Genomic DNA, 57671 nt, shown 5'->3' with positions numbered 1-57671 from the left:
GGGACACCGCCGGCGTCACGCAGCTTGTCCTGGATCGGCTGGGACATCGTGATCGCGATGAAGTCGTAGGCCAGGTCCTTGTTCTTGGAGCCCTTGGGCACCACCCACATGTTCCCGGCCGACCCGGCGGTCATCCCCGGCCAGGGGAACGAGCCCCACTGGAAGTCCTTGATCCCGGCGGCGATCCGGCCGTACCACCAGGTGCCGGTGATCATGATCGGGTGCTTGCCCTGGATGAACGAGACACCCATGTCCTCGGCCTTCACCCCCGCCGAGTCCTTGCTGACGTAGCCCTTGCGGACCCAGTCGGCGAACGTGTTCGCGCCGTAAGTCCAAGCGGCGTCATGGAAATCGACACTGCCGGTGTACCGCTGGTAGCGATCCACCCAGTTGCGGTCGGCCTTCGTCAACGCGAGCTGGTACATGATCTGGTGTGCCGGATACTCCGCGCCGCCCACCGCCAGCGGAGTCACGCCCGCGCCGACGAACTTGTCCATCGCGGAGGTGAGCTCATCGAGCGTCTTGGGTACCTCGATGCCCTTCTGGGCGAACATGTCCTTGTTGTAGTAGACCATCACGTACTCGGCATAGTTCGGGATCCCGTACCACTTCCCGGATCCCATCACGCCCTTCTCGTCATACCGGGCCGTGGTCTGGATCGCCGGGCTGAGCTGCTTGTCCCAGCCGCGCTTGGCGACCTCCTGGCTGATGTCGGTGAGCAGGCCCTGCTTGGAAAGCAGGCCCGCGGTGGCGTTGCCCTTGTTGTACTCCATGACATCCGGCGCGTCGCCGGAGTTCATGATCATCGGCGCGGTCTTCTGGATCTGTTCGAAGCCCTTTTCCTCGAACGCCACCTTCACGTTGGGGTGAGTGGCCTCGAACTGCTTGATCGCCTCGGCCCAGGCCACCCCCATGGCACTGTCCGGCCCCTCGTAGTGCCACAGTTTCAGGGTTCTCGGCCCGGCTGGGGTGTTCTCGCCCGATCCGCATCCGGCGATCGCCAGGACGGCCGTCAGCGCGGCCGCCAGAACTCGCTTGGACATCGAAGATCCCTCCACACTGAGCTGATCCACGCCCTGAGATCCTTCTCGAAGCGGTTCAACCGGCGGTCAGAAGTCCTGCGATGCGGTCAGCGACCGATCGTCGAAGCGCTTCGATTGGACCACCATAGGTCGGCCCTCACACCGAGCACAACCCGCTCATCAGCGGCTTGACCGGTGCGACTGCCGACTCTATGGTTCGAGGCACCTCGCGGAATGTTAGCGATAACACACCTGACGGGAAAGGAGTGTCGTCGGTTGGAAGGGTGACATCGCCCTGCCTAGACCACGATCCGCCACAACTGGTTCGGGCCACCGTTGACAGTCCACTGGATGGCCTGCGCGCCGAACGTCACCCCGCGTCCGGCCCCGTCGAGTGCCATGCCGGTCGCGCGGTTGGTGAGCGTGAACATGCCGTTGCCGGCGTCCCTCGGCAACCACTGCATGTTCGGGCTCGAGTCCCACGGCCGCTGACCGACGTAGGACCCGTCCTGCCTGGCTCCCCTGCCGTCCACAGCCAAACCGTTGGTCCGGTTGACCAGCCGGTAGTAGCCGCCACCGGTCTCGACCATCTGGAACTGCAGGTTCGTGCTGGGTGACGGCGCCCATAACTTCATGGGCGTTCCAGGCGGGACCTGACCACCGCTGTCGAGGCTCAGGGAGTTGACCACGTTGACGATCCGGAACGACGCTGCCGGGTCGAACCGCGGCGGGACCGGCGGCTGTGCCGGGGGCTGCTGCGGAGTCGGCGCCGGAGCGTTCGTCGGGTTCGCCGACGTCGTCGGTGTGCCTGACAGTGGTTTCGCGGTGTTCGGCTGACTGGCGGCCGGCGACTGCGAGTTGGTCGGTTGTTGCTGTGCGACGGGGGCGTTGCCGCCCGAGGGAGCCGTCGCGGTTGCTGTCTCCGCGACGCCCACGGCCGTCACCGTGGGAATAGCTGTTTCACTGTTGTCCATCGCCGGGACAACGATGCCCGGCACCTTCTGGCTCGGCTGGCTCAGCGCCACGACTGCCAGCGTGACCGCGATCGCGGCAACGACCCCGGCCATGACTCCATTGGCCCTGCGCCACACGTGTTTCTCCTCCGCGGATAATTCATCGCCGTGCTTCTCCCATGCTCCCGCGAGAACAGGTATTCCGACTGCGGCGCGGAGTCAAGTGATCATGTATTCCCGACATCAGACCGTGACAGGTTTCAGCGTGGCAAAGGCAGTTGCCGCAGGACATCCCGGCCAAGAACGGCCGACGCGGTGAGCGCGCCCGCCGTGGCCGCGCCGCCGATCCCGCCGGTCACCACGTCCTGACCGGTGAAGAACAGCCCGCCGACCGGGGAGTGGGCGCTGATCCAGCGCTGGCGGAACCGCTGCGGGGTGTGCGCGAAGGACAGGAAGTCGCCCGCCGACCGGGTCAGGAAGTGGTTGAAGCTCAGCGGTGTGGCCAGTTCCAGATGGTCGATCTTGCCGTCCAGCTGGGGGAAGAGGCGCAGTACATGGTCGAGCAGTTCCGTGGTCAGCCGTTTCTTGAGCTGGTCGTACTCCTCGCCGCGGCGCATCCAGCGGCTGTCGGCGAACGGCTCGAACAGCGACCACGTGGTCAGCCCGGCGATCTCGATCGTGGCGCGGCCGGGGTGGCGCCGGTCCCACGACGGGTCCTTGGCCGACGGGAACGTCAGGAAGCACACCGGCATCGGCTGGTGCTGCGGATCGGCGTCGAAAGCGGCCATCCGGGCCTCGAAGTCGGTGTCGCTGTGCACCCAGACATTCGATCGGTCCAGTCCCAGCGCACCTGAGGATTCGTGGACCCCGATGGTCAGCAGAACCCACGGCAACGACGGCTCCATCGCCGCGACAGGCCCGGAAAGGCCCGTGCGATCGGCAGTCGCCTGGGGAAGCAGCCGGACGGTGTTGGCGATGCCGGCGTCACTGATCACGACCGGGGCGTGGAAGGAGCGTCCGTCGGCCATCATGACGCCCTGCGCGGTCCCGTCCCTGCCGATCAGGATCGACGCCACCTCGGCACCGATCAGCACCTCCCCGCCGGCGGACCGGATCACCTCGGCGATGGAGTGCGCGATCTTGCCGGAACCGCCCACCGGATAGTTCGCGCCGTCCATGTAGTGGCGGACCATCAAGGCGTGCATGGCGAACGAAACCCGGCTCGGCGACAGTGAGTAATCGCCGAAGTGCCCGCACAGCACGGCGATGAGTTCCTTGTCGCTCGTCAGCTCGGACAACACCGAAAGCGCGGTCCGGTCGGAGAACTCGAGAAAAGGCTCGCACATCCGCTCGTAGGCGTCCGCGGCGAGCGGCGGAGGCAACGCGCGGTGCCCGAAATACTTCCTGGCCGCCATGGCCACCTGCAGCACCAGACCCACATAGGCGTCGATGGCAGCGGCCTCGTGCGGGAAGTAGCCCTTCATGCGCTGGATGAATGAATCGAAGCCCGACGGGAACTCGTACTCCCGGTCGCCGATCACCACCCGGTTGTACACATCGGACATCGGAGCCCACTGCAGCGCGCCGCCGCTGACATGGTCGAAGATCTGAAACAGGCTGGAAGTCGGCTTGTGCACCTCGCCGAGGTAGTGCACACCCATGTCCCGTTCGTACCCGGCCCGCCGGAACACCTGGGTGCAGCCACCAGCGGTGGTGTGCCGTTCGAGTACCAGTACGTCCTTGCCCTCGCGCGCCAGAAAGCCGGCGGTGGTCAGCCCGCCGATGCCGGAGCCGATCACGATCGCGTCCCAGGTGTCACCGACCTGGCTTCGAACATAGCTCCTGCCGACGCGCATGCCGTCTCCAGACGATCTGACTTCGGTATATCGAAGCCAGAACCATACGGGCTAGGTATGGTGTATACAACCCAGGCCGACAAGGAGAATCAGTGAGTGTGGCCGATGACACCGAATGGGACCGCGACGCGTGGGACCTCGATCCGGACTCGGCCGCCCTGGCGCTGGCGGTCTTCACCCCCTCGACAACGGCCGCGATCATGCGCGAGGCCCTCTACGGAACCCGCCGCTTCGAGGACTTCCTCAGGCGGACAGGCATCAGCCCCAGCGTGCTCGCCGCCCGCCTGCGCGAACTGGTCGCCCAGAACGTCCTGGTCAAAAGGCCCTACCAAGAACCAGGTGCCCGCGCCCGCGAGGAGTACTGCCTGACAGAAAAAGGCCGTGACGTAGCCCCCGCGGTGATCGCCCTGATCAACTGGGCCGACCGCTGGCTCAGCGGTGACCGCGGCCCCACAGTCGTGCTGAACCACCGAGACTGCGGCGCCCCCATCGAAACCGTCATGATGTGCGCCCACGGCCACGAACTACGCGCAGTCCGCGACGTAGCAGTAGCCCCCGGCCCCGGCGCCCGCCCCCGAACATGAAGTCAACCTACGAGCAGAACCGGTTGAGCCGGGGTCAGGCCGGCGATGATGCCGGGGAGTAATTCCGGCAGTTCTCACGGTAGGAGCTTGTCCGTGCAGCGGGCGAGCTCCTGCACTGTCCACCATCGGCGTTCGATGACGCCGGCTTTCTCGTTGCCAGTCGGATCCGATCCAATGAGTCGAATCCCAGCTCGTCCAGCCGGGTAGTTGCTGACAGCTCGCCGGGATCAACCGCATGGATCGACGCGACGACGGCAACACAGCCAAGCTCACCCGTGAGCAGAAGGGCCGCTTCGTAGCCACCTGCTGGATCGGCCAGATCTACAAACACATCCCCGACCCCAAGCCGGCCTATGTAGCAGACTGGGCCGACATGCCCGAATGGCAACGCGAAACCGACTCAGACATCTTCGAACGCATCGAGCAGGACCTATAGTTCCGATAGAATTTTGGTGAATTGTCGCACGACTGAGCTGCTCTGGCGTTCGCTGGCGACGTGACGGCGACACGTGGTGGCACGTTAGGTGAGCCAGAGAGTCAATTACTCTTCGTGTCCGACGTACTACGAAGAGGTGACTCTGGGACTACAGACTACCGGATTCGGGGCTCCCGACCACGGCCTTGGCGGTATACGGTCTACTGCCCGGACCAGGAGTCCGGCGGGCCTTGCTGAGGTCACCGTCGGCGAAGAACATTTCAAGTTCGCAGTTATCGCACCACCATTGTGGCCATGCGAATCCTCAGCTCACCTCCACCAAGGGGAGGTTCATCAGGCTGGCGATTGCGCGCAAGCTTGCTGTCTGGTGGCCTGTGCCGAGGGCCCAGTGGTGGCCGACGCCGCTGGCTGACCAGTCGTCGGTCCAGTCGCCTGGGTTTCGGGCGAAGTCCACTCTGCTTGTTGTGTTGCCGATTTTCATGTGGGGGCCGTCGACGACTGTGCCCTCGGCGGCCACGAGGCTGTAGCGGCCGTCCTGGGTCTGGCCGACGCCGAGGAGGGTGACTGGGCCGTGAGCTACGTCGAACTCGACGGAGACGCCCCAGCCGCGTTTGCCGTGGAAGACGCCGAGGCCGCGCAGCAATGGTTTGCCGGAGCTGATGGCCAGGTGGCCTGGGCCGTCGTGGCCCATTTCCACGTGGCCGCGTTCGAAGTCCAGGGCCTGGAACTCGGTGAACGAGCCGCCCGCTCCGAGGATGTCCATGATCAGCATGGCCATGCTGGTGCGCAGTTCGTACTCGCCCGCGGCGGGGATTCCGCGCGCGGTCAGCAGGCTTGCGCCCAGGATCATCCCAGCCGCCAGTCGTTCGTGTTGTTCTCCCTCGAGTCCTCGGTGGTAGTAGGCCAGGCTGTCGAGGTCGAAGTCCGCGACGAGCTTGTCCAGTCCGGCCGAGACTTTCGCGCCCCAGGCGAAGTCGTCGGCGTCCACCGAGTCTGTGACCTCGAAGATCGACTCCACCGACGCGATCTTGGCCTCGATCTCGGCAGAGGTCACCTGCTGTACACGCACCCGCAGGTCGTCGTACTCCAGGACCTCGACATGGCCGCCGAACTGGGCACTGACCATCGTCAGATCTGTTGAGACGTCGTACATTCCCGGATACAGGTGACCCATCAGGCCGTGCCGTCCGGTCCGCAGGACCTTGCGCACGGCGGCTGCCTTGATCCAGTTGCCGATCTTGGTCCAGGCTCGCTCGTCGCGCAGGAAGCCTGACACGCTGCGGAATTCGATTCCGGCGCGGGTGAAGGCGTTGGCCATCTCGGGCAACGGGCACGCGCCGCAGTAGGCCAGCCACTCCCCCGTCGTCACTGTCGCGTGGTCCATCGACTCGGTCGGCTGGAGGTTGATCAGCAGCACCGGCGCGCCTGACCGCTGCGCGATCGGCATGAGCATGGTCGCCGTCATGTATGTAGTCAGAAAGCCCACAATGAGATCGCACCCAGCGGCGCGCAGCCGTTCCGCGGCCACGGCACCTTCCTGCGCGTCCGAGATGAAGCCGACGTCGATGATTTCCGCGTCATAGCCGGAGATTCGTTCGCTCACGTAGGCCGCGGACTGCTTCAACGTCGGCAGCAGCGAGGGAAACTGCGGCCAGTACGCGCCGAGGCCGCCTGCCACCAAGCCGATGGTCGGCCTGCGCCGCTGGGTGCCGGTCTGCATACCTACTCCTAACCGAGACGGAAATCCGCGACCCGGATCGGCGAAGGCGTGGTGCCGCTGGATCGTTGCTGGTAGAACACTGACAGCACGCCTTCACTGGCCACACGCGAATAGTCCACGTTCACCTCACCGAAGACGTTCATACTCGGCCGGTCGAACACCATCGTCCAGTCGGTCCAGCCGCTTGCCTTCGAGGCGGACATGATCCGGCCGAACGGCATCACGATGTAGCCGTTGTCGTTGCGGTCGAACACGATCCGGGTACGCCCGGTCGAGTTCGGCGCGATCGGGATCTCTCGTTTGGTCCACGTCCCGTCGGCCGCACGGGTCACGTGGAAGGCCCGGCCCCAACGAGTGCGGTCGGCCGCATAGCTGGTGACACACTGGGTGAACCGACCCGGCACGTAGCTGATGATCACGTGCGGGTTGCCCGCGGAGTCGACCGCCTGGCTCTCCTGGTTCATCAGGCCATGATTGGGATCGAGCGGGTCGACCACCAGGTTCTGCGACACCGCCACCGGAGAACCTCCGGTCGTGCCAACGACATTGCCCGCGTTGTCACGCCATGTGCGGCCGCGATCATCGCTGTAAACATAGCCGGTGTCGTGGTTGGTCAGGCCGCCTGAATTGCACAGCACGCCTGCATTGCCTTCACGCCAGGTGAATGCCGCGTACAACCGGCCGTTACGCCCATAGTTCAAGCCGTGCAGATACATGTTGCGAGTCGTGCTGGTGACGCCGTTGGGCGCGGTCCACGAGCCGGTGGCCGACGACCATTTGCCCAGCTTGCGCCAAGTCCCGTCGTACTCGGCGAGTTCGTTGGTGCCGTTGCCCGAACCGCCGGTGCGATAGCTCAGCTGCAGTTTACGTTCCGGCGTGACCACAAACTGCGGATACGTGATCGAACCGAGGTCCTGACCGTCCAGAGTCCGTTGCACGGCACCGAACCGAGACGCCGACCAGCTCCGGGAAGAGGGCGACGAGACCAGGCCCGCCTCGGACTTGGCGTAGTAGATCTGGTTGTTGTGGGTGTCCATCGCCACGTGCAGCCGTCCGTCGGCAGGCGAGATGCCCAGCGAGATCACGTTGTGCGAGTCGTCGACAGCCAGCTTGTGCGGGAGAACGACCTTCTCCCAGGCGCCGGTCGGCAGCTTGCGGCGCGCCACCACAGCACTGCGGTCTGCCGTGTACCAGGTCGCATACTGGTATCCGGCGTGCGTGACGATCGCATCCTGTTGGAACGACTCGTTGTTCACAAGTCCGTCGTAGGAGACGAAATACAGTGCTGACGCGTCAAGCTGGGACTCACGCAGCAAAGCGACGGTCGGAGCAGCAGCGATGGTGTGCCTACCAGTTACTTCCGGTGCAGCGACGGCGGGCGAACCGGCCAGCGCAATGCAGGCGATGAGCAAAGCCGGTAGTCTCATGGTCAGGCACCCCACCCTGCGGCGGCGCCGCCGGTGCGCTCGGCGCGGAGCTTGTCGAAGTGGCCGGAACGGTTGTACGCCGCGATCGGGTCAGGGTCGATGCCCATGTCCTCACGCAACTCCGCGAGCAGAGGCCGCACATCGGTGTTGAAGGCATCCATCACGACCGCGTTCGCCCCGAGCACGTCGCCCTCACTTTGGGCGCGGTGCAAGGCATCCGCGTCGATGAGCAGTGCCTTGGCCGTGGCCTCCTGCACATTGAGCACCGAACGGATGAGCGCCGGGATCTTCGGCTCGATGTTGTGGCACTGGTCGAGCATGAAGGCCACGCCGTTGGCGGGCTCCAGCCCACCGCCGAGCACGATCTCGCTCATGATCCGGAACAGCTGGAACGGATCGGCGGCGCCGACCATCAGGTCGTCGTCGGCGTAGAACCTCGAATTGAAGTGGAAGCCGCCGAGCCTGGCGCGGTGCAACAGGAACGCGACGATGAACTCGATGTTCGTGCCGGGTGCGTGGTGGCCGGTGTCGACCAGCACCTGGGCGCGTGAACCGAGATCGACGCAGTGCGCGTAGCTGGTGCCCCAGTCCGGCACGTCGGTGGTGTAGAACGAGGGCTCGAAAAGCTTGTACTCCAACAGCATCCGCTGGTTGCCGCCAAGCCGGTCATAAACCGCGCGCAACGCCTCGGACAGCCGCTCCTGCCGGGCGCGAATGGAGTCCTGCCCGGGATAGTTGGTCCCGTCGGCGAACCACAGGGACAGGTCCGCCGAGCCGGTCGCGTCCATGATGTCGACGCATTCCAGCAAGTGCGCCAACGCCTTCTGCCGGACTGCCGGGTCCGGGTTGCAGACGCTGCCGAGCCGGTAGTCGTCCTCCTGGAACACGTTCGGGTTGATCGCGCCGAGACTGATGCCCTGGCCGGTCGCATGGGCGGCCAGGTCGGCGTAGTCCTGCACTGTGTCCCAGGGGATGTGCAGCGCGACCGAGGGCGCCACGCCGGTGAACCGGTGCACGGTCGCGGCGTCGTCGACCTTCTCGTAGGCGTTGCGCGGAACGCCTTCCTGCGTGAACACCTTGAACCTGGTGCCCGAGTTGCCGTACGCCCACGAAGGCGTCTCGATGTGCTGGGCACGCAGCGCGGCCAGGACCGCGGTACGGTCAGCCATGTTGTCCTCCTGATGGTCAGTCGAGGTGGAACACCTCGTCGAGCGGGACGATCCCCTCATCCGGCTGCCCGTCCAGCCCTTCGAAGAACGGCGCCATCTCCGCCTGCCACCGGCCGTTGACCTCCTCTGCGGCCATACCGGCCAGTGCGGCGTCGAAGTCGTCGGTCTCGAAGTATCCGACCAGCAGACCGTCCGGCCGCAGGAACAGCGAGTAGTCACGCCACCCGGTCCTGCGCAGCGCTTCGAGCATCTCCGGCCACACCGCGGCGTGCCGCCGCCGATACTCCTCGATCAGGGCGGGTTTGACCTTGAGCAGGAAGCAGACGCGCCGCGGGCCGGCCATCAGAAGTTGTACTTGTCGATGTTGGCGGAGTTGAACACCGTCGGCGGGCCGAGGATGATCTCGCCCTTCTTGCCGATCTTGCGCTCACCGAGCTTGCCTGCCTTGAGCGTCTCGCCCTCGGCACCGCTGATCTGGCCGGAGGCCAGCGCGGCCGCGGCGTAACCGGCGAGATACCCCAGCTCGGCCGGGTCCCACAGGGCGAACTCGGTGACCGTGCCGTCCTTGATGAACTGGCGCATCTGGTTGGGCGTGCCCAGGCCGGTCAGCTTGACCTTGCCCTTGTACGGCGAGGTCGAGATGTACCGGGCCGCGGCCGAGATGCCCACGGTGGTCGGCGAGATGATGCCCTTGAGGTCCGGAACCGACTGCAGCAGCGCCTGGGCCTCCTGGAACGACTTCTGGTCGTCGTCGTCACCGTAGGCGATCTTGACCAGCTCGATGCCCTTGTACTCCGGCTTGGTCAGTTCGTCCTTCATGAACTGGATCCAGGTGTTCTGGTTGGTGGCGTTGGGCGTGGCCGACAGGATGGCGATCTTGCCGCTGCCGCCGATCTGCTGGGAGATCAGCTTGACCTGCGAGCGGCCGATCTCCTCGGAGTCGGCCTGGTTGACGAAGACCTGGCGGGCGTCGGCCGAGGCGTCGGAGTCGTAGGTCACGACCGGGATGCCCTTGCTCATGGCGTCCTTCAGCGCCGGGGCGACCGCGTTCGGGTCGTTGGCGGCAATGACGATCGCGTCCTGCTTCTGCTGGATCAGGGTGTTGATGTAGGAGACCTGCGAGGAGGCCGAGGCGTCGGACGGGCCGACCTCCTTGCCCTCGCCACCGAGCTCCTTGACCGCGGCGATGCCGCCGTTGTCGACGATCACCTCGTAGGGGTTGTCGATCTCCTTGGGCAGGAAGGCGATCTTCAGGCCCTGCTTGATCGCGGCGTTCGGGTCGGCCGCCCGGCTGGTCCCGGTGGACGCGCCGCCCGCGGCCGGGCCCGAGTCCTTGGTCGTGCCGCTACAACCGGCTGTGAGCGCTAACACCACACCGACTCCGGCGGCGATCGTCGCCCGGCGTCGTGCGGATGAGTGGATCAACATTGGTCCTCCTCAATGGGGCTGCGGGAGGCGGGCGCCTTCCACGGAATCGGAATCGGGCAACGGGCTTTCCGACGCGGCCGGCGGCGGGGTACGTCGCCTGGACAGCGCCCCCACCACGACCGGAACCAGGACGGAGACGATCAGCAACAATCCCGTGATCACGTTCTGGATCTCGTTGCTGACATCCCCGAGGAACAACACGTTGCGCAGCCCGGCCATCAGCAGCACGGCCGTGGCCACGCCGAACACCGTGCCGCGCCCGCCGAAGATGGAGACCCCGCCGAGCAGCACGGCGGCGACCACCGCCAGCTCAAGGCCGTTGCCGTTGTCGGCGCGGGCACTGTTGTAGCGCAACGTGAAGATCACCGATGCCAGCGCGGCGAGCCCGCCGGACACCAGGTAGAGCGACATCTTGATCCGGTCGACCCGGATGCCGGAGAACCGGGCCGTCTGTTCGCCAAGGCCGATCGCGTACAGCGCGCGGCCGACCGGCGTGTAATGCACGACCACCGCAGCGATAGCGCCCACGACGATGACCAGAAGCGTGGCGTACGGCAGGAACGTGCCAGGTATCGAATCGGTGGCCAGCGGCCGGTAGTTCGCCGGGAACCCGGTCACCGCACCATCACCGAGCACGACGTAGGCCAAACCCCGGTAGAGACCCAATGTGCCGATGGTGACCGCGAGCGACGGGAGTCCGAATCGGACGATGAGCACCGCGTTGACCGACCCCAGCACGATTCCCGCCACGACGACCAGCGGCACGATCATCTCGAACGACATCCCGGCGTTCCACAGGGTGCCGGTCAGCGCCGAGCAGAAGCCGAGCACCGAGGCCACCGACAGGTCGATCTCGCCGGTGAGCACGATCGGCAGCATCGCGAAGGCCAGCAGCGCGACCTCGCTGTAGTCCAGCAGCAGGAAGCTGATGTTGTCCGGTTGCGCGAACCCGGGTGTGCTGGTCGCGCCGAAAGCGAGCACCGCGACGCACAGTACGAAAAGCACGGTCTGCCAGTTGAGGAATCGTTCACGCACGGCGCCGGTTCCTTTCGGTTTGCAGCCTCGCGGCAAGCCGCAGCATCACGGCCCGGTCCAGCGAGATGGCCAGCAGCAGCGCCGCTCCGTCGACCGCGCGCTGCCAGAACGCCGGGACGCCGAGGATCGGCAGCGCACTGGTGATCGTGGTGAGCAGCAACGCGCCGAGCGCCGCCCCGACCACGGTCCCGCTGCCGCCGAAGATCGCCACGCCGCCCACGACGACCGCGGCCACCACTGCCAGTTCCTTGCCCGACCCGACCCCGGCGTTGATCGTGCCGAAGTAGGCCGCGTGCAGCATCCCGGCCAGCCCGACCAAGGCGCCGGATATCACGAAAGTCGTGAAAACCCTGCGGCCAGTGGGGATACCGGCCAGGCGGGCGGCGTCCGGATTCGATCCGATCGCGTAGAGCTCACGGCCGGATCTGAAGCTACGCAACGCGAACGCGGCAGCCGCGACGACCACCACCGCGACCAGCGTGAGATTCGGGATGCCGAGCAACGACCCGCTGCCGAAGGACAGGAAGTCCGATGACATCTGGTAGGCGTTGACCTGCTGCACGCCGGTCGCCGACGCCCAGGCGTAGTCCAGGCCGCGGAAGACATAGAGCGTGCCGAGTGTCACCACCAGTGCGGGAACCTTGGCGATCGCGACCAGAGCACCGTTGAACGCTCCGCACAACGCGCCGAGGCCGATCCCCGCGAGTACGACCACGATCGTCGGCATGTCCTTGTCGGACAGGAACATCTGCCCGCTGAGGTAGGCCGACAGGCCCATCACCGAGCCGACCGACAGGTCGATGTTGCGGGTGATCACCAGCATGGATTGGCCGACCGCGAGCAACGCGATGATCGAGGCGTTCAGGAACAGGTCGTGCACGCCCTGCCCGGACAGGAAGCCGGGATTCACCGCGGTGGTGGCGGCCACGACCGCGAGCAGAACGAGGACTATCCCGCTCTCCCGGCTGGTCAGCACCGCGCGAACCGCACTGTTCATGCCGCACTCCCCTCAGGCCGGCCGCCGTTGCCGGTTGCCGCGTGCATGACCGCTTCCTCTGTCGCCTCGGCCCGCGACAACTCGGCCGCGATCCGTCCTTCGTGCATGACCAGCACCCGGTCGGCCATGCCGAGCACCTCCGGCAGTTCGGAGGAGATCATCAGCACCGCCATCCCGGACGCGGCCAGATCCGACAGCAGCGCGTGCACCTCGACCTTGGCGCCGATGTCGATCCCCCGGGTCGGTTCGTCGACGATGAGCACCTCCGGGGTGGTGGCCAGCCATTTGCCGAGCACCACCTTCTGCTGGTTGCCGCCCGACAGCGTGCCCGCGGGATCGCTCAGCCTGCCGAACTTCAGGCCCAGCCGTTCGGCCCACTTGGCCGCCAGCGAACGTTCTCCGCCTGAGCGCGTCAAACCCCAGCGCGAGACCTTGGAGAGCTGGGACAGGCTGGTGTTGCGCTCAATGGACAGCTCCAGGATCAGGCCCTGTTCCCGGCGGTCCTCCGGGACCATCGCGAGCCCCGCGGCGATCGCGGCGCGCGGGTCGGACGCCGGAAGTTCAGTCCCGGCAACGGACACGCTCCCGGAGTCACGCGCGTCGACGCCGAACACCGCCCTGGCGACCTCGGACCTGCCGGAGCCGACCAGCCCTGCCAGGCCCACGATCTCGCCCCGGCGCACGGTGAACGAGACATCCTGGAAGACGCCCGCGCGGGAGATCTCCTTGACCTCAAGGGCCGTATCGCCGACCTCGGTCTCCCGTTTGGGGAACAGCTGTTTCACCGAACGACCGACCATGCTGCGCACCAGGGCTTCGTGCTCGATGTCGGCCATGCGCTCGTTCGTGACCAGCATTCCGTCGCGCAGCACTGTGACCTGTTGGCACAGCGCGTACATCTCCTCCAGCCGATGGGAGATGAACAGCAGCGCGGCGCCATTGTCGGCCAAGGTCCGGGCGACCCGGAACAGCCGTTCGGACTCCACACCGGACAGTGCGGCGGTCGGCTCGTCCATCACGATGATCCGCGCTTCGGTGGCCAGTGCCTTGGCGATCTCGATGATCTGCTGGTCGGCAATGGACAGTCCGCGGGTCGGCAGAGCCGGGTCGATGGGCACGCCGAGCGTCTGGAAAAGCTCGCCCGCACGCTGGTACATCGCGTTTCGGTCGACCAATCGGCCGGCGCGCAGCGGCTGACGGCCCATGAACACGTTCTCAGCCACGTTGAGGTCAGGGAACCTGTTGGGCTCCTGGTGGATCACGGCGACGCCGTGGTGCTGGGCGTCGCGGGGACCGCCGAACCTGATCGGCGCGCCGTCCAGCCACACCTCGCCCTCGTCGGGCTGGTGCTCGCCACCGATGATCCTGACCACTGTGGACTTCCCAGCACCGTTCTCCCCGGCCAGCGCATGGATTTCCCCTGCCTGCAGGGCAAGCGAGACATCACGCAGCGCGCGGACCGCGCCGAAGGCCTTGCTCACCCCACGCAGCTCGAGCAGCGGAGCCACTACGCCTCCTCGATGAAACGTTTCACGGCGGTTGCGCACAAGTTAGGCGAACTCGCGGGCAGGGTCAAGGTCTCCACCAGGCAGCTGCCGAATTGATACGATTCAGTTCATGGCCGCAAGCATCAAAGACGTCGCCAAGCTGGCCGGCGTCTCCGTCGGCACCGTGTCGAACGTGCTCAACCGGCCCGGGAAAGTCGCGGCCGGCACCCGCGAACTGGTGTTCGCCGCGATCGCCGAACTGGGTTTCGTCCGCAACTCGCCGGCCGCGCAGCTGCGCGCGGGCACCAGCCACTCGCTGGGCATGGTGGTGCTGGACATGACCAACCCCTTCTTCCAGGAAGTGGCCAGGGGCGCCGAGGATGTCGCCGTCGAACTGGGCAACGTCCTGATGCTGTGCAACTCCGACGAGCAGGTCGGCCGCGAGAACGGCTACCTGCAGGTGCTGGAGGAACAGCGAGTCCGCGGTGTCCTCATCACACCGGTGACCGTCAGTTCCGAACGGCTGGACGCACTCCGCCGCCGCGGCACCCCCACCGTCCTGGTGGACCGCAGCGATCCACGCGGCGACTGCTGTTCGGTCGCGGTGGACGACATCGCGGGCGGCGAACTGGCCGGCGCCCACCTGCTTGCCCAGGGCCACGACCGCATCACCTACATCACCGGCCCGCTCAGCCTGCGCCAGTGCGCCGACCGGCTGACCGGCCTGCGCCGCGCGGTGATCGCGGCCGGGAAGGACCCGGACATCTGCCTCGACGTCCTCGAAACCCCTGCGCTCAAAGCCAAATTCGGCTACGAGGCCGCACTGGCGGCCATTGAATCCACAGTGGACGCGATATTCTGCGCCAACGACCTGCTCGCCCTCGGAGCCCTGCGCGCCGCGGTGCAGACCGGCCGCCGAATCCCCGACGACATCGCCCTGCTTGGCTACGACGACATCGAATTCGCCGCGGACGCGGCCGTGTCACTGTCCTCGATCAGGCAACCGGCGATCCAGATCGGACGCCAGGCCGCCCGCCTCCTGCTCGACGAATGCGACCACCCGGACACCCACGCGCACCAGCAGATCACCTTCAAACCCGAACTGGTGGTCCGCGAATCCACCCAGTCCGGTAGGTCTAACTGAGCTGGGCGTCCAGCGACAGTCGCATCAGTTCGTTGCGCGAGGACAGGCCGAGCTTGGTGAAGACCTTGCTCAGGTGGTAGTCGACGGTGCGCGGGCTGAGGAACAGGTGGCCCGCGACGGTTCTGTTGGTGGCGCCTTCGGCTACCAGCCGCGCGATCTGGAGTTCCTGCGGGGTGAGCTGGTTGACCGTGCTGGGGTCCCGTTTGCGCGCGGTGACGCCGGTGGCACGTAGTTCAGTGCCGGCTTGTTCAGACCACGGCCGGGCACCGAGTCGTTCGAAGGTCTCGTGGGCTGTGGTCAGGTGACGGCGAGCGTCGGCTCGTCGGCGGCGGCGCCGCAATGCCTCGCCGTAAAGCAGTTCGGTCCGCGCTGTGTCGAATGGGCGCCCGCCTGTCGCGTGCAGGTTCAGTGCCTCATCGAAATAGCGATCCTCGTCGGGGCCACTGGCCAGCAAACCGGCGCAACGCGCCACAAGCGCCAGCGCCCACAGGGAATTGACCTGTTCGGCCCACGCTCGCAGCATTGTCGCCGCGTTCTTGGCCGCGAGTTCGTTGCCAGTCTTGGTGGCCACCTCGACGAGGTCCGCCGCGGCGAACACGCTGACCACCAGATGGCCCTCCCCTGGGCCGGCAGCAGCCAGAGCCGCCAGCCGGTCGTACGCCTCCGCCGGACGCCCGGCGCCGAGATCGAGTAGAGCCAGCGCCCAGGACGCGATCGCGGCGTGCGGACCGAGCCGGTGCCCGATCGCATGCGCCAGTGCTGCGGTCGCCGCCTCTCTGCAGGCCTGTTCCTGGCCCTGCACTGCGGCAAGCCACGCGAGGATGCTGCGGTGGTGCGCGGCCGGGTTGTCCTGCCTGGTCTCTTCCGCCAGTCGCAGGCCTTCGTTCGCGTGCGCCGACGCGACCGCGAACCGTCCGGTCCAACTCTCCAATGCCGCCAACGGTGCCAGCAGCGCTGGCAGTTTCGCGGCAGCGGCTTCGGACCGTGCCGTCGTGGCCGCGCGGGTGAACAGGTCGATGGCTCGTGCGTCCTCGCCGAGGAACATGGTTCCGGCTGCGGCAAGCATCAGGGTGTGCGGTTGCGCTGTGGCCATGGCCAGGTCGGCGGCCTCGCGCAGCCGGATCGCCGCAGTGGCCGTGTCGCCGTCGAGGAGGCTGCCCAGGCCTGTGACAAGGCGGGCTGCGACGGTCACCGCGCCGTGGTCGGACGGCAGATCGCTCAGCCGCCGGCCGGCCTCCCCCAGCTTGGGCAGGTCTGCGGTGGCCCAGGCGATCTGCCCGGCCTCGGTGAGCATCCGCGCCGCCCGCTCCGGGTCTGCGGCTGTGATCAACTCCGAGCCCGCGAGCAAGACGGCGTACGCGTCCGAAGGCACCCCGCAGGCAGCCTCGATCGTGCCGCGCACATGGGCGATACGCCCCCGCAACGCAGGTTCGTCAGCAAGGCGCTCTGCTGAATCGAGCAACGGCCGGGCGCGGTCGGGTTGCCCCGCCAGCCAAGCAGACTGCGCAGCATCGGCGAGCCGCTCGGCGCGTAGTGCAGGCCCGGTGGTGAGCGCGGCGGCCCTGTCGTACGCGGAGGCTGCCGCAGCGTGCGCGCCTCGGTTTCCAGCGCGTTGCGCCGATGTGTGTAGCGCGTCGGCGGTGGCTTCGTCTGGGCCGATTGCGGCGTTGGCCAGGTGCCACGCGCGCCGATCCGGGTCCTCGTCGGCGTCCATCGCTTCGGCCAATGCCTCAGCGACGGCCCGGCGCTGCTGGAAGGTCGCTCCTCGGTAGATCGCCGAACGCACCAGCGGATGATGGAACGCCAGGACAGGCGATTCGACCCGCACCATTCCGGCGGTCTCAGCCGGGTCCAACGCCGCGGCCCCGATACCGAGCCTGTCCGCCGCGCGCAGCACCACCCGCAGCTCGCCAGTGTCCTCAGCCGCCGCGACCAGCAACAACGTCTGGGTGTCGGCGGGCAGCCGCCGGACCCGGTCAAGGAACACCTGCCCGAGATCGGCGGCCACCGGGAGCCGGACCGGCAGCGGATCCGTGCCAGCCAGTTGCCGCTCAGACAGCGAAGCCGCCAACTCAGCCAGTGCGAGCGGGTTGCCTACGGTGTCCGCCACCAGACGGTCACGCACTTCGTCCGACGGCTTGCTGCCCGCCCTCTCAGCCAGCAAAGCACCGGCCGACCGCTGGTCAAGGCCGGTCAGAACCAGCTCAGGCAGGCCTGGCACGCGGAACGGCGCCGCCGGGTCGTCTCGCACGCCGAACAGCACGACGATGCCTTCGGCCTGCACCCGGCGTGCGGCGAAGGTCAACGCGTCAGCCGATGCGCCGTCCAGCCATTGCGCGTCGTCCACCAGACACAGCACGGGCCCGCCCTCGGCAACCTCGGCAAGCAGGCTCAATGCCGCGAGGGACACCAGGAAACGGTCCTCGGCACCGACAGCGGGCCCCTCACCGAAGGCGCCAAGCAGCGCGGATCGCTGCCGCGCGGGGATGTTCCCGGCGTGTGTGAGCACCGGGTGCAGCACCTGGTGCAACGCGGCGAACGGCAGTTCGGACTCCGTCTCGATGCCGGCACCACGCAGCACACGGAAGCCGTCCGCCGACTCGGCCGCGTAGCCCAGCAACGCCGACTTGCCGATTCCTGCCTCACCACGCACAACCAGGGCGCCGCTGCCCCGGTTTCGAGCGTCGGCAAGCAACTCGTCGATCCGCGCGCGATCCCGCCTACGGCCGTGCAACACGATCCTGATCGTAGGGCCGGGCGGCCCGTGACGGCACTGGTGACTTCACTGATTCGACGCAGGGCGTTCCACGGCATCGTCAGGTGTACCGAAACCCCTGCTGACAAGGAGAAACAAGTGCACACCACCGATGTGCTCGTGGTCGGCGCCGGCCCCACCGGCCTGATGCTGGCCGGTGAACTCGCGATGGCCGGTGTCTCGTGCCGGCTGCTGGAGCGCCGGACCGAGGAGCCCAACATCACCCGGGCGTTCGCCGTGCATGCGCGCACCCTTGAACTGCTCGACGCCCGTGGCATGGCCGACGACCTGCTGCCGCGGGGGATTCCGGTCCCGGCCGTGACGCCCGCGCCGCGCTCCACGGTCGACCTGCGCGAGCTGGACACCCGTTATCCGATGATCCTGATCGCGCCGCAGAGCGGCACCGAACGCACGCTGCAGGCTCGCGCCAAGCAGCTTGACGTGGAGATCGTCCGGGGCGCCGAGGTCGTCGGCATCGAGCAGGACGCCGACGGGGTCACCGTCAAACTCGCCGACGGCGGGATCGAGCGCGCCCGGTACCTGGTCGGATGCGATGGCGCGCACAGCGCGGTGCGCCAGCTGGTGGGCATCGACTTCGCCGGAAAGCAGTACGAGACGCACATTCTGCTGGCCGACGTTCAGCTCGCCAACCCGCCGGAGGACCCGATGTTCGCCAGGAACAACGCCGACGGTGCGGTGATCGTGGTCCCGTTCGGCGACGGCTGGTTCCGTGCGATCGCGTGGGACCGGCTGCGTGAGCGGGCTCCTTTGAAGGAACCCGTGACCCTGGACGAAATGCGGGACGCGTTCCACCGAATCGCGGGCGACGACTACGGCATGGGCGAACTGCGGTGGAGCACGCGCTTCCTCAGCGAGCGCCGCCAGGCCGAGAAATACCGGGTCGGCCGCGTGTTCCTGGCAGGCGACGCCGCGCACGTGCACTCACCGCTGGGCGGACAGGGCATGAACACCGGCATCCAGGACGCGATGAACCTCGGTTGGAAGCTCGCTGCGGCAGTGCAGGGATCAGGCGCGCCGTGGCTGCTGGACAGCTACGAGAGCGAACGGCATCCAGTCGGAGAGCAGGTACTGGCGCTGACCGACGCGTTCAACAAGCTCGTTCTCGGCCGCAGCACCGTCCGCCGGGCAATGCAGCGCGTGGCAATCAGGTTGATCACCAGCATCGGACGCACCCGGCGCGCGATGGCCGCGCGGCTGAGCGGTGTCGGTATCAGCTACCCGCGGACACACGGCGACCACCGGCTGACCGGTCACCGGATGTCCGATGTGGACTGCTCAGGCGTCCGGCTCTACGAGCTGCTTCGCCAGGGACAGTTCGTACTGCTGACCAAGAGTGGCACGTTGTCGACCGACCGCTCGGACGTCGTGTCCGCGACCCACTCCAGCCCGACGATTCCGGCCGCGGTCCTGGTCAGGCCGGACGGCTATGTCGCATGGGCAGCCGACAACCCGGCTCCCGCGCAACTCGCGGCCGCGCTGGACCACTGGTGCGGCCAGGCGCAGAAAAGCGTCCGATGACAGCAGGCGGTTGCCACCTCGGATCGGGCGAGGTGGCAACCGCGATGTGCTGCGTGCCGGGGTCAGGCCGCAGGCGGCATGAGAACTGTGTCGATGATGTAGACGGTGGCGTTGGCGGTCTTGACGTTGCCGCAGACGATCTTGGCGCCGCCCGTGCCGACAGTGAAGGCCTGACCGCTGCCCATGGTGGTGAGCCTGCCCTTTTCGACAGTGTCGAAGCTGCCGTCGGTGAGGTCGGTGGGCGTGACGGTCTTGGGGACCACGTGGTAGGTCAGGATCTTGGTCAGCAATGCCTTGTCGGCAAGCACCTTGTCCAGATCGGCCTTCGGAAGCTTGGCGAAGGCATCATTGGTCGGCGCGAACACCGTGACACCCTCCAGCCCGTTGAGCGTGTCGACCAGACCGGCCTGCTTGACCGCGGTGACCAGAGTGGACAGTACCGGGTTGTTCGACGCGGCGGTGGCGACCGGGTCCTGGGCCATGCCCTCGAAACTGCCGGCACCGTCCTTGGGGACAGCCGAGCACGCCGGGCCGAACTGGGCTGACATCGCCGGAGTCGTTGGCGCCTGGGACATCGGGGGCGCGGGCGGCTGGGACATCTGGTTGCCCGGCGACGCGGTGGGGCTGGATCCGCACGCGGCCAGGCTCATCAGCGCGATTGCGCCGACGACCGCCGCGAGTGTACGTGGCAAACGCATAGCTGTTGCTCCTAGGGGGTTTTCGAATTTCTGTCAGGCATTCGGCCCAGCCGGTTGGCCGGATTGCCCTAGGATTGGGAAAAATTCCAGTTCATCCCTGGACGGTGAACGTCGTGGAGTGCCATCCGGTCGCACCGTCAGGGATGGGCGGAACACGCATTTCGGTTTGCCTGTACCCGGTCTTGTCGGTCGCCCGGCAGTCCACTGTGTGCAGTCCCGGTGCGAGGTCGAGTTCGGCCCGCCACATCCGCCAGGTGCTGGTGCTGACCTCGGCTGCCAGCTCGGCGGTCACCCATGGCCCGTTGTCGGCACGGACTTCGACCTTGGCGATACCTCGCGGCTGGGCCCAGGCCACACCGGCGATGGTCGTCCTGCCTGGGCCGACGGTGGCGAACCCGGACGGCGAGTCGATCCTCGACTGCGTCTTGATCGGCGCCTGCCGGCCCCAGCCACGTTTGAGCCAGTAGGACTGCTTGTCGGCGAACTTGTTGAACTCCATGTCCACCACCCATTTGGTGGCCGACACAAACCCGTACAGACCCGGAACGACCATTCTGGCCGGGAAACCGTGCTCGGCGGGCAGCGGTTCGCCGTTCATGCCGATCGCCAGCAGTCCCCGGTCCAGCACGTCGGCCACGGGCGTGCCGCAGGTCCAGCCGTCGACGCTGGTGGAGAACAACTGCTCGGCACCAGGTTTGACACCGGCTTCGGCAAGCACGTCACGCAGCGGCACACCGATGAAGTTCGACGTGGAGACGTACGGCCCACCGACCTCATTGGACACGCAGGTCATCGTGATCGTGCGTTCCACCAGCCGCATCCGCCGGATGTCGGCGAACCGGAGCATCAGTTGCTTCTCGACCGCGCCGTGAATCCGCAGCACGTAGTCCTCGGCCCGCAGCCGGGGCACGTCGAGCTGCGTGTCGATGCGATAGAAATCCCGGTTGGAGGTGAGAAATCGCGGCGTACCCAGCTGCGGAAAATCGGCCCCAGCGGGGATCGGCGGCGCCGGGGTGGCCGGGACAAGATCTCCGACCGCGGTCCTGGAATCCTCGACACTGCCGCCAAGCAGTTGGCCACTCACTCCGGCAATGCCGATGCCGGCCACGGTGTACAGGAACTGCCGTCGGCCTGAACCGTCCACAGTGGTTGTTCGAAACGCGACCCCATGCAGCCACATGAACACACCGACGCCCGCCACCAAGCTGGTCAACGGCGCCAGCACATCGATGACGTCCGTATCCGGCCGGGTGAGCACCGCCACGATGCCCAGCCCGCCCAGCAAGGTCGCCACCACCACACCGGGCAGCGGGCTACGCCGCGACACAATCCCCGCGATCGCCGCTACCAGCAGCAGGACAACCGCCATACCTGCCAGCAGAACCAGCTTGTCGTTCGTACCGAAGTTGCGGACCGCGAAGTCCTTCAACGGCGCCGGAGTCAAGTCGATCGCCGAGTTTCCCACCGCGTAGAACGGCGACGCGTTGGGGTTGAGCAACCCTGCGATCAAATGCCCCGCGGTCAAGGCGGCCAGGACCGCGAGCACGCCGACCAGGATCGACCTGAGCAAGGAAAGCCGGTCGATGGTGGTGGCTGTGTCGTGGTCCTGCGCCATACCCAGCCTTCGAAGCCAGGCACGGACCGGATGGCTGGCACTTGCGACGGCACGCGCGAATAGGCGGCACCAGGAAACCCCGGTGCCGCCTACAGCATTTGAACCTGCTCGCGGGTGGCCTCCGGTTCCCCCACGAGCAGGCACTGAACGTTAGCGCTAACAATGCCGCCCGGTGAACACGTTTTGCACCGGACGCATGGCGATCAGCACAACACCGTCAACCCCAAAGGTGATCAGCGCAGGGTGGGCAGGCCGGCGGCGATCGCCGACAGCATCCGTTTCATGGTCGGCCCGAACGGCAGCCGGAACGCCGCGACATCCGGTTCCTGCTCGTAAAGCTCGACCAGCACGGACGGCGGGTTGGCCATCGGATAGATCGTGCCGGCCAGGACTCCGGCCGCTCCGACGAGCTCCACCCCCTCGCTCTCGGACAAGCCTGGGAACACCCGCGCAACCGCCGCGCCCACGTTCGCCGCGACCCGGATCGCGTCGAGCTTGAAGGCGCGCGCCGAGGCCAGGGAGACGTTGTGCTCCAAAGTGGTCGTGCACTCGGTCATCAGATCGCAGAACAACGGGCGTTCCTCGATCGTCTCGACCAGCACGTCGATGACGTCGCCCGGCCCGCCGGCGTCCGCCAGCCGGTCGAGCACGACCTCTTCCCATTCACGCCAGCACTGCGCGGTCAGCTCGAGGTAGATCTCCTCGCGCGTACCGAAGTAACGCACCACATTGGACTTCGCCAGGCTCACGGCGGCGGCGATGTCCCCCAGGCTGACGGCACGCACGCCTGAGCGCATGGCGAGATCCCGAGCCGCGGCGAGGATGGCCTCGCGTCGCTCCTGCTTCTGCTCCGGCCGCCTGGCCCGGCGAAACGCTCCCTGAGACATGTCTAAGCCATCATACGATTCACTTTACAGAACGGCATCCTCTTAATAAAGTATCAGCGTTCTGTTAACCGGGACAGTGAGGGACACATGGTCGAAGTCACCATGCACGTGAACGGAACCATCACGCGGCTCGACATCCCGCCGCAGGTCAGCCTGCTGGACGCGCTACGCGAACACCTCGGCCTGCCCGGCCCGAAGAAAGGCTGCGACCAGGGCGCCTGCGGCGCCTGCACGGTGCTGGCCGACGGTGAACGGATCAACTCGTGCCTCGGCCTGGCCGTGCAGTACACCGGCCGCGAGATCATCACGATCGAGGGCATCGCCGACCCGATCCAGGCCGCGTTCATCCGCAACGACGGCTTCCAGTGCGGCTTCTGCACCTCCGGCCAGATCTGCTCGGCCGTCGGCATGCTCGCCGAGCACAAGGAGGGCGCACCGAGCGCCGTCACAGAGGACACGGCGGACACAGAGCTGTCCGAGGAGGAGATCCGGGAGCGGATGAGCGGCAACCTCTGCCGCTGCGGCGCCTACAACGGCATCGTCAGCGCGATCCAGGAAGTGGCAGCCCAACAGGAGCAGGAAGAGGCCGCCCCGTGAAGACGTTCGGCTACGTGAGCGCGCCCGACGTGCGGACCGCGATCGAGACCATCGCCGTCGAGCCCAACGCGAAGTTCATCGGCGGCGGGACCAACCTCGTCGACCTGATGCGCGAGAACATCGAGCAGCCCGACACGGTCGTGGACATCACCCGGCTGCCTCTGACCGGCATCGATCTGCTGGCCGACGGCGGCGTCCGGATCGGCGCGCTGGTCCGCAACAGCCACCTCGCCGCGCACCCGGTGATCAGGTCCCGCTACCCGGTCCTGTCCCAGGCGATCCTCAACGGCGCGTCACCACAGTTGCGCAACATGGCCACCGTCGGCGGAAACCTGGTCCAGCGCACGCGTTGCCTGTACTTCTACAACAGTTCCTCCGCCTGCAACAAGCGCGTCCCCGGCAGCGGGTGCGACGCGATCGGTGGCTTCAACCGTAGTCACGGCATTCTCGGTGTCAGCGACAGTTGCATCGCCACTCACCCCTCGGACATGTGCGTCGCCTTGGCCGCCCTCGACGCAGTCGTCGAAGTGGAGAGCATTCGCGGCGTACGGCGGATTCCCATCAACGAGTTCCACCAGTTGCCGGGCGACACACCGCACATCGAAACCGCACTGGCGGCCGACGAACTGATCACCGCCATCGAGCTTCCCGCGTTGCCTGTCGCGGAGAATTCCCGTTACCGCAAGGTCCGCGATCGCGCGTCCTACGCCTTCGCGTTGATCTCCGTCGCCGCCGCACTGAGGGTCGAAGACGCAACGGTGGCTGAAGTCCGGCTCGCTCTCGGCGGGGTCGCGGCAAAGCCTTGGCGGGCCACCGAAGCAGAGCTTGTCCTGCTCGGCGCCCCGGCCACCGAGGAGTCGTTCCGCCGGGCCGCGGCGGCCGAACTCGCGCCCGCGACCGGCCGTCCGGAGAACGAGTTCAAGATCGAACTGGCCCAGCGAACGATCGTGGCGACGTTGCAGCGGCTGCTCAGCGAAGGAGATGCGGCATGACTGCGACACAGGAAAATACGGTCGGCAAGCCCGTCGACCGGGTGGACGGGGTCGCCAAGACCACTGGCGCGGCGCAGTTCACCGCCGATTTTCCCTACCCGGACCTGGCACACGCAGCGCTTGTGCACGCGACGATCAGCCGTGGCCGGGTCACCTCCATCGATACCGCTGCGGCGTCGGCGTTTCCGGGCGTGATCACGGTGATCAGCCACCAGAACGCGCCGGCCCTCAAACCGCCGGCGAAGCCCAGCATCATGGACCTCAGCACCATGGCCTCCGGGACAACGGTCAACTATCTGCAGGACGACAAGGTGTACTGGGACGGCCAGCCCGTCGCCGTGGTCGTCGCGGAGACCTCATACGCCGCGCGAGAGGCCGCGGCATTGGTACGGGTCGAATACGAGACCGTCGAGTCCTCTGTGGACTTCTCCGCCAGTGAGCACGACGCCACCCTGGACAAGGGCAGCTCGATCATGCCCGCCGGAGCCAAGAAGGGTGACGCGCAGGCCGCGCTGGCGGAAGCCGCCGTGTCGGTGGACATGCGGCTGACCACTCCCCCGTACAACCACAACGCTCTCGAACCGCATTCCACCATTGCGAAATGGGAGGGCGACAAACTCACTGTCCACGACGCCTCCCAGGCCCTCGACTGGTTCCGCTCGCACCTCGCACTGAGGTTCGGCATCCCGACGGCCAACGTGCGAGTGATCGCGCCTTATGTCGGCGGTGGTTTCGGCGGCAAAGGCTCGGTCTGGCCAGGCACGATCCTCGCAGCGATGGCTGCCCGCGCAACGGGCCGCCCCGTGCGATTGGTGCTGACGCGAGAAGGGGTCTACCGCACGGTCGGCGGCCGGACGCCGTCCATCCAACGGGTCGCGCTGGGCGCCGACCGGGAGGGCAACCTGACCGCGCTGATCCACACCAGCGTGGCCCGCACCGGCCGGGCCGGTGGCAGCTTCGAGCAGATCACGACGTCGTCCAGGCACCTCTACGCCTCGCCGAACATCCTGCTGGAGCAGAGGTCGGTCGTGCAGGACCTGATCCCGAACACGGCGATGCGGGCTCCGGGCGAGTCGATCGGGACCTTCGCCCTGGAAGCCGCGATGGACGAACTGGCGAGCCGGCTCGGCATGGATCCGATCGAACTGCGGATGCGCAACGAGCCCGACCGCAACCCGTTGGACGGCAAGGCTTTCTCACACCGGATGCTGCGTGAGGCGTACGCGCTCGGCGCGGAACGGTTCGGCTGGCACAACCGGACGCCTGAGCCTCGCTCGATGCGCGACGGACGCTGGCTGGTCGGCATGGGCGTGGCGTCCGCCTACCACCCGTCCTGGCTGTTCACCGCGAACGTCACCGTTCGGCTTTCGGCAGACGGCACAGTCCTTGTGCGTTGCGGATTCCAGGAAATGGGTATGGGTGGTGCCACCGCGCAGTCCCAGATCGCCGCCGACGCGCTTGGCGTGCCGTTGGACGCCGTCCGCGTCGAATACGGCGACTCGGCGCTGCCCACCGCTCCGGCGGCAGGCGGGTCCATGCAGACCGCGAGCGTGGCCAACAGTCTCCTTGAGGCGTGCGGGCAACTGAAGCAGTCCGTGGCGGCGCTGGCCAAACGGTCGGGCACGACCGGCGAGAGCTATCAGACGATCCTCAAGAAGGCCAACGTCCCGCACGTCGAAGCCGTGATCGGCTCGGAGACCCGGCTGGGCAAGCTCACCGGGCAGGTGAGGTTCATGGCGAAGTTCCTGCGGGAGCGGCGCTGGGTGAAGGCGGCGACCGGGGCACAGTTCTGCGAGGTCCGGGTCGAGAAGGACACCGGCGAGGTCCGGGTGTCGCGCTGGACCGGCGTTTTCGACGTCGGCACGGTGATCAACCCGAAGACCGCGGCCAGCCAGCTGCGCGGCGGCATCGTGATGGGCATCGGCATGGCACTGGCCGAGGAGACCCTCGTCGACCCGCGCAGCGGCCGGATCATGAACCCCAGCCTGGCCGAGTACCACGTCCCGGTGCACGCCGACATCCCGAAGATCGACGTCACCTGGCTCGGCGACCCGGACCCGACCATGCCGCTGGGCTTGCTGGGCCTCGGCGAGGTGGGCATCACCGGCGCCGCCGCGGCCGTCGCCAACGCGGTGTACCACGCCACCGGCAAACGGATCAACGATCTGCCGATCACTCTCGACAAGGTGTTCCAGTAGCCGTTCGATCGCCCGCTTCTGCTTGAGGAGTGGGCGATCGGCACTGATGAAACCGGCCCTGTCTCGGCTAGGGTCGTCCGATGGGTTTGCATCCGGCTGACCGGGTCGCCGAGTACACCAGCCGCGGCTGGTGGGCCGACGAGACCATCGATTCCCTGTTCACCAAACAGGTCGCTGCACGTCCCGACGCACTCGCGGTGGTCGACGCGCCCAACAAGCCCACGCTGGCCGGGCTGCCCGCGGCACGGTGGACGTTCGCCGAACTGGACGCCGAGGTCGACCGGATCGGCGCGGCCTTGCGGCGGCACGGTGTCCGGCCGGGTGACGTCGTCGGTGTGCAATTGCCCAACATCGCCGAACTGGTCGCCACTTTCCTGGCGATCGTCCGGATCGGCGCCGTGGCGTCACCGCTTCCCGTGCAGTTCCGCGAACACGAACTGACCACGCTCCCCCGGATCGCGAACTTCTCGGCGTTCGTCACCGCGGCGACTGTCGGTGACCGCAAGGCCGCCGAGATCATCTCCGGGCTGGGGCACGACATGACTGTGCTCGCGTTCGGTTCTCCGTTGCCGGACAACGTGATCGCCCTGGATTCCGAACCTCAGGCAAGCGTGGAGCCGCACCCGATCGACCCGAACGACTGCGTGACGATCTGCTGGACCTCCGGCACCGAGGCGACGCCCAAAGGCGTGCCACGCAGTCACTACGACTGGATCGCGATCGCCGAGCCCTGTGCCGGCGCACCACGGCTGACCGCCGAGGACGTCCTGCTCAACCCGTTCCCGGTGATCAATATGGCGGCCATCGCCGGCACGCTGATCCCCTGGCTGCGCACCGGATGCGTGTACGCCCTGCACCACCCGTTCGACCTGCCGACCTTCCTGTCGCAGCTGACGGCCGAACACGTCACCTACACCCTGGCGCCACCGGCGTTGCTGACCATGCTCCTGCACAACGAGAACATCCTATCCACTGTGGACATCTCGGCCCTGCGGGCGATCGGCTCGGGATCGGCGCCGTTGCCCGAGTCGATGGTCCGCGGCTGGCAGGAGCGGCACGGCATCGCGGTGATCAATTTCTTCGGCTCGAACGAAGGCGTCTGCCTGTTGTCCGCGCCCGAGGACTTCCCCGATCCGGACATCCGCGCCCGCTACTTCCCGCGCTACGGCGTGTCAGGCATGTCCTGGTCGGCCGCGGTGGGTGAGCGACTCTCGTTACGCCTGGTGGACGCCTCCGGCACGGAGATCACCGAGCCTGGTGTCCCAGGCGAGCTGCGGATCAAGGGCCCGACCGTGTTCGCGGGTTACCTGCCCGGCACCGCCGAGAAAGATCCGTTCGACGAACAGGGATACCTCCGCACCGGTGACGTGTTCGAGATCGCCGGTGAGGATGGCCAGTATCTGCGTTACGTCGACCGGTCCAAGGACATCATCATCCGCGGCGGGATGAACATCGCGCCCGCCGAGGTGGAGAACCTGCTGGCGGGCCACCCTGACGTGGCCGAAGTCGCGATCATCGGCGTGCCACACGAGGTACTCGGCGAACAGGCGTGCGCCGTGGTCGTCCCGGCCGCCGGCGCCGAGCCCAGCCCGCAGGACCTGCTGGACTTCCTGCAGAGCAGGAAAATCGCCTCGTACAAGCTGCCCGAACGCTTCGAGTTCACCACGGCACTGCCCCGCAACCCGGTCGGCAAAGTCCTCAAACGCGAGCTGCGCAAAAAACTGGCCGGTTAGGGCTTGCGCGCCAGAGCACCGACCGCAAGCCGCTGCGCCGGGTCCAACGGCCTGATCCGGGGGCCGTCCGGCCACCACTCGGACACGATGACCAGGCCGGGTTCCAGCAGCTCAAGCCCGTCGAGGAAGGACAGGATCCGTTCGGCGGACCGGAAGTGGCCGAGGCTGACCGGGGTGTCGGCGAACGCCTCCAGCAGTGGCCTGATCACCGGGTTGTCGTGTTCTTCGACAAAGTGGGCGAGCACCACGTACGACCCGGACGGGAGTGCGTCCACGTACTGAGCGATGATCGCGCCCGGGTCCCGGGCGTCGCTGGCGTACTGCACCGTTCCGATGTGATAGACCGCCACCGGTCTGCCGAAGTCGATGTACTTGCGCACTGTCTCGTGCTGTAAGACCTGGTCAGCGTCACGGAAGTCGGCTTCGGCGAAGTGCGTACGGTCGTTCTCCTCCAGCAGTGCGCGACCATGTGCGAGGACGACCGGGTCCGTGGCCGCGTACACCACCGAGGCCTCGCGGTTGACGCGTTGGGCCACTTCATGGGTGTTCTCGGTGTTCGGCATGCCCGGGCCGCAGTCCAGGAACTGGTCCACCTTCGCGTCCCTGGCCAGAAAGCGGGTCACCCGGCCGGAGAACTCCCGGACATCCCAGCACAGTCTGCCCATCCCGGGGGCCGCCGCCAGCAGCCGGTCGCGGACATCCCGGTCCACCTGGAAATTGTCCTTGCCACCCAGCAGGGCGTTGTACACGCGCGCCACGCTCGGCCGCCCTGCCCCGGTGAAGGACGGCGGGACCTCATCCTGCGAATCAACCACAGATATCCACCTGAAGGAGCGCGTACATGATCTTCAAGGATCTTAACCCTGCTCGCAGGCCGTATGCCCGTCTTGCTCCCAGGTGAGCGTCAAGGTTGCGTCAATAAGGCGGCGCGCACCTCGTCAGCGTCCGGGTGACCGAGCTCGTCGAGGATCTCCAACGCCTCGTGCCAGGCCGTCACGGCCGGCTCATGCTCACCGAGAGCGTTGTAGGCCTCACCGATATGCGAGAGGGTGTTCGCAATCAGATAGGGGTCGTTGAGAGCGCGGTACAACTCCAGAGAGCGCTCGTACCAGGCGATCGCGTCGACGTTACAGCCCAGGTGGTGGTAGGCGTAGCCGACGCTGTCAGCTGCCGACGCCACACCGTTCCGGTTGCCGAGCCTCTCCTGCATCCGCACGGCTCGTTCGCATTCGGCGAGAGCCTTGGCATAGTCGCCGAACAGGATGTATGTCCATCCGACTTCATTGTGGACAGTCGCCTGCCCGAGCTCGTCCCCGATCGTCTCGTAACACGCGAGTGCGTGGTCGTAGTGCTTCAGCGCGAGGTCGTGCTCGGTCCGGCGGTTGGCGAGAAAGGCCAGGTTGCGGCGGGTGATGGCCTCGCCGTCCGGGTCCTGGAGCTCCTGGAACAGGCGCAGCGCCTCGGCCAGGTGGGCCGCCGCGGCGGCGTGGTCGTCGAGCCGGCCGAGGGCGAACCCGAGCGGACGGTGGGTACGGGCGCGGCCTTGGTCGTCGGTCGCACCGGCCAGAGCATTGCGCTGCAGGGTGACCTGTTCGTGCCAACGTCCTTGCCGGTCAAGGAAAAGCTCGAGCGCCGCGGCGAGATGCCAGCCCGCTTGATCGGCGACTGCCAGCAACGTGGGCCGCTCGGCCCGCAGCCAGGTCTCGGCCTGCTGGTGATCGTCGAACTCCAGGGCCGTCACGTCGTCGCCGGGCTGCGCGACAGCCGGATGACGCCGGTACGGATAGAGAAGCGCGGTCGCGCTGCGTACTGAATGCAGGTAGTGCTGGGCCAGCCGGGTTTCCGCCGGCTGCTTCTCGTCGCCGGTCACCAGTTCGGCGGCGTGCGCTCGCAGCAGGTCATGGAACACGTAGCGCTCCGGGAGCGGCTCGTTGATCAGGTGTGCCCGGGAGAGCTCGTCGAGCAAGGTGTGACTACGGTGTGTTTCCAGTCCGGCGAGGCTGGCCGCGGCAGCAGCAGAGATGTGACCGGCCGGATGCAACGCGAGCAGCCGGTACATCCGCGCCGCAGCCGGGCTGACGGCGTGGTACGACCACGAGAAGACTGTGCGCACATCGATGTCTTTGTCGTCACTGGAAAAGACGGCGAGATTGTCCGCACGAAGCTGCGCGGCGATGTCGGCGAGCGGGACGTCCGGAAAGGCCGCGGCACAGGCCGCGACGACTGCGAGCGCCAACGGAAGTCGCCCACAGTGCAGGACGATCTCGTCGGCCGCGTCCGGCTCGGCAGCCACCCGGTCGGCGCCGATGCGGTGCGCCAGCAGATCGCGTGCCTCGGCAGTCGTGGGCAGACCGAGCACAACGGGGTGGGCGCCGTTGCGGGCGACAAGGCCAAGCAGCCGGTTTCGGCTGGTCACGATGACCATCGCGTCCGGCGTGCCCGGCAGTAACGGGCGCGCGTGGTCCGCGTCCCGCGCGTCGTCTATCAGTACGAGCACACGCTTGCCCGCGAGCATGCTGCGATACAACGCCGTTCGCGCGTCAAGGCCGTCCGGTACGCGCTGCGACGGCACACCCAAGGTCTCCAACAGGATGCCGACGGCTTCGACGCTGCTCAGGATGCCGCCAGGCGCGTAACCCCGCATGTGCACATACAACAAGCCGTCCGGGAAACGATCGGCGACCTCGTGTGCGAGGTGGACAGCCAGGGTGGTCTTGCCGACGCCTGCCATCCCCGAGATCGCGACGCATGTCATGGCGGGCCTGTGCCCGGTGAGCAGCGCAGCGGTCCTGGCCAGCTCCGCGTCACGGCCGGTGAAACCCGGCAGGTCGGCCGGGAGCTGCGAACGGAACGTCCGCCGGTGCCCGAGCGCGCGCCGAAGCTGAGGACCCGGATCCACACCCAGTTCGTCGGCCAGCCGTTCACGCACGGCTTCGTACGTGTCGCGGGCTTCGGCGTGGTGGCCGGTCGCTGTCAGCGTTGTGATCAGTCTGGCCTGCAGTGCCTCGTCCAACGGATGTTCGGCGGCCGCTTGCCTGAGCATCGGCAGGACATCGGCACCCGCATCGACGGCCTCCCCGAGCGTGACGAGGTATTCATGCGTGACAGCCACGAATTCCGGGTGGGCTCGTACGGTCTCCGCGACACCAGCGGCAACTGGGCCTCGCCACAGTTCGAGCGCCTCGACGAACAGAGCAGGCTCCTGCGCTGCCCGCGCGCGGTCCCGCAACTCTCGGAACGCAACAGATCAAGCATGTCGGCGTTGACATCCAGCCGATAGCCACCGGAACTGGGCAGGACCAACTGGCCTGTCGCCCTGGGCGGCAGATCCGGATCCGTCAGCCGCCGTAACGCCCCGACCGCGCGGTGCACGATGTTGACCGCTGTCCTCGGCGGATCGTCGCCCCACAGCGCGTCGACGATATCGGCCATGATCACTGGACGCCCGGCGTGCACGAGCAGCAGACTCAGCAGCGACGCCTGCGCGGGCGGGCCTATGTCCAGTTCAGCGTCCCCCAGCCATGCCCTGACCGGGCCTAACACCTCGAATCGCACACCACTCATCGGCGAGGATCCGGCAACGCCCTGATCGCGATGAACCCGGTCGGCTCCCGGGACAGCTTCTCGTACGTCTGCAGATCGATTCCGGCGGCCTGGGCGGTCGGCCGCGGTTCGACGAGCCGCTCGATGAGAAAGCCCGCCTCACGCAGCTCCTCGCACGTGTGTTCCAGTGGCGCCAGCCAGTACCGCAGCCGCCAGCCTCGGCTCCACACCTCCTCGATCACCCGCACGTCGAAGTAGTTCCCGCCCTGCCTGATCCAGTCACCAGTCGGGTGCTGGCGCGACAGCACCAGCGCGCCGCCCGGCCGCAACACTCGCCGTAACTCCCGCAACGCCGATATCCGGTCGTCGACGTACTCGATGGCCAGGGCGAACAGCACCAGATCCACCGAGTCGTCGGGCAACCAGTCCAGCCGCTTGGCGATGTCGTGAACACAGAACTCGGCATCCGGAACACGTTCCCGCGCCAGCTCGACCATGCGCGGGCTGATGTCCAGCCCTCTTACCTGGGCACCGCGCGCCACCAGCTCCTCGGCGTACAGCCCTGGACCACACGCCACGTCCAGGACACTGAGCCCCGCCACGTCACCGAGCAGTTCCAGGCAGGCAGGACGGTCATAGTGCGCGTTGTAGAGACCATCGCGCGCATGATCCAGAAACTCGTCGGCGAACACGTCATACTGCGGATCCGGACCCACTGCCTCAGCCACAGGCCCAGTCTGCCAGTCAGGTGGACCGTAGCTGGGCGACGCGCGTGTCGAGGTTGCGGAAGTGCTCGGCCATCGCCTGTTCAGCGCGTTCCACATCGTGCTTGCGCAGGGCGGTGACGATAGCGCGGTGGCGGCGAACGGTTTGTTTCGGATTCGGGTCGGTGACACCCAGACGGTGGTTGACGCGATGGAAGACGTCCCAGAAGGCGCGCAGCAACTGGGTCACCAACGCGTTGTCCAACGACCGGTAGAGGACCTCGTGGAACTCGCGGTCCTCCTCGGCGAACGTCTCACCGGCCGCGGCCCGCTCACTCATCCTGTGGGTGACGTCGTCCAGAGCGGCGAGGTCGGCTTCCGGGATCGTGGTGGCTATCCGCCGGATGAGGGCACCTTCGAGAGCTTCGCGCACCTCGACGATCTCGGTCATCGACCGGAGGTCCCGCCCGATGTCGTGCAACGCCCGGAAGGTCAGCCCGTCGGCGAACGGGTCGAGCGACAGCCGGCCGACGTAAGTGCCGTAGCCGTGCCTGATCTCCACGATGTCGAGCGCCTGCAGCGCCTTGAGTGCCTCACGGATCGAGTTGCGGCTGACCCCCAGTGTCTCGACCAGCTCGGTCTCGGTCGGCAGCGGATCTCCCGACTGCAGGCCACGGCTGAGGATCAACCCGGTGATCTCGTCCCGGATCGCCTGGTTCAACCTGACGGCCAGCTTGGTTGTCGGCTGGTGCTGCGTCACTACGGACCTCCATATTCAGCCAACCAACCTTAGAGCAGACCCGCCTCGTCGAGGCGTTGCCGCACGGCCGCGCGCTCGGCGTCGTTCAGCGGGATCATCGGCTCGCTCGTGGTGGCGCCCGCGATCACGCCGCGGATCACCAGTCCTTCCTTGAACGCGCCGATGGCCGAGGAGTACCGGCCCATCCTCGCGTCACCGACATAGATCAGCTCGAACAGTTTGCGCAGCCGGGCCTGTTCGGCACGCGCGGCGTCCCAGTCCTGCCGGCGGGCCGCCTCGTAAAGCCGCAGATAGCCATGCGGATCGACGTTACCGATGCCCGGCACCAGGCCGTGCGCGCCGATGAACAGGCCGAGGTCGGCCAGGGTCTCCGAGCCGGAATAACACTGAAATCCTTCTGTCCGCTCAAGAACCGCGCGCAGACCGTCGAGGTCGCCGCTGGAGTCCTTCAACGCCGACAGGGTGCCGTCCTCGGCAAGCTCCACGACGACCTCGGTGGGCAACTTGCTGCCCACCGAGACCGGGATGTCGTAGCCGACCAGCGGCAGGTCCACCGCCGCCCGGATGGCACGGAAATGCCCGTAGAACTCCGATGGATGCGTCGGCGTGTAGAACGGCGCCGTCGCCACAAGGGCGTCCGCACCTGAGGACTTGGCCGCTCGCGCGTGCTCGATCACCCGGGTCGTGGTCGTGTCGATGACCCCGGCGAGAACCGGCACCTGACCCGCCGCGACACCCGCGACCACTTCGAGCGCCTCGCGGCGCACGTCGTCGGTCAGATAGGCGACCTCGCCGGTCGACCCGGTGACGAACAGGCCGTGCACACCCGCCTCGATCAGGAACGCGGCAAGGCGCTCCAGCGAGGGAACGTCCAGCTCTCGTTCCGTGGTCAGCGGGGTGCACACGGGTGGCACGACGCCACCGACGAGCTCAGTCAACAGCCTCTCCCTTTGCGGAGCGAGCAGGGACATAGGACATCGTACGTCCTATGTTCTGCCTGTAAACAGTGAGAACACGCATCGGGATCCGGGTGAACGTGATCGTCTCGTACGGCCCGTTCACGCCCGTCTCGTAAAGCAGGCCAACGGAACCGCCGAGCTGTACGAGGTCCGAGTACGCAGCCGGGCCGGCGGAGACGACATGCCCCTGCCGCCAGGTACGCCCCTGGTCGCCGCTGACGCGGACGGCCATCGACCGGCGGACGGCAGGGTCAGCCGGACCGGAGAACAACAACACCCTGGGGTGCGTGGTCTGCAGGACACTGCCCTGGACTTTCGGCCCGGTCAGAGTCGTTTGTGGACGGTACGGTGCCGCGAGTGACTCGCCGCCATCGGTGCTGACAGTGTCGACACGACCGCCGAGCGCGCCCTGGTTACGGCTGTTGAAGTACAACCGGCCATCAGGCAACTGCGCGACCGTGGTCTCGTTCGACGCGACGTTCACGTCCGTGCGGTCCTCGGTGAACCCGATCCGCCAGGTGCGACCGCCGTCGTCGCTGATCAGGTCGTGCCCGCCGTAGTACTTCGCTTCCGTTCCGACGTCGGCGGACCCGGCCGGTGGTGCGGCGGAATGGTTGGCCGGAACCACAATCCGGCCACCGCGTAGCACGATCGCGTGCCCGGGGCCGGTGGCGTACCAGCGCCAGTCCGGTTTCTTGGCGACCTGAGTGATCTCCCGTGCCGGCGACCACGTACGGCCGTTGTCCCGGCTTCGCTGGACGAACACGCGCCGGCTGTCCTCAGCGGACACCGTGCCGGACATGATCTCCCGCTCGGTGACCCGGCCGTTGCGCGTGGTCAGCAGCACGATGTCACCGCCGGGCAGCACGACAGGCGCCGGGTTGCCCGCAGTCGCGTCGCCGTTGGTGGAAACCACCGTCATCGGGCCCCAACTGCAGCCGCCATCGTAGGAACGGCGGAGCACAACACGAATCGCACCAGTGTCACCGGCGGACTCGACACGTCCTTCGGCAAAGGCAAGCAACGCACCCGAGGCCGCGCGAACCACGGCTGGAATACGGAACGTGTGATAACCAGCCGTGCCAGAGGTGTAGGGAACTGAAGTGCAGCCCTGGCTCGGCGTGGCATTCGCGGGCTGCGCCAGCGCGGCAACAGCCAGCACAGCCACCATCAGGGAGCGAAGAGCCATGGTCACCCTCCGATCCTGTCCAGCGGAAGGCGCAGGACCTGGCCATCGCGCACGTCCGCGTTCGTCAGGCGAATCCGCTCAAGCTCGGTCGCCGACAAGGCACGCGTGTAAAGGCGGACCTCGTCGAAGGCGCCGTCGAACCGCTGGGCGTTGTCGAGTCGTTGTCCCACCTGAATCTGGAACGAGACCCGCTCACTGACCGAACCGGCAACCGCCGGACCGGACGCTACCTGGACGCCGTCCACCCAGAGCAGCAACTGACCTGCTGACCGTTGCAGCGCAACATGATGCCACTGTTGATCGTCATACGCCTGCGTGGAAGCGACGGACGCGCTGCCGCTCGGCGTCGTCATCCTCGCGGTCAAACGTTTGGCGCCCGGTTCGGCCCGAAGCCACAGTTGTGGCGTTGTGTTGCCCATGCCGCCGAGCCACAGCAGCACCTGGTCGCCTTGTGTTTCGCCGTAACGGAACCACGTGGTGTACGTGAAGTCCCCAGCACCAGGCAACTGAGCGCGGTCGTAGGGCACGCGCAGGTAGTCGTCGACGCCGTCGAGCTCAAGTCCCTTGCCGAAGCGGCCGCGGGTTGTCACGGGGCCGCCCAGTGCGTACGCATCCTTGTTGGTCCTGGACACATCGGGCGTGGTGGGCCCAGGCGACTTCCGCCAGCCGAGGTATTCCTCGTTGAACCGGGCGAACCGGATCTCGTCGCGGGCGTCGACCGGACCGCCCTCGTACATCAGCCCGATCTCGGTCGACCGCGCCCACGGCGTGCTGATCTGCACCAGATCGGAGTAGCCGGACCAGTCGGACGTGATCCGCGTGCCCTGCTCGGCGTTCTCCCAGGACCTGCTCTGGTCGTACGAGGAACGGATCATCATCCACCGGCGCCGGTCGGTGTCCGAAGGCGCGGAGAACAGGACCCGGTCGGGACGGCCGATCCGCTGCAGGCGCAGCACAGCGCCCTGCACAGTCGGCGTCACCAGGTCGGGGATGGTCTGGAAAGGCTTGCTGAACGACTTGCCGCCGTCCCGGCTGATCGCGAAGCTCCGGTTGCCGACATCGGTCCCGCCCTGGTCACGCGCACCGGCGTAGACCGAGCCGTCGGCGAGTTCGGTGACCGTGATCTCCTGCGGCTTCTGGGTGAACGGGCCACCGGCCGGGAACTTGATGCTGTCCACGGCGCCGACCTGCCAGGTCCTGCCGTGGTCATCGCTGTAGACCAGGGCCGCGTCGTTGGCGATCGACTTCGTCGTACCGTTGTCGCTGGTCTCGCCGGACACACCGAAGACCAGCCGTCCGGCGTACCGGCCACGGGTCAGCTGGATGCCGTGCACCGGACCGGAGGCATACCAGAAATCCCATTGCGGCAGCTTGACTTTCCCGCTCATGTCGACCGGCGCCGACCAGGTCGCGCCGTCGTCATCGCTGTACTGCATGTGCGGCGTGCGCTTGCACGGCACATCGCACGCCTTGTCGTCCTTACGACCCACGTTGTACGTGGTGAACAGGAAGATCCGCCCGGTGACCTGGTCCACGATCGGCACCGGGTTGCCGTGGGTGTCGCCCTTGCCCTCGTTCACCAACTGCATCGGCGCCCACGTCTTGCCGCCGTCGGAAGACCTTTTGAGCACCACATCGATGTCGCCGGTGTCCCCGCAGTTGTCGACGCGGCCTTCGGCGAACGCCAGCAGCGTTCCCTTCGCGCTCCGGACGACCGCGGGAATACGGAAACACCAGTAGCCCTGCTCCTGCGAAGCCTTGAACAGCACCTGTTGCTCCAGGTGCGGCGCGGGTGCGGCAGTCGCGGCCGGAGCCAGGCCCAAGGTGAGAGCCCCGGCCAAAGCCATGGACAACAACGCTGTCAGTCGCACGGACTGTCCTCTCTAGAGCTCAGGGTGAATGCAGCGGTAGGAGTGATCGGCGCCCGCGGTGACCAGCGCGGGGAGGTCCGCCGCGCACTCGTCGGTCGCCTTCCAGCAGCGGGTGCGGAAGTTGCAGCCGCTCGGCGGGGCGGTCGCGGACGGGACGGGTCCACTGAGGACGATGGGTTCGACGGCGTGCAGCAGGCTCGGCGTCGCCGAGAACAGTGCACGCATGTACGGGTGATGCGTGGCCTGGGGAACCGCTTCGGCCGGTGCCTGCTCGACGATACGGCCGAGATACATCGTGACGATGCGGTCGCTCATCTTCTTGACCGTCTGGATGTCGTGGGAGATGAACACCATCGCCAAGCCGAGCCGCTCACGCAGATCGACCAGCAGATTGAGGATCTGGGCGCGCACGGACACGTCCAGTGCCGAAGTCGGTTCGTCGGCAACCAGCAATGCGGGCCGCAGCGCCAGTGCCCGCGCGATCGCCACACGCTGGCGCTGGCCGCCGGAAAGCTGCGCCGGCACGGCATCCGCGACACTGTCCGGCAGGCCGACCAACGACATCAGCTCACGCACCCGATCGGCACGCTCGACCGGAGAGCCTTCCCGGTGCACGTCAAGCGGATCACGGATGATCTTGGTGACCGGCAGGCGGCGGTTCAGCGCGGTCGACGGGTCCTGGAAGATCATCCCGACGTGCCGTCCGAACCCGGCCGCACCGAGCTTCTCCAGCGACTCGCCGCGGAACCGCACAGTCCCTTCGGTCGGGCGCTGCAGGCCGACGACCACCTTGGCCAAAGTGGACTTCCCGCAGCCGGATTCGCCCACCACACCGACGGTTTCCCCCTCGTTCAACACGAGGTTCGCGTCGGTGAGCGCGTAGACGTTGTCGTGCCCGAACAGTCGCGCCGACCGGATGCGGTGCACGACATGCACGGAATCAAGCTCAAGCAGGCTCGTCATGAGTCCGCCCGCAAGCCCCACGAAGGTTCTTCGGTCATCCTGCCGTTCATCCTGTGGTCACCTCAGCCGGTAGCTCAGCGGGGAAATGACATGCGATCAGGTGGTTGACGTTGTCGCCTTCCTTAGGTGGCGCGTCGGTATGGCAGATCGCACGAGCAGCCGGGCACCGGTCGGAGAACCGGCACCCCGCCTCGAAGTCCGCGGGCGCGGGCACGACACCCTTGATCTGGGTCAGCGTGGCCTGGTTCTCCTCCAGCGAAAGCACAGCCGACAACAGGCCGCGGGTGTAGTGGTGCCGCGGCGAGCCGACGATCTGCGCGATCGAGCCCATCTCGGCGACCTGGCCGCCGTACATCACCACGACCCGGTCGGCCACTTCGGACACCAGCGCGAGGTCGTGCGAGACCAGGATGAGCGCGAACCCGAGCTCCTCCTGCAGCCGTAGCAACAGTTTCACGATCTGCGCCTGCACAGTGACATCGAGTGCCGTGGTCGGCTCGTCGGCCACGATCAGCTTGGGGCTGCGCGACAACGCCATCGCGATCAGCACGCGCTGCCGTTGCCCGCCGGACAACTCGTGCGGGTAGGACCGCAACGTCCGCTCCGGATCGAGGTTCACCAGTTCCAGCAGCTCTTCGGGCGTACGCGTGCCGCCGCGGCGGGTGAACTGCTTGAGCTGCGCGCGGATGGTCATCGCCGGGTTGAGCGAGCTCAGCGCGTCCTGGTAGATCATCGCCAGGTCGTGGCCGAGATAACGGCGCCGCTGGCGGGGACTCAGCGCGAGCATGTCCGTCTGCTCGAAGCGGATCTGGCCCGAGACCTGTGCTGTCGCGGGCAGCAAGCCCATGATCGACAGCGAGGTCAGCGACTTGCCGCACCCCGACTCGCCGATCAGCCCGAGCACCTCGCCCGCGCGCACGGTGAACGACACGTCATTGACGACGTTGACCCCGTTGTGCCGATCGGGGAACGAGATCGCCAGGTGTTCCACGGCGAGCACCGTCTCCCGGCCGGAGAGATCGCGTGCCTGGCGGGACAACCGCTCCCCCGCCTCACGCAGCCCGGCGATCGGCAGCACCGGTTCGATGTTCTCGAAGGCGGGCTGCTCTGTCATGGCGACGTCCTTGGCCGCCCGCCCGGCCTGTGCCCGGCGTGCGGACGGCCTCGCCCACGCATCGGAGACCCCTTCGGACAGCACATTCAGCGAAAGCACTGTCACCAGGATCAGCAGGCCCGGGAACAGCGTCGCCCACCAGCCGCCGGTCAGCACCAGTTCCTTGCCGTTGGCCAGAACCGACCCCCAGGACGGATCCGGCTGCTGGATACCGGCCCCGATGAACGACAGGGACGCCTCGAACACGATCGCGTCGGCCACCAGCACCGTGCAGAACACCAGAATCGGCGCCGCGCAGTTGACCGCGACGTGTTTGGCCAGGATGTAGGCCCGCCTGGCACCGATGACCCGCTCGGCGGCGACGTAGTCCTCGCTGTACTGCGCCATCACGTTCGCCCGGACCACCCGCGCGACCAACGGCGTGTACAGGAAGCCCAGGGCGAGGATCAGGACCACGATCCCGCGCCCGAACACGGCGACCAGCACGGCCGCGAGGGCGATCCCGGGAAACGCCATGACGACGTCGAGCACCCGCATGATCGTCTCGCCCACCCGGCGCCGCGAGGTGGCCGCGAACGAGCCGATCAGCACGCCGGCCACCAGCGCCAGCCCGATGGCGCCGAGGCCGACCGCGAGCGACCATCGCGTGCCGTAGACCACGCGCGAGAAGATGTCCCTGCCAGAGGAATCAGTGCCGAACCAGTGCTCGCCGCTTGGTCCTTCGACCGCGGCACCGGTCAGATACGGGTCGTGCCCGGCGATGATCGGCGCCAACGCGGCGAAGAGCGCCAGCAGCGCGATGACCGCGAGCGCGATCCACGACGGCAGGCTGAGCCGGCTGAACCGGATCCCAGGACGGCTGAGCCGCCTGGCCAGGCCGGGCCTCACGCGTGGCTCCGCAGGCGCGGGCTGGCGATCAGATAGAGGATGTCGACGATCAGGTTGACCAGCACGAAGCCGATCGCGATGGTGATCACGAAGCCCTGCACCTTCGACGCGTCGCCGTCGATGACGGCCTGGATCATGTTCTGTCCCATGCCCGGCAGCGCGAACATCGTCTCGATGACCACCGCACCGCCGAGCAGGTAGCCGATCCGCATGCCGAGCACGGTCAGCGGGGTGACCAGGGCGTTGCGCAGGACGTTGCGGCCCACCACGACCACCGGCGGCAGCCCGCCGCCACGCGCGGTCCGCACGTAGTCCTTGTCCAACTCTTCCACCATGGACGTGCGGATGATCCTGGTCAGCTGGGCCGCCACCGGCAGCGCCAGCGAGATCGCGGGCAGGGTCATCGAGTTCAGCCAGCCGCTGAACGAGTCGTTCATGCTGACGTACCCGCTCGTGGGAAACAGCCCCTGGCCGACCGCGAGCCACTGCACGAGCAGCAACGCGATCCAGAACGCCGGCGCGGCCACACCGGCCAGCGTCACGATCCGGATGATCTGGTCCGGCCAGCGGTCGCGGTGGATCGCCGAGACCACACCGAGCGGCACCGACACCACGATCGCGATGAACAGGCCCATCAGCGTGAGCTGGACGGTGAGCGGCAGCGCTGTGGTGATGGTGTCGGCCACCGGCTGCTTGGTGATCACGCTCGTCCCGAAGTCGCCCTGGACGAGCTGCCACAGGAACCGCAGGTACTGCACGGGCAACGGATCGAGCAGCCCGTTCTCCAGCCGGAACCGCTCGAGCTGCTCGGCGCCGGCGTTGGCGCCGTCGAACGCGGCCAGCGCCGGGTCGACCGGCGAGAACTGCATCACGACGAACACGAACAGGGTGACTCCGAGCAGCAGCGGCACCAGCGCGAGAACGCGCCCGGCCAGCATCCGCAGAACGACCATCACGCCACCGGCTTGGCCTGGTTTAGGTTGATCCCCGGGTAGCCCTGCGCGCGTACGCCGGACAGCACCTTGGGGTCCCACGCGGTGCCGTTGTGGGTGAAGACCATGGGGTACAAGGCCACCTGGTCGGCGATCAGGTCCAGGGCCTGCTTGGTGGTCGCCTTGCGCTTGGTCTCGTCGACCTCGGTGGCGGCCTGGTCCAGCAGCCCCAGCAGCGTCTGGGACTCCGCACCCTTCCACCGGGCGTACTTCGGCACGACGCCTGATCCCGCGTAGTAGTACCGGATCAGCAGATCGGGGTCGTTGCCGAACTGCTCGGCGTTCTGCGTGGTCGCCACCACCTGGAAGTCGAACCCGCTGTCCAGCTTGGAGAACAGCGCCTTGGTGTCCTGGGAGTCCAATGTGGTCTTCACCCCGATGGCGTCCCAGCCCTCCTTGATCACGTTGACGCAGTCGGCGACGAGCGTGGTGTTCGTCGTGGACAACGTGACCTGGAGATCGGTGACACCGGCCTGTTTGAGCAGTTCCTTCGCCTTGTCAGGGTTGTAGGCGAAGTCGTTGGCGGCAGGCTGGGAGGCGGCCATCTTGGGGTTGATGAACGACGTGCCGGCGGTGCCCTTGCCCTTCAGCCCGACCTCGATCATCTTCTTTTTGTCGACCGCGTGGTGCAACGCCTGGCGCACAAGCTTGTTGTCGAACGGCGCGTGGGCGGTGTTGAACATCAGCCACAGGTTGTTGCCGCCGTCGGCGAACTCGACCGTCCGGCCGTCCTTGGTCAGCTGCTCGGCGTTGGCCGCGGGGATGTTCTCCGCGATCTGCGCGGCCGGTGTGGCACCCGAGATCTTGGCGACCCGGGGCGACGCCTCGACGATCGAGTTCCACAGCATCGTCTTGTACACAGCCGGTCGCGGTCCGTTGTAGTCGTCGAACCGCTCGAACTTGGTGTGCGACAACGGCGCCTGCTCGACGACCTTGTACGGGCCGGAGCCGACGACCTTGCCGGACACCGCGTCCTGCCACTTGCCGTCGAAGACATGCTTGGGGACGATCTTGACTGTCTGGAGTCGTTGCAGCACATAGGGGAACGGATTCGACAGGACGAACTCGACGGTCTTCTCGCCGGCCTTGCGGACCTCCTTGAGCCAGCTCGCGAGGAAGGTCCGGACGAGCACGTTCTCCTTCGGGTCGAGCGCCCTGGTGTAGGTGAACACGACGTCGTCGGCGGTCACGGGCTGACCGTCATGCCATTTCGCGCCGTCGCGCAACTCGATCGTGAAGCTGGTCCCGCTGACATCCGCGGGCAGGGCCTTCGCCAGGCCCGCGAACGGCTCCCGGGTGATCGGGTCCCCTTCCACAAGGGACTCGTAGCAGTGCAGGATGGCCGCCATCGAGAAGGCCGACGCCGTCTGCAGCGGGTCCCATGTCTGGTTGTTGCCGTAGCCGATCACCGCGGTGATCGACTCGGCCTTGTTGCCTGTGGCGACCGTCGAGGCAGGACCGCCGCACGCGGCGAGCGTCGACGAGAAGGCAACAGCTACACCGGCTAGGCCGGTGAAACGCAACATGTCCCGCCGGCTAAACGATTGACCAGCTCCGGACCGAGTCTCGGACACCGCGCCTCCTTGCTGCGTGTACGACATCCAGAAAGACGAGATAGGACATCCCACGTCCTATGAGTGGCAAACCATAGGACGCGATCGCGCGAAGGTCAAGAGTCACGACGCACGACCGCAATGCCGTTGTCACTCAACGGATACAACGCTGCCGCAGCCTCAGCGAAGGGGCATCGGCACGCTCCGTGAAGATCCACGAATCGACTCGTCACGCCCAGTACTTCCCTGTCCGGCGAGAATCGAGTACAAGTAACTATCTAGTACGTTCATACTTCGTCCGGAGGGATCGTGGCTGTGGCACCGCACGACGAGGACCGGTACCTGGTCGGCCTGATCGGCTCCGGGATCGAGACATCCCTGAGCCCGGCCCTGCACGAGCGCGCGGCCGACGAACTCGGGCTGCGCTACCTGTACCGCAAGCTCGACCTCACGGTCCTCGGCCTGCCGCCCGAGGCCGTCGGCGAGCTCGTCGCGGCCGCGAGGCTGGCCGGCTACAACGGGCTCAACATCACCCACCCGTGCAAGCAGCTCGTACTCGAACACCTCGACGGCCTCTCCCCCGAAGCCGAAGCCCTGCAGGCGGTCAACACCGTGGTCTTCGCGGACGGCAAGGCGATCGGCCACAACACGGATCTTTCAGGCTTCGCCCGTAACCTCGCACTAGGCCTGCCTGAGGCTCCGCTCGACAACGTGGTCCTGCTGGGCGCAGGCGGAGCCGGGGCCGCCGCGGCACATGCCCTGCTGACCATGGGCGCCGGAACGGTCCACGTTTTCGACACCGATCAAGGCCGCTGCGACAAGCTCATCCGCTCACTGCACAGGAACTTCGGCCCGGACCGGGCTGCCACCGGCAAGTTGGACGACGTGATCCCTCATGCGGACGGCCTGGTCCACGCGACACCGACCGGGATGGCTGCCTACCCGGGACTGCCGTTGCCCGCAGAACTGATCATGCCGCACCTGTGGGTGGCCGACGTGGTCTACCGGCCGTTGAACACCGAACTCGTGATGACCGCGCATGCCCGGGGCTGCGGTGTACTCGACGGCGGCGGAATGGTCGTTTTCCAGGCCGCCGAAGCGTTCCGGCTCTTCACCGGCCGCACACCCGACACCAGCCGGATGCTGCACCACTTCGCGGCACTCACTCCCGGGCAGGGGCGTTCGCCAGCCGGAACTGCCGGTGGGCGGCCATCCGCACCGGCGAGTTGACCACGCCGTAGCCCGCGTAGCCGTCAATGCGTTGGACCACTTCGAAGAACACACGCGACCCCAACATGTGCGTGTAGAAATGCAGGAACTCGCCGTGCTCGTCGCGGTCGTACAACAGTGAGTACGAGCGCAGCAAATCAAGCCGCTCGGGCGGCAACGCGAAGCGCGCGTCGAGATCGTCGTAGTAGTTGCCGGGGATGTCCAGCAGCGGAGCGCCGAGCGCGCGCATTGCCATGGCCGTGGTCACGACGTCATCGGACGTGAAGGCGATGTGCTGGGGATCCAGAACCGCTGGCGCCCAATGGCCCCGGCGAAGCGTGGCCACGTTGAGGGCGATACGGATCCGCCGGTCACGGTCGCTCGCGGATCGGCTGCGGATCAGCCCGAACGGTGCCGCGAACTCGGCCTCCGGTTCCGGCTCCAGGCCGAGCGCGGCCCGGTAGAACAACGCGATCTGGTCGAAGTCGTCGAACGGCTCGGTCAGCGAGATGTGGTCGATCCCGGTGATACCACAGGTGTTCACGACCATTCCGGGCTCAGGCGGCGTGAAGTCGGCCATCCAGTCGCCTTCCGGGCGGACGAAGACAATGCCGACACCGTCGGGCGCCGTCACAGCGGGATCGTCATAGTCCACATCAGACATCCCTGAAGCGAGCAAACGCTTCGCCCGCTGCGCCGCGACGAGCGGTTCCGACGTCGCCACCCCCAGTGCGCCGATTCGTTCACTGACACCCGCGCGTACCGCCACCCGCGCGTCACCCTGTTGCCACAACTGGATTGGACGCGTGTTGTGCTGACCGATGTGGACGAATCCCATCGCGGCCAGGATCCCGGCCGGGGCGGGCGCGGCCAGCTCCACGAACGCGTAACCGGCCGGCGCCGAAACGGTCGACAGATCGGCGACACGCATCCGCTCACGAACCTGTACCGGCCCTGTGTTCGAGACGTCTTCCCGGAGAATCACCAACGACCGCATGGCATCGGCTGCGGTACGCGCCGGATCCGACTGCCGGAAAACGTCGTTGAACACCTCCAGCGACAACGGACCGGCGTATCCGGTGGCCGCCACCGTGCCGACGAAGGTGCTCAGGTCGAACGCGCCCTGCCCGGGGAACAGCCGGTGATGCCTGCTCCACTGCAGCACGTCCATCCGCAGCTTCGGCGCGTCCGCCAGCTGCAGGAAGAAGATCTTCGCCCCCGGGATCACCCGGATCCCGGCGATGTCACTGCCCTTGGACAGCACGTGGAAGCTGTCCAGGCACAGCCCGAGCGCGGGATGGTCGCCCCGCCTGACGATCCGCCAGGAATGCTCGTAGGTGTTCACAAATCGGCCCCACGCAAGGGCTTCGTACGCGATCCGGATGCCTCGCTCCCCAGCCCGGGACGCCAGCTCGTGCAACTGCTCGGCGGCGAGGTCGTCATCGTCGACCGCGTCCGGCGACACCGATGAGCACACCAGCATGGTGTCGGCCCCGAGCTGTTGCATCACGTCGAACTTGCGCTCGGCGCGCCGCAGGTTGGCCTCGAACACGTCCGGCGGCACCGCTTCGAAGTCGCGGAACGGCTGGTACAGGTCGATGGACAGGCCGAGGTCGCCGCAGCGGGCCCGGATCTCACGAGGCGCCCAGGTCGAGACGAGCAGGTCGTTCTCGAAGATCTCCACGCCGTCGAAGCCCGCGGCGGCCGCGGCGGCCAGTTTGTCGTCGAGCGTGCCGGACAGGCACACCGTCGCGATGTCCAGGCGGAGCTCCGGGCTTCGCATCGCCACCTCCGTCAAACCGGCCAGGCCAATGAACGTACCAGATAGTTACTTAGCCCCCGCTCCAGAGTTTTGCCCCCAATGCCACATTGGTGGCATCAGATGTCCCCAATGTGGCATTGGGGGCACAGCCGCAGGCCGGTGGCCCGGCTAAGGTGACCACAAGTTCCACCAGCAGAAAGGCGAGTCGTTGGCCGAACCGGACCGCGGCCGGGATCCCGACCGGACCCGCGCCGACATCCTCGACGTCGCCACCGCCGAATTCGCCGACAAGGGCTACGCGGGCGCCCGGGTGGACGAGATCGCCGCACGCACGAGCACCACCAAGCGGATGATCTACTACTACTTCGGCAACAAGGAACAGTTGTACATCGCGGTACTGGAGCGCGCGTACACCGGCATCCGGACGCTTGAGCAGAACCTGGACGTCGAGCACCTCGACCCCGTGGACGCCATCCGGCAGCTGGCCGAGCTCACCTTCGACCACCACGAGTCGCATCCGGACTTCGTGCGGCTGGTCAGCATCGAGAACATCCACCGCGCCGAACACATCGCCCAATCCTCCGTGCTGACCGGGCTCGCCAACCCCGCACTCGACGTACTGGCCAGGATCCTCGAGCGCGGGCGGCGCGCCGGGATCTTCCGCGATGACGTCGACCCGCTCGACGTGCACATGGTGATCAGCGCCTTCTGCGTGTTCCGCACGGCCAACCGGCACACGTTCAACGCGATCTTCAAACGGGACATGCTCGACCCGGACACGCGCGACCACTACCGCAGGATGCTCGGCGACCTTGTCGTGGCCCACCTGACCACGCGCTGACCCGAGCAGGGATTTGACGCGGCTCTCTTGACAAGCGGCCGGGGCCACATCAGCCTAATTAACTATCTAGTTCGTACCTACGCCCCGCTGTTTCCGCAACGCCGCCTGACAGAGGAGCATGATGACCGCCAAAGAGGGCAAGCCCAGGCAGGCCGCGACCGCCGCCTGGATCGGCAGCGCCCTGGAGTACTACGACTTCTTCATCTACGGCACCGCCGCGGCGCTGGTGTTCAACAAGGTGTTCTTCCCCAGCTCCGATCCGGCCACCGGCACCCTGCTGGCCGTGGCCACCTTCGGCGTCGGCTACGCCGCCCGCCCGTTGGGCGCGTTCGTGCTGGGACACGTCGGCGACCGGTACGGCCGCAAGAAGGTGCTGGTCTTCACCCTCCTGCTGATGGGCGTGGCCACGTTCCTCGTGGGCTGCCTGCCCACCTACAACCAGGCAGGCGTGCTCGCGCCGGTCCTGCTTGTGGTGTTGCGCCTGCTCCAAGGCCTGTCGGCGGCCGGCGAACAAGCGGGCGCGAACTCCATGACTCTCGAACACGCCCCCGCACATCGCCGCGCCTACTACACAAGCTTCACGCTCAGCGGCACACAGGCGGGCCAGATCCTTGCCACAGCAGTGTTCCTGCCCGTGGCCGCGCTGCCCGAACAGGCTCTGCTCTCGTGGGGCTGGCGGGTTCCGTTCTGGGCCAGCTTCATCGTTGTCGTGGCCGGCTACGTGATCCGGCGCAGGCTCGAGGAGACGCCGGTGTTCGAGCGGCAGGTCGCCACCGGCGGCGTGGCCAAGCTTCCGGTCGCCGTGCTGTTCCGCGACCACTGGCGTGACGTCCTGCGCGTGGTGCTGGCCTCGATCATCGCGTCGGTGAGCACGATCTTCAGCGTCTACGCCCTGAGCTACGCGGTGAACACGGTCAAACTGGACCGGTCGTCCATGCTGTGGGTCGGTGTCCTGGCCAACGTCGTCGCCCTGATCGCGCTCCCCCTGTTGGCGACTCTCGCCGACCGGGTGGGCCGCAAGCCGGTGTTCATCGCGGGCTCGATCGGGTGCGCCGCCTTGATGTTCGGCTATCTCGGCGCGATCTCCTCGGGCGACTACCCGCTGATCTTCCTCGTCGGGATCGTGATGTTCGGCGTGGTCTACAGCGCCACCAACGGCATCTGGCCGGCCTTCTACGGCGAGATGTTCACCGCCGAGGTCCGGCTGTCGGGGATGGCGATCGGCACGCAGATCGGCTTCGCCATCGCCGGTTTCGCCCCCACCATCGCCGCGGCGATCGCGGGCACGGGCAGCACAGGCTGGATCGGTGTCGCCGTGTTCACCGCAGTGCTCTGCGCGGTCAACATCGCGGCCGTCGCCAGTGGACGTGAGACGTACCGCGTGCCGACCGAGGACCTCGGCAAGCCGGTCGACCGAACTCCACGGACCGCCGCGGTGTCGCCGTCCGCGCCTGGCAGGTAACGCCCCGCAGTTGACGGCGAGGCATGGATGACCGACCATGCATGTAGTTACTCGCGAGTAGCTCGCAGACACCGTCATCGATGCCGGGAGAGAGCCCATGCCTCGCCGTCTGTTCACGACTGTCGCCGTGACGGTCGCAGCCCTGCTGACTCCTGCGACCGCCCAAGCGGCAACCCCTGCCCTGAACTACGTCGCGCTCGGCGACTCCTACAGTGCCGCGTCCGGGGTCCTGCCCTCGGATCCCGGCGCACCGCTGCTCTGCCTCCGATCGTCCCGCAACTACCCCCACGTCATCGCCGCCGAGACCGGAGCGAGCCTGACCGACGTCACGTGCGGCGCCGCCGAGACCAAGCACTTCACAACCGCCCAGTACCCCGGTGTCCCGCCACAGATCAACGCCGTCGGCGCGAACACCGGCCTGATCACCATGACCATCGGTGGCAACGACAGCGGCGTGTTCATCAACGCCATCCTGGCCTGCGGCGCGGCCGGGATAGTCACCCTCGGCCACGGCAGCCCGTGCAAGACCCTGTACGGCTCCAGCTTCCAGGACACCATCCGGACAAAGACATACCCCGCCCTGGTGGCCGCCCTGCAGGCCGTTCGCGCCAAGGCCCCGCAGGCGCGGGTGGCCATCCTGGGCTACCCCTGGATCGTCCCCGAGACCGGCGGCTGCTTCACCAAAATGCCCATCGCCAAAGGCGACGTGCCCTACCTGCGAGACCTGCAGGCAACACTCAACGACGCCGTCGGACGCGCCGCCGCCGCGACCGGCGCGACCTATGTGGACATGACCGAGGCCTCGGACGGCCACGACGCCTGCAAGCCGATCGGCGTCCGCTGGATCGAACCCGTCCTGCAGACCACCAACCCGGTCGTCGTGCACCCCAACGCCCTCGGCGAAGCCAAGATGGCCGCCCAGGCAATCCAGGTGCTCGGCCTGTAGCCGTACCCGGCCCCGTCATGCCCCGGTGGCTGTCCACTGGGGCATGACGTCTCAGGTAATCGACTGGCTGCCCGCGGTCGGACAAGCTTTACCCATGAGCGAATACGAGAGCATCGCACAGCGGTACATCGACACCTGGAACGAGAAGAACGCCGACAAGCGGCGCGCGATTGTCGACGAGCTGTACACATCGGACGCCACTTTCACCGACCCCCTCGTCGCGGTCACCGGCCCGGAGGCCATCGACCAGGTGATCGGCGGGGCGCAGGAACAGTTCGCCGGCCTGGAATTCACCCTGGGGCCGGTGGACGGTCATCACGACATCGCGCGGTTCACCTGGCTGCTGGGCGCGCCCGGCGCCGAGGAGCCGCTGGTGATCGGCTTCGACGTGGTCGTGCTGGAAGACGGCCGGATCAAGCACGTGCACGGCTTCCTGGACAAGGTTCCGGGCTGACCGGCGTCACGACCGGCGCCGGGGCTTGCCACGCCTGGCGCCCTTGGGGGCTTGCGAACGCTGTGGGGTCTTGACGGGTTTCTGGGGTTTCGCCGGTGTCTGGGGGCGTCCGCGCGTGCTGTTGACAGTGCGGCCACGGACGATTCCGATGAACTGTTCCATCAGGTCGGTGGTCTCGTCTTCCAGCCACGTCAACGCCACACGCGACTCCGGGGCCGCCAGGACCGGCCGGTAGGTCAGGTCCTTGCGGTGATGCAGCCGGGCCAGTGACTGCGGGACGACAAGCAGGCCCACGCCCGCTGCCACCAGCTGGATGGCGTCCTCGGTCGTGGCGGGCCGCTCGATCGCCGGCTGTCCCGGCAGTTGTTCCCAGTCGAGGGTGTCGTCGAGGGGATGCAGCACGATCTGGCCGGCCATATCCTCAGTGGACACTTCCTCGGCCGCGGTCAGGTCGTGGTCTTTCGGGACCACGACCACTGTGGTCTCGGTGTAGAGCGGGATCGCGTGCAGGCCGGTGCGGTCGATCGGCAACCGCAGGAGAACCGCGTCGGCGTCCCGGTCCCGGACCGTGCCCACGGCTTGCGCGGCGGGCACTTGGACAAGGGTCAACGGCACCTCGGGGAGGCGTTCGTTCCAGATCCGCACCCACTTGGCGGGAGTCACCCCAGGGACGTACGCGAGCCTGAACGAGCCTGTCACGTGCCCAGATTACCGGGCGTGACATCCGGGCACCGCACACGGCCCGATACCCTTGCCCGATGAAGTCGCAGAAGACACCCCAGACGATGAAGCCCGCGACCGCGGCGAAGAAGCTGGGTGTGTATCTCGAAGCCACGCCCGCGGAGTTCCAGGAGGGCGTCGTCTCGCGCGACGAGTTGAACGCCCTGCAGAACGACCCACCCGAGTGGCTGCGCGACCTGCGCCGCAACGGTCCGCACCCACGCCAGGTCGTCGCGGCGAAACTGGGGATCTCCATCAGCGGCCTGGCCCGCAGCGGCGTCTCCGACTCCCTGACCACCGAGCAGATCGAAGCCCTCAAGGCCGAGAGCCCCGAGTGGCTGCAGCGCGAACGCGCCACCCAGGCCGAGGTCCGCAAGGAAGCGCTCCGCCTGAAGGAGAAGCGCGGCTAGGAGACCAGCGACAGGTTGCGGACCGGCGCCGGGGCCGCGGGCTTCTCGAACGTCGGGACCACGACCTCGTCACCGCCGATCTCCTGGGTGATCCAGGCGCCGGACTCGACCATCACCTTGAGGGTCTTGACGTCCATGGCGTTGATCCGCATCAGGTACCACTCGTCGCTGGGCAGCGGGCCCATCCGGCTGGACAGTCGCTTGCTGATCGCCTTCACGCGCTCGTACAGCGTTGCCACGAGCGCGTCCCGGTCGTACGGGCCCTGCAGGCCGTCGCGGATACGGTCCTCGATGCCGCGCGGCATACCGTTCTCGTCGGGCATCAGCATCGTGGTCCACGCGCGGGACTTCTCGCGGTACTGCAACTGCTGCATGATCCCTTCGTGCGCGGCGAAGTCCGCGGCCCTGAACGGCCGGCCCTGCCAGCGGGCACGCAGGTTCGCCGCCAGCGACAGCGCGCTCTTCAGGCCGGTGTTCAGGCCCCGGCCGGGCCAGAAGTGCAGCGAGTTCGCCGCGTCGCCGAGCAGGAAGCCGAACGTCTTGGGGGCGATCTGCGCGCTGAACTTCGACATCTGCTGCATGCCGAGGGTGAACGAGGTGATGCCCACGACATCGGCCGCGCCGACACCGAAGAACCGCAGCCCGTCCAGAATCCGCGGCCACAGGAAGGAAAGCCGGTCCACCGAAGGCTTGAACACCGCCTTGTGCCTGTCGCACACGAACTTCGTGCCCTCCGGGCGCATCGTGCAGCCGAACCGGCCGATGCACTCGACAGGCCCGCTCTCGCCGAGCGCGACAATCTCTGACGCTTCCTCCTTGGTCAGCCGCATGTTGATGAAACCGCCGCCGAGCGAGTTGAAGAGGAACCTGTTCTGGCACACGGTGAGCGGCACGGTGTACTCGTCCGGCACCTTGGCCACGACCCGGATACCGAGCACCCGCTCGTCCAGCGGCGAACCGTCCAATGAGTACAGATCACGGTTCGGCGTGCCGAAGTGGCTCTTGAGGCTGTCGCGCGTCGCCGAGCGCGCGCCGTCGGCGATCGCCAGCACATGCAGGCCGTCCCAGTCGCCGGGCTTGACGTATGCCTCGGGCACAAGCTCGATGCCGTAGACATCCTGCGCCATGTCCAGCAGGCAGTCCTCGATCCACCGGATCTTGATGTTGCGCGGCCGGCCGCGTTCGGCCGGCGAATCCGGGCCGAGCGGCCACATCTCGGAGAACTTGCCCTTGCAGAACAGCCGTTGCTGCACAAGCTCGGGCAACGCGGCCCAGACATTGCTCTGCAGCGTCACAACCTGCTCACGCCGGTTGTTGCCCTCGGCCTGGCCCTTCCAGACAATCCTGTCGTCACGCCGCATCCACCGGCGGTCGTGCACGCGCACCTGAACGCGATCTCCCAGCATCGCCTTCACCGTGCACGCGAACGACAGGCCAACCGGCCCGCCACCGGCGACGTCCACCCGCATAGGTGGCGTTTGCTGTGGCAGCTTCACCACGCGTGCCCCAGTCCTGCGCGGCAGCACGAGCTTCACCGTCTCACCCAAATCGCCAACCCGGCCCAGCAAAACCGTGTCACCGCAACGGCTGTTGTCCATGTCCGCGTCCTCCCCACCCTGCCTATGACGCACTCAGACACGAATCCCGGCCCGGCTCGGTTCAAGATCGTTTTTCTCCGCGACCAAACCGTGACAAACCCAGGTCAAACCCCGCCCGGCCCGTCAGCACCGGCGACGGGCCGGGCCTGCCGGGGTCTACCCGATGGCGAAACTGGGGTGGGGTGGCTGGTTGTAGGCGGTGTTCTGCCAGGCGACGGCCACGCGGTACTGCCGGTCCTGCATCAGTGACGGACGCGAGATGCCGGTCGAGTCCGTGGTGGAGTAGATCCGCAGGGCGCGGTTGTCGGTCGTGGCCCAGATGACCTCTTCGCGCCAGTCGCCGAGAATGTCGGCCGACAGTGCCGGCGTGGACTTCGTCCCGTTGTTAGAGTGTACGCCGGACGCGGTCAGCAGCCTGGTGTCGCCGCCGGTGCCGTATTTGTCGATGTGCGTCCCGTCGAGCAGTTCACGCTGGGCGTCGCCGTCCCACCAGACCAGGAAGTTCGTCGAGGACGGCTTGCGGCCGATGTTCTGGCCGCTGGTGTTGAGCAGGCCGCCGACCGCCGAGGACCAGGACTCCGCGCCGGGGCTGCCCGCGTAGATGTCGCCGGAGACACCACGGCCGTTGTCGCAGTTGCAGCTCGGGTTCTGCCAGATGATCTGGCCGGTGCGGGCGTCGGCCATCCAGGCCGCGGGCTTCGACTTGTCCTCACTGATCTTGAAGACCTCCTGGCCGGTGCGGCCGGGGATGAGGTCGCCGACATGCATGGCGTCGCCGTGGCCGTTGCGTGTATTCCACAGTGGAGCGCCGTTGTCGTCGATCGCCATGGCACCGAACATGATCTCGTCCCGCCCGTCGCGATCGGCGTCCGCCACCGACAGATTGTGGTTACCCTGCCCGGCATACTGCGATCCCGCCGAGTTCGAGTCGAACTTCCAGCGCTGCGTCAACGCGCCGTTGCGGAAGTCCCATGCCACGATCACCGTGCGCGTGTAGTAGCCGCGCGACATGATCAGGCTGGGGCGGGAACCATCCAGATATGCCGTAGCGGCAAGGAATCGGTCGACGCGGTTGCCGTACGAATCGCCCCACGACGAGACCGTTCCCCGAGGCGGGTCGTAGTTGACCGTGGACATGATCGCGCCGGTCTGGCCGTTGAACATGGTCAGGAACTCCGGACCTGCCAGGACATAGCCACTGGAGTTGCGGTGGTCGGCGTTGGCGTTGCCGATCACCTGACCGGTGCCGGACCGGGTGCCGTCCGCGGTCTTCATCGCGACCTCGGCCCGGCCGTCACCGTCGTAGTCGAACACCTGGAACTGCGTGTAGTGCGCGCCTGCCCGGATGTTGCGGCCGAGATCGATGCGCCACAACCGCGTGCCGTTGAGCCGATACGCGTCCATGTAGACGTTGCCCGTGTATCCGGACTGCGAATTGTCCTTGGCGTTGCTCGGATCCCACTTCAGAACGATCTCGTACTGGCCGTCGCCGTCCAGATCGCCGACGCTCGCGTCGTTGGCTGCGTAGGTGTAGCTCTCGCCAGATGGCGTGGTGCCACCAGGCGGAATCTGCAGCGGCACATCACGCGTACTGGCGGCCACATCCACGTCACCGGTGAAGCGCAGAGTCTCCTCTGAGGCCAATGTGGACGGAAGCTCCGTGCCGTTCACCACCGGCCTGATGACGTAGCCGGCCGTTGCCGGGCCGTCCTTGTCCTGGAAAGTCGTGGGACCGCTGACTGTCGCCAGTCTGGTGCCGTCACGGTAGACGTTGAACGCGACACCAGCCGGATCGTCGGCGAGCAGTCGCCAGCTGACCCGGTTTCCCTGTCCGGTATGGACACTGATCACTCCCCTGCCGAGCGTCTCCGCGGCCGGGCCGGGCCGGGCAGCCGCGGCCGGTAGCGGGATCACCAGAGGGAGCAGCAGGGCGGCCACCAGCACCGCCCGCAACGAATGGTTGGCCATGCCGACCTCACTCAACACATCGCAGGGTTTTCTGGGAGCGCTCCCAGTTCTTCGAACGTAGCGACTGTCGACACTCCTTGTAAAGACGTCGTTACATTCTGAAAGCGCTCCCAAGTACCGCTGTCACACCCGGGATTGTCAGCCCTCTGTGCGATGCTGCCCGGGTGAACGTGGTTTTCGACGCTCAGCTGTGGGAATGGGATGCCCGGCAAGACAGCAGCTGGACATTCGTGACGCTGCCGGAAGAGGCATCCGAGGACATCCGTGAAATGACCGCGGGCCCACGCCGCGGCTTCGGCTCACTGCGCGTACGGGTCACCGTGGGCAGCAGCACGTGGACGACGTCGATCTTCCCGGACAGTTCGAGCGGCTGCTACGTCCTGCCCGTCAAGCGCGCCATCCGTAAGGCCGAGTCGCTCGACATAGGCGACGTGGCGACCACGAGGGTCGAACTCCTCGATTTCTGATCAGGCTGACGGCTGCTCGCTCGGCTGGGTTTCGGTGATCAGGTACCCCTTGGACAGGTTGCGGTACTGCTTGGAACGCAGGGCCAGCAGCGTCACGGCCATTCCGATGAGGCCGGTCAGGGTGAAGACAAGGGCGAGGCCGCGGTCAGGCCCCGTGCCGAACCAGCCGCCGATCAGGTCGACGCCCGCGCCGGTGGTCATGAAGGGGATGAACACGAACTGGGCGATCGGGCTGATCAGGAACGCGGTCAGCGGGGCCGCCGCCAGCTCCACGCTCTGGGCGAAGCCGAACACGCGGCCCTGGCGTTCGTACGGCACGACTTTCTGCAGAATGGTCTGCTCGGCCGCCTCGGCCGCGGGCATCAGGCACAGGTAGACGAACAGGCCGCCGATCATCAGGGCCAGCGAGGCCTGGATCGTGAACACCGACGTGATGCCCCACAGGACGAGGTTCGCCAGCAGCAGGGTGCGCACGGGATTGCGGCCGAGACCTGTCCGGGCCACCACCAGGCCGCCGAGGATCATGCCCGCGCTGAGGACGCCCCACAGGAAACCCCAGACCTCCACGGACACCAGTGACAGGCCGTAGGGGTCCATCAGTGCCATGAAGACGCCGCCGAGGAAATTGTTGAACGTGGAGAACAGGATCAGCGCCATCAGGCCGGGAATGCCGTTGATGATCCGGATCGTGCCGCGGACGTCGACCCGTTTCGGTTCGCCGGCGGCCGTGCCACCGGCGGCCGCGGGCACCCGGGTCACGCTCAAGTCGACAGTCGCGAGCAGCAGTACGGCCAAAGCGAGTATGAGTACGTAGGTCATACCGCCCTGCGCCACAAGCACACCGCTGATCACGGACGTCACGAGCACGGACGTCCCTGAGGTGGTGCCGACAAGCCCGTTCGCCTTGTCGCGGAGGTCTTCCGCGATCAGTGCGGTGACCAAGGTCGGCAGCGCGATCGTCCGGATGTTGCCGACGATCACACCGAGCATCAGCAGTGTGACGAACACCCAGAGAAACGGGCTGGCCGGGTCCTTGAACGTTCCATCCGGCGCCAGGGTGTAGACCACGAACGAGGCCGCGTACAGCACAAGGGATCCGATGCCCGACAGCAGCATCATGGTCTTCTTGTCGTGGTGGTCGACCAGGCTGCCGAACCAGATGCCGGTCATCGACGTCAGTACCAGGAACAGCCCGGCGATCAGACCGGTCGCGAACACCGAGCGGGTCTCCAGGTACACGTAGAACGTGATCGCGAACCACACTGTGTAGTTGGTGACCGACACGAAGAGTGTGTTGCCCAGCAGGCGCAGGAACGTACGTGTCGCGGGGTCATGCAAGTCGAGACGCTTGCGTGCCACAGCCGGCTCGGTCATTGCACGACACTATGGGTTGTTTGTCCGGTCATGCCACTGCATTGTTCTGCGCCGGCGATCCAGTCTCGCGTTCACTGTGGCCACACCGACGACGACAACACCCAGCACGCCCTGCCACCAGTAGCAGTCCATTCCCACGCTGCGCAGCGCTGTCCCGGTCAGCTCCAGGAACACCGCGCCGAGCAGGCTGCCGATCAGAGTCCCGCGCTTTCCCGACAGCGTGGCGCCCCCGAGCACGACCGCGCCGAGCGCGATCAGTTCGACGTCGATCGGTCCCTTGACCGACCCGGGCGCCATGACCCCTGCCAACGCGGCCAGCCCGCCGGACGCGGCGTAGGTCATCAGCCGCACCCCTGCCACCGAGATTCCCCAGTGCTCGGCGGCGGTCTCGTTGGTACCCGCGAAGTACACACGAAACCCCAGCACTGTATGCGCGAACAACACATGGGCGATCACGATGACGACAGCGGCCACGGTCCAGACCACCCACGGGGCAAACCACTGACCCTGGTTCGTAACCGGTTTCGGCAGGCCGGCCGCGACTGCTCCCGCCACACAGAGCACGCCGAATGTCGCCACGAACGGCGGCAGTCCCGCCCGGGTCACCAGCAGGCCGTTTAAAAGTCCACAAAGGACACCTATGGCCAGTGCCATGAACACCGCGATCGGACCGGAAAACCCGGCACGGGAAACCAGATCCCCGCTGAGGGCGGCCGACAGCAGCGCGACCGCGCCGATCGACAGGTCGATTCCGCCCGCGAACACCACGAAGGTCAATCCGACGGCGGCCGTTGTGGCCGCGGCCACAGCGGCAAAAACGACGCTGCTGGTGAGCACATGGCCGAAGACCAAGAGCAACACGCAGATCGCAGCAGCCAGCAAAGCCGGCCTCACACGTGCTTCACCCCGAACCCATATCGCTGTCGACCGCTACCGGACCCATCCACCAGTCCACGCGACGATAGGGAGAATTACCTGAAATAGCAACCTTTCTCGCGGTATGCCACCGAATGGATCATCCATGTTGGACCAGCCGGAGCGAGCGGATTGAGCCGCTCCGGCGTCAACGGCCCGGCCGCGCGCCCGCGGACATCCTGATGATGTCCTGTGTAGACAGTCCGCGGACCGGCACGTCGCAGACCATCCGGCCGAAGCGCAACAGCACGATCCGGTCGGCCATCGCCAGTGCGTCGGTCACCACACCGCATCCCACGACGACCGCCACACCCGCTTTCGCCAGTGCCCGGATGATCCGCAGGATCTCCGGATGCGCGTGGCCGGGAATGCCCTTGAGCGGGTCGGCCAGCAGCAGGATCTCCGACTCGGCCACCAGCGACCGGGCGAACGCGATCCTGCGCTGCTGCGTGGCCGGCATCTCGCCGACCGGGCGCCGGATGTCGGATACGCCGATGTTCAGCAGTTTTTCCACCGACCCCAGCACTCGCCGGACCTTGGAGCGGCTGTGCCAGTTGTGAATCGGTTCAGCGACCGCCACGTTCGCGCCGGCGGAGTAGTTCGGCAGCAGTCCCGAGGCGTCCAGGTTTCCCGCGATGTAGCCGATTCCGGCCCGCGTGGCCTCACTCGGGCGCCGGAAGCTCTTGCGCTCACCGTGGATGAGGATCTGCCCCGACCGCGCGCCCACGCTGCCGGTG

Annotated in this window: 48 protein-coding genes and 1 pseudogene (2 of these 49 only partly in view); 15 read left to right on the top strand and 34 right to left on the bottom strand. The window is 66.9% G+C overall.

The genetic code is table 11. The features are described 5' to 3' along the window. The 3 genes from JOF56_RS31470 to JOF56_RS31460 all read right to left on the bottom strand — a co-directional run. A protein-coding gene (locus tag JOF56_RS31470) for an ABC transporter substrate-binding protein (RefSeq protein ID WP_209643087.1) crosses the window boundary here: on the bottom strand, positions 1-1043 show its 5' portion. Its footprint begins 238 nt before the window's first position; the window shows 1043 of its 1281 coding nt (coding positions 1-1043); the start codon lies at positions 1041-1043; its stop codon lies off the left edge, out of view. Between the two features lie 278 nt (positions 1044-1321). Further along, positions 1322-2089 (bottom strand): RICIN domain-containing protein, encoded by a 768-nt coding sequence (locus JOF56_RS31465; RefSeq protein ID WP_209643086.1) that lies wholly within the window; start codon positions 2087-2089, stop codon positions 1322-1324. 146 nt (positions 2090-2235) lie between these two features. Further along, positions 2236-3831 carry a phytoene desaturase family protein gene (locus JOF56_RS31460; RefSeq protein WP_209643085.1) on the bottom strand — a complete coding sequence of 532 codons (1596 nt, stop codon included), beginning with the start codon at positions 3829-3831 and terminating at the stop codon, positions 2236-2238. A gap of 92 nt (positions 3832-3923) precedes the next feature. Between JOF56_RS31460 and JOF56_RS31455 the strand changes: the two genes are divergently transcribed. Continuing rightward, a complete protein-coding gene (locus JOF56_RS31455; RefSeq protein ID WP_307855342.1) occupies positions 3924-4415 on the top strand; it encodes a winged helix-turn-helix transcriptional regulator in 492 nt (163 codons plus the stop codon). Between the two features lie 34 nt (positions 4416-4449). On the opposite strand, the gene JOF56_RS60815 is transcribed toward JOF56_RS31455, so the two are convergent. Further along, the gene (locus tag JOF56_RS60815; RefSeq protein ID WP_372448288.1) at positions 4450-4746 is read right to left on the bottom strand and encodes an acyl carrier protein; all 297 of its coding nucleotides are present in this window, start codon (positions 4744-4746) and stop codon (positions 4450-4452) included. On the opposite strand from JOF56_RS60815, the pseudogene JOF56_RS31450 reads away from it, so the two are divergent. Next, positions 4666-4851: pseudogene (locus JOF56_RS31450) on the top strand (hypothetical protein); the annotation flags it as partial. The gene JOF56_RS60815 and the pseudogene JOF56_RS31450 sit on opposite strands and share 81 nt — an antisense overlap. Before the next feature lie 304 nt (positions 4852-5155). Here the strand turns inward: JOF56_RS31450 and JOF56_RS31445 are convergent. From JOF56_RS31445 to JOF56_RS31410, 8 genes are read right to left on the bottom strand one after another with little or no spacing between them, the layout of a single operon-like run. Then, positions 5156-6571: an L-fucose/L-arabinose isomerase family protein gene (locus tag JOF56_RS31445; protein ID WP_209643083.1), complete on the bottom strand. Its 1416-nt coding sequence runs from the start codon at positions 6569-6571 to the stop codon at positions 5156-5158. 8 nt (positions 6572-6579) lie between these two features. After that, a complete protein-coding gene (locus JOF56_RS31440; protein ID WP_209643082.1) occupies positions 6580-7998 on the bottom strand; it encodes a BNR repeat-containing protein in 1419 nt (472 codons plus the stop codon). 2 nt (positions 7999-8000) lie between these two features. Then, the gene (rhaI, locus tag JOF56_RS31435) at positions 8001-9167 is read right to left on the bottom strand and encodes an L-rhamnose isomerase (protein WP_209643081.1); all 1167 of its coding nucleotides are present in this window, start codon (positions 9165-9167) and stop codon (positions 8001-8003) included. Positions 9168-9183: 16 nt separating this feature from the next. Continuing rightward, entirely contained in the window at positions 9184-9510 is a 327-nt protein-coding gene (locus JOF56_RS31430) for an L-rhamnose mutarotase (RefSeq protein WP_209643080.1), read from the bottom strand. After that, on the bottom strand, positions 9510-10595 hold the full coding sequence (rhaS, locus tag JOF56_RS31425; RefSeq protein ID WP_209643079.1) for a rhamnose ABC transporter substrate-binding protein: 1086 nt from the start codon (positions 10593-10595) through the stop codon (positions 9510-9512). The genes JOF56_RS31430 and rhaS overlap by 1 nt, the downstream gene beginning before the upstream one ends. A gap of 9 nt (positions 10596-10604) precedes the next feature. After that, positions 10605-11630: an ABC transporter permease gene (locus tag JOF56_RS31420; RefSeq protein ID WP_209643078.1), complete on the bottom strand. Its 1026-nt coding sequence runs from the start codon at positions 11628-11630 to the stop codon at positions 10605-10607. After that, positions 11623-12627: an ABC transporter permease gene (locus tag JOF56_RS31415; protein ID WP_209643077.1), complete on the bottom strand. Its 1005-nt coding sequence runs from the start codon at positions 12625-12627 to the stop codon at positions 11623-11625. Before JOF56_RS31415 ends, JOF56_RS31420 begins: the two co-directional genes overlap by 8 nt. After that, positions 12624-14135, bottom strand: coding sequence for a sugar ABC transporter ATP-binding protein (locus tag JOF56_RS31410; protein ID WP_307855341.1), 1512 nt, complete (start codon positions 14133-14135; stop codon positions 12624-12626). Before JOF56_RS31410 ends, JOF56_RS31415 begins: the two co-directional genes overlap by 4 nt. 109 nt (positions 14136-14244) lie before the next feature. On the opposite strand from JOF56_RS31410, the gene JOF56_RS31405 reads away from it, so the two are divergent. After that, positions 14245-15258: a LacI family DNA-binding transcriptional regulator gene (locus tag JOF56_RS31405; RefSeq protein WP_209643076.1), complete on the top strand. Its 1014-nt coding sequence runs from the start codon at positions 14245-14247 to the stop codon at positions 15256-15258. Here the strand turns inward: JOF56_RS31405 and JOF56_RS31400 are convergent. Continuing rightward, complete coding sequence (locus tag JOF56_RS31400) at positions 15251-17995, bottom strand: AAA family ATPase (protein WP_209643075.1); 2745 nt, start codon at positions 17993-17995, stop codon at positions 15251-15253. The genes JOF56_RS31405 and JOF56_RS31400 overlap by 8 nt on opposite strands. 117 nt (positions 17996-18112) lie before the next feature. On the opposite strand from JOF56_RS31400, the gene JOF56_RS31395 reads away from it, so the two are divergent. Beyond that, on the top strand, positions 18113-19552 hold the full coding sequence (locus JOF56_RS31395) for an FAD-dependent monooxygenase (RefSeq protein WP_209643074.1): 1440 nt from the start codon (positions 18113-18115) through the stop codon (positions 19550-19552). 62 nt (positions 19553-19614) lie between these two features. Here JOF56_RS31395 and JOF56_RS31390 read toward each other — a convergent pair whose 3' ends face one another. From JOF56_RS31390 to JOF56_RS31380, 3 genes are all read right to left on the bottom strand, one after another. After that, positions 19615-20250: a fasciclin domain-containing protein gene (locus tag JOF56_RS31390; RefSeq protein WP_209643073.1), complete on the bottom strand. Its 636-nt coding sequence runs from the start codon at positions 20248-20250 to the stop codon at positions 19615-19617. 91 nt (positions 20251-20341) lie between these two features. Beyond that, positions 20342-21865, bottom strand: a complete 1524-nt coding sequence (locus JOF56_RS31385; protein ID WP_209643072.1) for a molybdopterin-dependent oxidoreductase — start codon at positions 21863-21865, stop codon at positions 20342-20344. A 233-nt stretch (positions 21866-22098) separates the two neighbouring features. Then, positions 22099-22752, bottom strand: a complete 654-nt coding sequence (locus tag JOF56_RS31380) for a TetR/AcrR family transcriptional regulator (RefSeq protein ID WP_209643071.1) — start codon at positions 22750-22752, stop codon at positions 22099-22101. A gap of 87 nt (positions 22753-22839) precedes the next feature. Between JOF56_RS31380 and JOF56_RS31375 the strand changes: the two genes are divergently transcribed. From JOF56_RS31375 to JOF56_RS31360, 4 genes are all read left to right on the top strand, one after another. Further along, positions 22840-23349 (top strand): (2Fe-2S)-binding protein, encoded by a 510-nt coding sequence (locus JOF56_RS31375; protein ID WP_209643070.1) that lies wholly within the window; start codon positions 22840-22842, stop codon positions 23347-23349. After that, positions 23346-24341 carry an FAD binding domain-containing protein gene (locus JOF56_RS31370; RefSeq protein ID WP_209643069.1) on the top strand — a complete coding sequence of 332 codons (996 nt, stop codon included), beginning with the start codon at positions 23346-23348 and terminating at the stop codon, positions 24339-24341. The genes JOF56_RS31375 and JOF56_RS31370 overlap by 4 nt, the downstream gene beginning before the upstream one ends. Further along, a complete protein-coding gene (locus JOF56_RS31365; protein WP_209643068.1) occupies positions 24338-26539 on the top strand; it encodes a xanthine dehydrogenase family protein molybdopterin-binding subunit in 2202 nt (733 codons plus the stop codon). Before JOF56_RS31370 ends, JOF56_RS31365 begins: the two co-directional genes overlap by 4 nt. A gap of 80 nt (positions 26540-26619) precedes the next feature. Then, on the top strand, positions 26620-28272 hold the full coding sequence (locus tag JOF56_RS31360) for a class I adenylate-forming enzyme family protein (RefSeq protein WP_209643067.1): 1653 nt from the start codon (positions 26620-26622) through the stop codon (positions 28270-28272). Here the strand turns inward: JOF56_RS31360 and JOF56_RS31355 are convergent. The 11 genes from JOF56_RS31355 to JOF56_RS31305 all read right to left on the bottom strand — a co-directional run bounded on the left by JOF56_RS31355 (position 28269) and on the right by JOF56_RS31305 (position 42781). After that, positions 28269-29087: an SAM-dependent methyltransferase gene (locus tag JOF56_RS31355; protein WP_209643066.1), complete on the bottom strand. Its 819-nt coding sequence runs from the start codon at positions 29085-29087 to the stop codon at positions 28269-28271. The genes JOF56_RS31360 and JOF56_RS31355 overlap by 4 nt on opposite strands. Positions 29088-29176: 89 nt before the next feature. Next, entirely contained in the window at positions 29177-31501 is a 2325-nt protein-coding gene (locus JOF56_RS31350) for a tetratricopeptide repeat protein (RefSeq protein WP_245378474.1), read from the bottom strand. A gap of 331 nt (positions 31502-31832) precedes the next feature. Further along, entirely contained in the window at positions 31833-32543 is a 711-nt protein-coding gene (locus tag JOF56_RS31345; RefSeq protein WP_209643064.1) for a class I SAM-dependent methyltransferase, read from the bottom strand. Between the two features lie 16 nt (positions 32544-32559). After that, a complete protein-coding gene (locus tag JOF56_RS31340; RefSeq protein ID WP_209643063.1) occupies positions 32560-33279 on the bottom strand; it encodes a FadR/GntR family transcriptional regulator in 720 nt (239 codons plus the stop codon). A gap of 29 nt (positions 33280-33308) precedes the next feature. After that, positions 33309-34217 carry a dihydrodipicolinate synthase family protein gene (locus tag JOF56_RS31335; protein ID WP_307855340.1) on the bottom strand — a complete coding sequence of 303 codons (909 nt, stop codon included), beginning with the start codon at positions 34215-34217 and terminating at the stop codon, positions 33309-33311. After that, positions 34210-35427: a sialidase family protein gene (locus JOF56_RS31330; RefSeq protein ID WP_209643061.1), complete on the bottom strand. Its 1218-nt coding sequence runs from the start codon at positions 35425-35427 to the stop codon at positions 34210-34212. The genes JOF56_RS31335 and JOF56_RS31330 overlap by 8 nt, the downstream gene beginning before the upstream one ends. Positions 35428-35429: 2 nt before the next feature. Continuing rightward, positions 35430-37298 (bottom strand): exo-alpha-sialidase, encoded by a 1869-nt coding sequence (locus JOF56_RS31325; RefSeq protein WP_307855339.1) that lies wholly within the window; start codon positions 37296-37298, stop codon positions 35430-35432. Positions 37299-37310: 12 nt separating this feature from the next. Next, positions 37311-38261, bottom strand: coding sequence for an oligopeptide/dipeptide ABC transporter ATP-binding protein (locus JOF56_RS31320; RefSeq protein ID WP_209643060.1), 951 nt, complete (start codon positions 38259-38261; stop codon positions 37311-37313). A 46-nt stretch (positions 38262-38307) separates the two neighbouring features. Continuing rightward, the gene (locus tag JOF56_RS31315; protein ID WP_209643059.1) at positions 38308-40263 is read right to left on the bottom strand and encodes a dipeptide/oligopeptide/nickel ABC transporter permease/ATP-binding protein; all 1956 of its coding nucleotides are present in this window, start codon (positions 40261-40263) and stop codon (positions 38308-38310) included. Continuing rightward, positions 40260-41216: an ABC transporter permease gene (locus tag JOF56_RS31310; RefSeq protein WP_245378473.1), complete on the bottom strand. Its 957-nt coding sequence runs from the start codon at positions 41214-41216 to the stop codon at positions 40260-40262. Before JOF56_RS31310 ends, JOF56_RS31315 begins: the two co-directional genes overlap by 4 nt. Beyond that, positions 41216-42781, bottom strand: a complete 1566-nt coding sequence (locus JOF56_RS31305; protein WP_245378472.1) for an ABC transporter substrate-binding protein — start codon at positions 42779-42781, stop codon at positions 41216-41218. The genes JOF56_RS31310 and JOF56_RS31305 overlap by 1 nt, the downstream gene beginning before the upstream one ends. Positions 42782-43117: 336 nt before the next feature. Here JOF56_RS31305 and JOF56_RS31300 point away from each other — a divergent pair, with 336 nt between their 5' ends. Beyond that, the gene (locus JOF56_RS31300; protein ID WP_307855338.1) at positions 43118-44038 is read left to right on the top strand and encodes a shikimate dehydrogenase; all 921 of its coding nucleotides are present in this window, start codon (positions 43118-43120) and stop codon (positions 44036-44038) included. On the opposite strand, the gene JOF56_RS31295 is transcribed toward JOF56_RS31300, so the two are convergent. Continuing rightward, positions 43971-45800, bottom strand: coding sequence for a sugar phosphate isomerase/epimerase and 4-hydroxyphenylpyruvate domain-containing protein (locus JOF56_RS31295; RefSeq protein WP_209643056.1), 1830 nt, complete (start codon positions 45798-45800; stop codon positions 43971-43973). The genes JOF56_RS31300 and JOF56_RS31295 overlap by 68 nt on opposite strands. A 187-nt stretch (positions 45801-45987) precedes the next feature. Here JOF56_RS31295 and JOF56_RS31290 point away from each other — a divergent pair, with 187 nt between their 5' ends. The 4 genes from JOF56_RS31290 to JOF56_RS31275 all read left to right on the top strand — a co-directional run bounded on the left by JOF56_RS31290 (position 45988) and on the right by JOF56_RS31275 (position 49482). Then, positions 45988-46620, top strand: coding sequence for a TetR/AcrR family transcriptional regulator (locus tag JOF56_RS31290; RefSeq protein WP_209643055.1), 633 nt, complete (start codon positions 45988-45990; stop codon positions 46618-46620). Positions 46621-46741: 121 nt separating this feature from the next. Continuing rightward, on the top strand, positions 46742-48082 hold the full coding sequence (locus tag JOF56_RS31285; protein WP_245378471.1) for an MFS transporter: 1341 nt from the start codon (positions 46742-46744) through the stop codon (positions 48080-48082). A 97-nt stretch (positions 48083-48179) separates the two neighbouring features. Next, entirely contained in the window at positions 48180-49028 is an 849-nt protein-coding gene (locus JOF56_RS31280) for an SGNH/GDSL hydrolase family protein (RefSeq protein WP_209643053.1), read from the top strand. A gap of 94 nt (positions 49029-49122) precedes the next feature. Continuing rightward, on the top strand, positions 49123-49482 hold the full coding sequence (locus tag JOF56_RS31275; protein WP_209643052.1) for a nuclear transport factor 2 family protein: 360 nt from the start codon (positions 49123-49125) through the stop codon (positions 49480-49482). Positions 49483-49488: 6 nt separating this feature from the next. Here the strand turns inward: JOF56_RS31275 and JOF56_RS31270 are convergent, their stop codons facing one another. Continuing rightward, complete coding sequence (locus tag JOF56_RS31270; protein ID WP_209643051.1) at positions 49489-50181, bottom strand: LysR family substrate-binding domain-containing protein; 693 nt, start codon at positions 50179-50181, stop codon at positions 49489-49491. Positions 50182-50240: 59 nt separating this feature from the next. Here JOF56_RS31270 and JOF56_RS31265 point away from each other — a divergent pair, with 59 nt between their 5' ends. After that, the gene (locus JOF56_RS31265) at positions 50241-50612 is read left to right on the top strand and encodes a DUF5997 family protein (RefSeq protein WP_209643050.1); all 372 of its coding nucleotides are present in this window, start codon (positions 50241-50243) and stop codon (positions 50610-50612) included. On the opposite strand, the gene JOF56_RS31260 is transcribed toward JOF56_RS31265, so the two are convergent. Both JOF56_RS31260 and JOF56_RS31255 read right to left on the bottom strand, forming a co-directional pair. Continuing rightward, entirely contained in the window at positions 50609-52210 is a 1602-nt protein-coding gene (locus tag JOF56_RS31260) for a hypothetical protein (RefSeq protein WP_209643049.1), read from the bottom strand. The genes JOF56_RS31265 and JOF56_RS31260 overlap by 4 nt on opposite strands. 156 nt (positions 52211-52366) lie before the next feature. Next, positions 52367-54193 carry a rhamnogalacturonan lyase gene (locus JOF56_RS31255; protein WP_281065513.1) on the bottom strand — a complete coding sequence of 609 codons (1827 nt, stop codon included), beginning with the start codon at positions 54191-54193 and terminating at the stop codon, positions 52367-52369. A gap of 149 nt (positions 54194-54342) precedes the next feature. On the opposite strand from JOF56_RS31255, the gene JOF56_RS31250 reads away from it, so the two are divergent. Next, entirely contained in the window at positions 54343-54645 is a 303-nt protein-coding gene (locus tag JOF56_RS31250) for a DUF1905 domain-containing protein (protein WP_209643048.1), read from the top strand. On the opposite strand, the gene JOF56_RS31245 is transcribed toward JOF56_RS31250, so the two are convergent. From JOF56_RS31245 to JOF56_RS31235, 3 genes are all read right to left on the bottom strand, one after another. Further along, entirely contained in the window at positions 54646-56019 is a 1374-nt protein-coding gene (locus tag JOF56_RS31245) for an MFS transporter (protein ID WP_209643047.1), read from the bottom strand. 9 nt (positions 56020-56028) lie between these two features. After that, positions 56029-56913 carry an ABC transporter permease gene (locus JOF56_RS31240; protein ID WP_209643046.1) on the bottom strand — a complete coding sequence of 295 codons (885 nt, stop codon included), beginning with the start codon at positions 56911-56913 and terminating at the stop codon, positions 56029-56031. A gap of 169 nt (positions 56914-57082) precedes the next feature. Then, a protein-coding gene (locus tag JOF56_RS31235; protein WP_209643045.1) for an ATP-binding cassette domain-containing protein crosses the window boundary here: on the bottom strand, positions 57083-57671 show its 3' portion. The gene runs 836 nt beyond the window's last position; the window shows 589 of its 1425 coding nt (coding positions 837-1425); its start codon lies off the right edge, out of view; its stop codon occupies positions 57083-57085.

The sequence above is a fragment of the Kibdelosporangium banguiense genome (assembly GCF_017876405.1).
Lineage (GTDB): Bacteria > Actinomycetota > Actinomycetes > Mycobacteriales > Pseudonocardiaceae > Kibdelosporangium > Kibdelosporangium banguiense.
Note: the sequence above shows the minus strand (reverse complement) of the source record. Positions and strands in the feature narration are given on the sequence as shown.

Excerpts from the sequence above, each read along its gene's own strand:
- JOF56_RS31465 (WP_209643086.1), bottom strand. The coding sequence starts at position 2,089 with ATGGCCGGGGTCGTTGCCGCGATCGCGGTCACGCTGGCAGTCGTGGCG.
- JOF56_RS31460 (WP_209643085.1), bottom strand. The coding sequence starts at position 3,831 with ATGCGCGTCGGCAGGAGCTATGTTCGAAGCCAGGTCGGTGACACCTGG.
- JOF56_RS31445 (WP_209643083.1), bottom strand. The coding sequence starts at position 6,571 with ATGCAGACCGGCACCCAGCGGCGCAGGCCGACCATCGGCTTGGTGGCA.
- JOF56_RS31440 (WP_209643082.1), bottom strand. The coding sequence starts at position 7,998 with ATGAGACTACCGGCTTTGCTCATCGCCTGCATTGCGCTGGCCGGTTCG.
- rhaI (WP_209643081.1), bottom strand. The coding sequence starts at position 9,167 with ATGGCTGACCGTACCGCGGTCCTGGCCGCGCTGCGTGCCCAGCACATC.
- JOF56_RS31430 (WP_209643080.1), bottom strand. The coding sequence starts at position 9,510 with ATGGCCGGCCCGCGGCGCGTCTGCTTCCTGCTCAAGGTCAAACCCGCC.
- rhaS (WP_209643079.1), bottom strand. The coding sequence starts at position 10,595 with ATGTTGATCCACTCATCCGCACGACGCCGGGCGACGATCGCCGCCGGA.
- JOF56_RS31415 (WP_209643077.1), bottom strand. The coding sequence starts at position 12,627 with ATGAACAGTGCGGTTCGCGCGGTGCTGACCAGCCGGGAGAGCGGGATA.
- JOF56_RS31405 (WP_209643076.1), top strand. The coding sequence starts at position 14,245 with ATGGCCGCAAGCATCAAAGACGTCGCCAAGCTGGCCGGCGTCTCCGTC.
- JOF56_RS31390 (WP_209643073.1), bottom strand. The coding sequence starts at position 20,250 with ATGCGTTTGCCACGTACACTCGCGGCGGTCGTCGGCGCAATCGCGCTG.
- JOF56_RS31385 (WP_209643072.1), bottom strand. The coding sequence starts at position 21,865 with ATGGCGCAGGACCACGACACAGCCACCACCATCGACCGGCTTTCCTTG.
- JOF56_RS31380 (WP_209643071.1), bottom strand. The coding sequence starts at position 22,752 with ATGTCTCAGGGAGCGTTTCGCCGGGCCAGGCGGCCGGAGCAGAAGCAG.
- JOF56_RS31375 (WP_209643070.1), top strand. The coding sequence starts at position 22,840 with ATGGTCGAAGTCACCATGCACGTGAACGGAACCATCACGCGGCTCGAC.
- JOF56_RS31365 (WP_209643068.1), top strand. The coding sequence starts at position 24,338 with ATGACTGCGACACAGGAAAATACGGTCGGCAAGCCCGTCGACCGGGTG.
- JOF56_RS31360 (WP_209643067.1), top strand. The coding sequence starts at position 26,620 with ATGGGTTTGCATCCGGCTGACCGGGTCGCCGAGTACACCAGCCGCGGC.
- JOF56_RS31330 (WP_209643061.1), bottom strand. The coding sequence starts at position 35,427 with ATGGCTCTTCGCTCCCTGATGGTGGCTGTGCTGGCTGTTGCCGCGCTG.
- JOF56_RS31320 (WP_209643060.1), bottom strand. The coding sequence starts at position 38,261 with ATGACGAGCCTGCTTGAGCTTGATTCCGTGCATGTCGTGCACCGCATC.
- JOF56_RS31310 (WP_245378473.1), bottom strand. The coding sequence starts at position 41,216 with ATGGTCGTTCTGCGGATGCTGGCCGGGCGCGTTCTCGCGCTGGTGCCG.
- JOF56_RS31305 (WP_245378472.1), bottom strand. The coding sequence starts at position 42,781 with ATGTTGCGTTTCACCGGCCTAGCCGGTGTAGCTGTTGCCTTCTCGTCG.
- JOF56_RS31295 (WP_209643056.1), bottom strand. The coding sequence starts at position 45,800 with ATGCGAAGCCCGGAGCTCCGCCTGGACATCGCGACGGTGTGCCTGTCC.
- JOF56_RS31285 (WP_245378471.1), top strand. The coding sequence starts at position 46,742 with ATGACCGCCAAAGAGGGCAAGCCCAGGCAGGCCGCGACCGCCGCCTGG.
- JOF56_RS31280 (WP_209643053.1), top strand. The coding sequence starts at position 48,180 with ATGCCTCGCCGTCTGTTCACGACTGTCGCCGTGACGGTCGCAGCCCTG.
- JOF56_RS31275 (WP_209643052.1), top strand. The coding sequence starts at position 49,123 with ATGAGCGAATACGAGAGCATCGCACAGCGGTACATCGACACCTGGAAC.
- JOF56_RS31265 (WP_209643050.1), top strand. The coding sequence starts at position 50,241 with ATGAAGTCGCAGAAGACACCCCAGACGATGAAGCCCGCGACCGCGGCG.
- JOF56_RS31260 (WP_209643049.1), bottom strand. The coding sequence starts at position 52,210 with ATGGACAACAGCCGTTGCGGTGACACGGTTTTGCTGGGCCGGGTTGGC.
- JOF56_RS31245 (WP_209643047.1), bottom strand. The coding sequence starts at position 56,019 with ATGACCGAGCCGGCTGTGGCACGCAAGCGTCTCGACTTGCATGACCCC.